Consider the following 57,671-nt stretch of genomic DNA (forward strand, 5'->3'; position numbering starts at 1 on the left):
GTCCTTTACGTGCAGTCGCTTCATGCAGGCTTCGCTTTTTTTTACGGAACTGCTTGATCTGGAAGGATGTTTTGGTGGCTTTCCTGATCGTTGGAATCCCTGTTATTGCGATGGCATCGTTTACAAGTGACTTTTCTAACCCAATCTTTTTACGATGTGGCGTCGTTTCGCTGCCATACGAAATTACCGCATCCGGATATTGTCGAAAAAGGCGGTTTCGCAAACTATTTGTAAAAGGGGATTCTTTGTAAACACGCAGTTTTTTTTCACCTTGCATCCATTTCCAAAGAATCTTGCCGGGTCGATGATTTTCATTCGTGTGACAATCGGTGCAAACGGCGATTAGGTTATTTGCAGAATTGCTGCCACCTTCATTTTTATAGTGTATATGATGGGTGTTTAATATTTTGTTATTCTGTTGACATACTTGACATGTAAAGTTGTCACGTGCGAGTACGAAATAATGAACTTCGTAATATCCAGCACGATGATTCAATTGCTGGTTAACGCCCTCAGCGCTTGGAGTTATGATCTTCTGCAAATCGAACTTGCCAATTTCGAAATGCATCGTCGGGTTCGGCAGCAAAATGCGGAAACGATGAATCCAACGAAATATATTATCTGCTCGGCTTGCCAAACTCGGTGGCAACCACCCCTTCGGCTTCTTTCGATTCAGGAAGCGGGCTTTCCGGTATCTGGTTTTTCGCTGTCTGCGAAAGCGCCGGTATATTTTACGTGTTTCGAGCAGTCTTTTCACATCGGTCCGTAACTCGACTTCACCTTTTATAAGTACTTGGTCAACGGATGTAACCGCAATGCCGATATGTTTGGTTCCAAGTTTCGTACCGATTGTAACTGGCTGTTTGTAGCCGCTGGACCCAAACAATAACTGGATTCTAAACGGCTGATAACTGATGATCTTCGCTTTTTCTTCTTTCAGTAACATTCTTGCTTTCCTCGGCTGGCAAGGCATGAGTGCTTCCCCGTGCCGATTTAGTACGAATACGAGCATGACGTATTCCCTCCTTTTTTGGAGTTTGTAACCCTTTGCCAATGTTGGTAAGGCTTCCGACATTAAATGTCGCCAATTTCGGTTGACCGCTCCGACCCAACAGAGCTTTTACAGTGCCGACACAGTGCAAGGAACTAGGGTATTATTCCAGGGTGTGATTACCGAACCAACGTAGTCTATCAAAGACTAAGGCTAGACAACTTGGACTCTCTCAAGCCCCCATTTCAACAATTGTTTACGTTTAAGTGGTGGGTAGTTGACTATGATTAAAACGTGTTTACCACTTCTATCTTCCTATTTAATACAGTTTTATTATACCATTTATATAGGGATGTTTCCCTGAATTTCCAATACTTTAGGGATTATTGATTTATTGTTGACTGTTCAGTGGTTGGATACTTTGATAATTAATGGTTATGCTGTCTGCTTTTATCGGCAAACAGAAAGAAATCCCCTTACAGCTGTGTTCCTTGTCATTTTACGTACGCTCATCTTGTTGAAACAGCCGAAACCGAAAAAATCGAGAAAAAAAGCAAGAGCCCGCTGAGTAAAGCGACTCTTGCCTTTTCCATTTTATAAGCCAGTTACTTTGTTCAATAGACTGCTTCTTCGTGCCTTTTTCGCCGCGTTGTAATCATCGACTAAGTTTTGGGCGTAGGATTTATCGTAACCGTTTGTTACTAAATCTTTCTCCACTGCTTTGATGACGCCATTGAATACTGCATCGGTATTTGCTTCAAGTCCCTCTGCAGCACCTGCGTATTTATTGTAAAAATAACCGTAGCTGATTTTTTCCCCGTTTGCTTTCTTCGCACTGTACTCATTCTTCGCACGACCCACCAATGTATTCAGCTTGGCATCGGCTTGTGATTGGAGGTTTTCTAGGGTTGGGACGTATTTTTGTTTGACGGAACTGACTGATGTTTTTATATTGGTGTTGCTGCCCCCTGTTGTTGCGGTAGGGACTTTTTTGCCGGGTGTGGTTCCTTCGGCTTTGTTGGTGTCTGTGTTGGTGTCTGTGTTGGTTCCTTCGGTGGTATTGCTGCCTGTGGAGGTTCCTTCTACTTTGGTGGTGTCTGTAGCGGATCCTGCTGTTTTACTGCCTTCTGTAGTGCTTCCTTCAGCTTTTCTGTCTTCCATCGCGGTTCCGTCAGACGACGTCCCCTCGTTGCCAGGCGCTTCAGCGTTCCCCTTGGATTCCACTAGTTCTCCATTTCCGTCCAATGTAATCGTCGTTCCGTCCGGTAATTCAAGCGTATACGGATCTTCGATGATTTTCGTCACTTCTTCATCCGCAACATCGTACTCTTTGAATTTAAAGAAATAAAGCAGTGTCCCCGCGGTGGCCAAGATGACAATTAGTAGGATTGATAAGATAATCTTCAATTTCTTATTCATAAGCTACCCCTTTCATTCTGTTCATAATTACTAGTTTACCAGAAAGGCAGAATGAGGAGTACCCATATGTGCACTATTCGACATTTTGGGATAGTTCTGGGTGGTGGGGTTGTCTTGCGTTTTGTTTTTTTGCGGGCGTTTGTCTTCATTCGGCGGGGCGTGCAGACAGTGGTGCCGGGTCAGAGTTCTGAGTGATTTTTGTGATTGGGTAAGGGGTGGTTGGAGGTTTGTTAGTCGCATCGCGGGATTGAGCGGTTTCTCACGATATATGAGCGGTACGACGTAAGCTTCGGGCGCACACTCTCGATATATGGGCGGTCTCCCACGCGATACGGGTGGGTGCAGGAGTGGAATCGGACACTACTCTGATAAATAATTTCTGGATTTAAAAAACAGCTCCATTCGGCTTCTTAATCCGAATGGAGCTGTTTCTGTTTCTATTATTATCGTTAACTTGTAGTCAATTAGTTAATGAATTTTACAGAAGCTAAGAAAGAGTAAAGAATTTTTGCTGTTTGTGCACGGTCTGCATCCGCAGTTGGACGGAATGTACCATCAGAAAATCCGCTTAGGATACCCGCTTGATAGATACGTTCAACGTGTGGACGGGAAGAAGCGCCAATCTTCGCGTAGTCTTTGAATGAAGAAATTTTCTTATTCGTATCAAATGTTATTTTCTCATCTCCGACATATTTAATTGCACGGCTAATCATGATTGCAGCTTGATCGCGTGTAATTTCTTCGAATGGGCGGAATGTACCATCTCCGAAGCCTGATACGATTCCAGCTTCAACAACCGCTGCGATTTCGTTATTTTTATTGAATGATTGTTTATTAGATACGTCTTTGAAAATATTCTTGTCTGTATTAGTAGAAACAATTCCCAAACCGCGGGAAAGAATTACCGCAAATTCACCGCGTGTAATCGTTGTAGTAGGTTCAAATTTTGCATCTGTTTTACCGTATACGACCATCCGGGAAGCCAATTTTTCAATATATTGTTCCGCCCAATTTGCACCTTTGTCCACATCTATAAACGTTTTAGAATACTCCACCAACGTATAATCGGTGTTTCCAGAATGATAGAGGTCTGCTGATTCCTTGTTGTCTACAACATATGTCGGAATCGCTGTCACTGTACCATTAGCATTTACAGTTACGCCAACAGTTGTCTGTAAATCAAGAGGGTTTGTCCCAGGTATTGTACGTTTGACCGGTGTAGGGTATACGTTAACTGCAACATTTTTGCCGTTTGGAGCTACAAACTTCACATCAAAGTCCACTGTTTCGGAAAGCACTTTGAAAGTTGATTTGATTTTTGCTGGAACGTCTACTGTTTTCGCTGTAATAACCAACTTCAAATCAGAAGCCGCAGCCCCCAATTGTTCAGCAGCAGCATTTGCATCGATTGCTTTTACCGGCAATCCATATGAAACATCTCCATAATTTACATGAATGACTGCTTTTGCATTTATTGTTTCTAGAGCTTTCAACACACTAACAGGAATACTGATTTCCGTAGCGTTTGAAGGTATGTTAATAACTAATTTCTCTAGTTTCGGTGCTTTATTGATTAAATCAATTACAGATTGTGGAGAATTTTCAATTGTGTTCTTATCAGTGATTATTTCTTTATCACCTTTGACTGGTGGATTTGGAGTTACCTCGCCACCAGGAACATATTTTTTAGTTAAAGCTATAAATGCCGCTTTTTCTTCAGCAGTAATTCCTGTACTAGATACAATTTTCTGTAATAGCGGCTTAACTTGAGCCACATTCACATTTTGGGCAATAGCTAGAGCAACTGGTCTTTGCACATTATTGTCTAATGTTTCAATCATAACTTTTTCAAACACATCAAAGTATGTAGAATTTTGTTGTGATGTATTCAATTTATCGAAAACATTTGATTCAACATAAACTAAAAATCCAATAAGTTGAGCTTTAGTTATATCGCTACCGAAAGCTGCCTTGATATCCTCATTGGTAATACTTGCATTGAATTTAATAAATGCTTGTTCCATGTTATAACCGGTTGACGATGTTGCCAATAGGACTACTAATTCTCCCACTACTTTTTCAACGGCTACTTTTTGGGCTCCTGTAATATCTTTTTTAGCGATTGCCGCTAAATCTGACTTCCAAGAACCTCCTGAAACTTGGTCATTTACTTTTTTGTAAGCAGAATGTAATTGACCCTTTTGTGTTGCGTTTAATTGATCATATGCAGCATTTAATTTCGAGATTAGTGTGTCTACCTCTTCATTTCCGGTCGCTGCACTCGCCTTGTCGACATTCAAGCCAATTGCAATTACAGGTGTTAATGCCACCGCTCCTGCCATAACAGCTTTCAATAGTTTAGTATTGTGCTTTTTCTTGATCAACTTTTCACCCCATCTTGTTATTTTTTCACTTACTTTGTATAATAGTACAAATATTAACAACTGACAAATTATTTGCAGATTAAGAGGTTCTTTATCATTGCAAAGGGTTATTTATCAATTAGAAGATATCCATCTATGACCACATCCTATGTAAAGATACCATAATTTAAATCTATTAAGCAATTAAACTGAAAGTATTTTGAGAGGGAGAGTCTAGTAGGTTGGATAACTTAACCAGTCGATTGGATACTTCGGATCTTTATTTGGCGAGCCACCTAGCCGTTAGATATATTGCCTATTGCCTAATTCTTTCTTCCTGGCTAGAATAGAGTCTAACTCGCATTCTATGCATCTACTGAGAAAACTATTAAAAAAAGCACAAAATGAAGGAGAGAATTGAGAATATATGAAGAAAATTGTTTTTTCTGCATTCGCCTCAGGCTCGTTGGCACTTTTCGTTGGTGCTGTAGATTCAGAAGCAAGTTCGTATACCGTGCAACCTGGTGATAATCTTTGGAAAATCGCTTCAACAAACACAGTTTCTTTGGCGGATCTTAAACAATGGAATAATTTAACGTCGGATGTGATTTACCCTAATCAGACATTGAAGCTTGTGGCTTCGGCAGTAAATGCACCGGCTAAGATTAGTCAAAGCGAACCTGTATCACAAACAGCTACATCTACAAGCACATACTTGGTGACGTCTGGTGATACGTTATCTCAAATTGCTAACCAACATAAAACCACCGTAAGCGCTATCCAACAACTGAATGGGCTTGTCGGTGATATTATCTATACTGGACAAGTGTTGAAGGTAACTGGCAAAGTCCAAGCGGTTAAAAAATCAGATCCAGTTGCTTCAACGCCGCCTCCATCGGAGATATCTGCTTCCCCTAGTGCGGTTTCGACAGATGGAACAATCCGCATTACAGCTGGTGAAACTTTATCGAGTATCGCATACCGCCAAGGGATTTCTGTTACACAACTTATGAACTGGAATAATTTGACGTCCAGTCTCATCCGTGTTGGACAAGTATTGAAGGTTGAAAATTCAATTGTTGCGACTGTTCCGAATACGAAAGCCGTATCGGCATCCGTCGTAGCTCCGCCTGTTTCAGCTACTCCAAGTACAGTCGGAACGATTGTTTCAACGGCTAACTCATTCCTCGGTACCCCTTATATATGGGGTGGAACTACTGCTCGTGGGTTCGACTGCAGCGGTTATATTTACCATGTATATAATGCGGCAGGTGTTAGCGTACCGCGGACAAATACAACAGGGTTTGATGCACGTTCCTATGAAGTTAGCAATCCGCAAGCCGGTGATCTAGTATTTTTCAAAGATACATACCGCTCAGGGATCTCCCATGTAGGTATCTATATCGGCGACAATAAATTTATCCATGCCGGTGGCGACCGTGTCCAGATTTCAAGCGTGAACGATAGCTATTGGGGTAAACACTTTGACAGTTATAAACGGTTTTACTCTATGAATTAAGATACTAAGGTCTGCTACCATGAATATTGCAGTGAAAAACGAAAAATCAGCCAATCTGGAACCGGCTGATTTTTCGTTTGTGTATTTATCCAGTTTATCTAAAAATCTAAAATTCATAAAAAATTATGGAGTCACTACGATACTAGTAGGAATGGACAGTTTATTACCTGCGTCATCTTTAACATTCAACTTATACAATTGAATCCACAACTGACATAACCTCAATTTCTAATCTTTCAAGTGCTTGTGTTGCCTCTAGCCAGGAATCCTTTCTCACGCCAAAGTAGAATTTACATTTCGGCTCAGTCCCAGATGGGCGTATACAAATCCACGAACCGTCTTCCAAATGGAATTTAACGACATCCGCGACGGGTAAATCGATTGCGGATTGATGTCCTTCTGCTGTTTTTACGGTACGGGATTGATAGTCTTCTACTGAAGATACAGAGATGCCACCAACGACTTTAGGTGGGGTGTTTCTGAAGTTTGCCATGATGCGTCTGATTCTCTCACTTCCGTCTTTTCCAGAAGCTGTCAGTGATTTCAATGACTCACGGTAATGACCGACTTGTTCATATAATGCCAACAATGCTTCATACAAAGATGAGCCCTGCGCCTTATAATAAGCCGCCGCCTCTGCCGTTATAAGGGCAGCTTGAACAGCGTCTTTGTCTCTGACGAAATCGCCAATGAGATAACCGTAACTCTCTTCGTAACCGAAAAGGAATGTGTGTTCACCTGTTTTCGAAAATGTCTCGATTTTTTCCGAGATGTACTTAAAGCCTGTTAACGTGTCGATTGTGGGTATGTCGAATTCCGCCGCGACTGCCCGGCCCATTTCAGATGTCACAATTGTTTTCATGACGACGCCATTTGCAGGTAGGTTACCCTGTGCTTTTTTCTTCATGAGAATGAAATGAAGGAGCACTGCGCCTAACTGGTTGCCACTTAACAGTTCATAATCCCCTGCAGCGGTAAGTACCGCCACGCCTAATCGATCCGCATCGGGATCTGTCGCCATAAGTAGGTCTGCATTCACTTTCTTCCCCACTTCAATTGCTAGCTCGAATGCTTCTTTCTCTTCAGGGTTCGGGTACAGAACCGTTGAAAAATCAGGATCTGGTAGTTCTTGCTCTGGCACGATATGGACATTTTCAAACCCAAACGCCTGCAATCCTTGCCGGACAGGGATGTTACCCGTTCCGTGGAGAGCTGAATAGACAATCGTTAACGCATCGCGAGATAGGTCAGCCGAGCGCAATGTCAGTAGTTGTTCTTGGTAGGCTGCATCAACTTCTTCAAGTACATAGGTTAATAGACCACTCGCAACAAGCGTTTCCTCGGTATCTACGTCGATCGTGAGGATATCATCGATTGTCTTCATATAGGTAAGAATTTCGGTTGCCGCTTCCGGTGGCAGTTGTCCACCATCTTCGCCATATACTTTGAAACCGTTATATTCTTTTGGATTATGGCTCGCCGTTATGACTATGCCCGCAAACGCATTAAAATGCCGAATTGCAAACGATAACTCAGGCGTTGGTCGACTCTCTTTGAACAAGTAGATATGTATGCCGTACTTCCCTAACGTCTTGGCAACTTCCATTGCAAATTCGAATGAATAATGCCGTGTATCATAGGCGATTGCGACACCACGACGCATTGCATCCATCCCGTTTTCCTTGATCAGTAGCGCAAGTCCTTCTGCAGCATGCCGAATCGTAAAGATGTTCATTCTGTTTGTCCCCGCGCCCAGCAAGCCCCGCATCCCGCCAGTACCAAATTCCAAATAGCGATAAAACCGGTCCTCGATTTCACCGCTGTCGAATTTGATTGTTTGTAATTCTGCGCGTAGCTCTTCGGGGATTAATCCCGAGCCAAACCATTTCTTATATTCCGCAGTCGTCGTATCCATCTTCATTCCTCCCATTTCCTACACTACGTTTAGTATACCCAACTAGGCGCTTGAAGAACAAAAGCAAAAGCGCTTGTTCAATTCCTCCCTGCTGGCGTTTAGACGATAAAAAAACTCCCGAACTGTTTCTCGGGAGAAGTAATCGTACAATTGACTTAAACCTTATAAATAGCCAGGTTTTTCAAGTAACTCAAACATTTTATTTTTGTATGCTTCGACTCCGGGTTGATCGAACGGATTAACGCCTGACAAATAGGCACTCATTGCACAGGCTTTCATAAAGAAGTAAATCAGATATCCAAGATTGAATTCATCAAGCTTCGCTAATTCAATCTTGATAACAGGCACACCGCCTTCCGCGTGTGCAAGTGCGGTACCTTCTTTCGACAGTGCATTAATTTCATTCAATGATTTGGCCGCTAGATAGTTCAATTCATCCCGGTCATCCCCTTCAAAGGGAATCGCTTGATCATTTCCTACATCATGGAAATGGAGCAATGTCTCAAACAGGAACCGTCTGCCGTCTTGTATATATTGGCCGATCGCGTGTAAATCTGTTGAATAGGATACGGCTGATGGAAAGATCCCTTGCCTTCCTTTCCCTTCACTTTCTCCAAAAAGTTGCTTCCACCATTCATGGAAATACTTCAACGAAGGTTCGAACGATGCGAGCAGTTCAATATCATATCCCTTCGAATGAAGCAACTGACGGATTGCCGCATAACGATAGGCACTATTCGTTTCAACATCTTCATCCTGTAACTCAAGTGCTGCGTAACGCGCACCTTCCAATAATGCTCGAACATCGTGGCCCGATGCAGCAAGTGGCAGCAAGCCGACGGGGGTCAAAACGGAATATCTGCCGCCTATATCATCTTCGATAATGAATGTACGGTACCCTTTCTCATCGGCAAGTTCTTTTAATGTCCCGTGCTTCTTGTCTGTCGTAACAATAATTCGGCGCGATGCCTCGTCTGCGTAGCGCTCCTCCATGTAATTACGCAAGATACGAAAAGCAATCGCCGGTTCAGTTGTCGTCCCCGATTTAGAAATGACATTTATATATACATCATTTTTATCTAGATAGCGCATGAGTCCGTTCAAATATGCCCCGCTCATGTTTTGCCCAGCAAAAACGACTTCCGTTCCATTATCCATATTGAAATACGGGTCTAGTGCATCTTTGACAGCTTTGGCGCCTAGGAAAGAGCCTCCAACACCGATGACCACAAGAACCGTGGCATTTTCCCGAATCTCTTTCGCAGTTTCTTCGATAGTAGTGAGAAGTGTCTCATGATTTCGAAGTGGAAAGTCGAGCCAACCGAGGAATTCCGAACCTCGCCCTATTTTATTGTGCATCCGACTATGGATTTGCCTTACTTCTTCGCGGTACACATCAAGTTCGTCCTTCTTTGCAAAGTTGTCGAGCAATGTGGTATTTAGGGACAGGGTAGTGTTCTTCTTCGACGTACGTAGCAGAGCTGTTTCCTCCCAGAAATTCAGTTATTTTATTATGCCCAGTCAATATAGCAAACATGCAGTGTATTATACGCTGTTCGTTAATAGAGGGCAATATTTATCCTCCGATATTCATGTCGGTTTACACTGTTCTAATTGTACCAAAAGCTAGAAACGTGGTAATATCAATGTTGTATGAAAAAATACTTGTATAGTAAGTTGTGTTAGATAGTTGGTAGGTTAACCACTTCGACTCGTTCGAGGACAAGCCACACCTTCATTACTTATCAAACACTCAATCTTTACAGTTGCAAAGAGGAGTATTCAAATGGAAATCGCTATTTTAGTACCGTGTTATAACGAAGAACAAACGATTGGTACAGTCATTGATGACTTCAAAAGGGAATTACCTGACGCAACAATTTATGTCTATGATAACAACTCTTCCGACCGGACATCAGAAGTTGCACGCGCACATGGTGCTATCGTTCGTTTCGAGCCCCGTCAAGGGAAAGGGAACGTTGTACGCTCGATGTTCCGGGAAATTGAAGCGGATATATATGTAATGGTGGACGGAGATGACACGTATCCAGCAGAGTTTGTCCATACAATCATGGAACCCATTCGTACGGGTCAAGCAAATCTTGTCATCGGCGATCGTCTATCGAACGGGACTTACTTCAACGAAAACAAACGTAAATTCCATGGAATCGGAAACCAAGTCGTCAAAGGACTTATCAACAAACTTTACAAAAGTAATTTAACAGACATTATGACTGGTTATCGTGCATTCGACCGATTGTTCGTCAAATCGATGCCTATCACAAGCCCAGGGTTTGAAATTGAGACGGAAATGTCTATCCACGCACTTGATAATAAATTTCTTATCAAAGAAGTCGCCATCGATTACCGGGATCGTCCGGAAGGCAGCGAGTCGAAATTGAATACAATTACGGACGGTATCAAGGTACTTCGCATGATTTTCACGCTTTTCAAAGACTACAAACCAATGCTGTTCTTTACGTCATGGTCTATCCTTTTCCTACTACTCGGTCTTGGGGCCGGTGCACCGGTCATCATTGAGTTTTTCCAAACGAACTTCATTACAAAAGTTCCATCCGCAATTTTAGCAGTCGGTTTTGTCCTTCTTGCGATGCTGTCTTTCTCTTGCGCACTCATTCTAGATACAGTCGCGGGCACACACCGGAAACGATATGAACTGGAGTTGAACAGGATAAGAGAACGCACTTCAGGAGGTCGTTGAACCAATGAAATCAATAAGTTTACGGATCGCCGGATTACTGGGAATTAGTCTTTTTCTCAGTTTTTCGGTTTTGTTCTTTTTCACACCTATACGAAATGTACCCGTTTATATCATTTTACTTTTAGCGATTCCCTTGGGATTTTTAGTACATTATGCAATTGGATTCATTGGAATTGCAAAAGAGATGACCCGAGCAAAAAAAGTGAGTTTATGGATCTTCGGTATTTTGTATCCGTTGCTGCTTACAGTGAGCATTCGAGGCGAACAAGCCTTTTTAATGGATAATCACATAATCCTCATTCTCGGAGTTTGGTTTGGTGTCTTTTCTTCCATTCTAATCGGGACAATGGCGATCATACGCTTCTTCCTGTCCATCAATCTCGACAAAGAAGAGAAATCGGTACCCATATGGAAAATCGCACTCTATGCATTGCCATTTTTAGTTGTGTCGCTCTTCTTCCTCATAGCGTTCTATCCGGGTACGATGACACCGGATTCGCTTGCCCAATGGGGACAGGCGAAATCGAAGCAATATACGGATTGGCATCCGGTTGTGCACTCGTGGCTCATCGGTCTCTTATTGAAAATCCGAGATACACCCGCTGTTATTGCATTGTTCCAGATTTTCATGTTCAGTTTCACAACTGGACTTTTAGGCTACGTCTTAGAACGCGCGCGTATTCCGAAGGCCTTTATCTGGTTAGGTCTAATCATTTTTGCACTTAGCCCAATCCATGCCATCACTTCAATTACCATTTGGAAAGACGTTTCGTTTAGTGTGGTGTTGTTCCTTTTCACTATTCTCATCTTCCTAATTGTGAAAACGGCGGGTAAAGTACTAAGCAGTTGGCCTTTCGTCATTTTATTTGTCCTAGCAAGTCTAGGGGTTATTTTTTTCCGGCATAACGGCTTCCCTGTTTTCGTCGTTACGATGGTATTCGTCCTAATTATGTACAGAACGCATTGGAAAAGAGTTCTCCCTATTACCGTCATACTCATTTTGACACACCAAATCGTGACAGGCCCAATCTATACAGCACTGAAAGTCCACCCTTCAGATCCGCAAGAAATGCTGAGTATTCCTACACAACAAATTGCAACAATTGTTACGGAAGAAGGGGATATGACGGAAGAACAGACGGAATATATCAATCGATTGTTCCCAATCCCGCTTTGGACTGAAAAATTCAATCCCTATAGCGTAGATCCCATCAAATTCTCATGGGGCGATTACGATCGATTCGTCATTTATGATGATCCCAAATTGTATGCAAAAATGTGGGGTGGATTAGTCACTCAGAACCCCTATCTCGCAGCAAAAGGATTGTTCAAACAGACTTCCCTTGTTTGGCAAATCAATGAACCCGCTGACGGCTATACGAGTCGGTATGTGACAAATATCTATTTGAATAATGAATATGGATTAGTAAATACTGTGCTGAATGCGCAAGTAACAAATACGGCTTTGACCTATATGAAGACGACTGACAAGGCGAAAGATATTATTTGGCGCCCCGCATTTTATACGTTACTTGCGCTGCTCTTCACGTATATCAGTTATTTGCGAAATAATTGGCGTTCATGGCTGATTCTATTGCCTGTTGCACTCAATACGGGTGCCGTCTTTGTTGGAATCCCCGCACAGGATTTCAGGTACTTACTATCGAACTCCTTTGTCATGTACGCACTGCTGTTCTTTAGCTTCATCAAATTCGATGAGATAGGTAAAGTGAAATGACAGAGCCTCGAAAGAAAACGTCATCCATCGGTATTGCTCTTATGTTGACCGCTGCACTCAGCACCGCACTCGGTCAACTCTTCTGGAAAATGGCCGATGGACTGTTTGACTGGCATTTATGGCTTGGTTTCTTCCTTTATGGTTGTGGCGCGGTGTTCATGACAATCGCTTTTCGATTTGGCCGATTGTCTGTCTTGCATCCGCTGCTCACTGTCGGCTATGTATTCGCGATTATTTTTGGTTCTTTTTTTCTTGGAGAAGAGATTACGCGAAATATCTTGATTGGGACAACGTCTATTTTGATCGGTGTTCTGCTAATCGGGGGTGATCGCAATTAGTATGTTATTTGTGACATTGCTCATTACAATGACCTGGTGCGGTGCACTGGGCGGCTATTTCTTGAAAAAGGCTTCTGCACAAGATTTCAAAGAAAATCGACCCGCTTTGATAAAATGGCTATTTATCGGTTTGGTAAGTTACGGAACTGGCGCGATTCTTAATATCATTGCACTCCGTTTCTTGCCCTACACGGTCGTCTTTCCACTTACGTCCATTACGTATATATGGACGATGTGTTTGTCGGCATGGCTTTTAAAAGAACCTATATCCGCACGAAAAATCGCTGGTGTGGCCTTCATTTTGACTGGAACCGTGTTTTTAGTTATTTAAAAAAACCTTATACAAGTTGAACCGAAGAATTTAACCAACCGCTGATTTCCGTTCCGAGCGGACGCTTTCCGCGGGCACGGCCTCAGCCAATCGAACAGCGAAGGGTTCGATTTGCCGTATTTCTGCGTTCTTTGCAGAAATTAAGGCATCCTTCCCTCGTGCTCCCAACGCTAGCGCTGGAGTCGCCGCTCTCCACTTCAATCAGCTGAAGTGAGTAAGAATCATACATTCAACATATTTAGGTAACTTGAAGAAGGTGATGTCTGTATTGTGCAGACGTCATCTTCTTTAAATTCCACTGACCTCGATAATGATTGTAATAAGTCATATAACTCTTTATCTCTCGTTTTTCATATGGATGTTTCTTCAGTATTCTTTGTTCTTGATCAGTAAATAATATCTTTGACATAAGTTCTGCTGTTGGACTTATGTTTTCCTTGTAATCTCCAGCGAAGGCGCCTTACTGGGGTAGCCGAAGCAATAAGACTGACAGTGGTCTTCTGTCTGGCTTATTGCGGGAGGCATCCCCAAGCGCCAAGCGTTGTTGGTGGGATTCTTTATGTCAACATATAATCGTTGTTATTTCCATTATAAATAAAAGTACCCCATAAGAGAGACTTTTTTAAAGTGTCTATCTTATAGGGTACATTTTATTAAAATTCCGAAGGTGTGTTTTTGTTAGCGTCTACAAGTTTCTCCATAATAGCGAGAAGATCATCACGTAAATCAGCACGTTCGAGCGCAAACTCCAATGTCGTTTCTATAAAACCTAGCTTTTCCCCAACATCGTAACGTCTACCCTCAAACTGATAACCGTATACATCTTGAATGGAATTCAACTTTTCAATCGCATCTGTCAGTTGAATTTCTCCACCCTTTCCAATGTTTTTCTCTCCAAGAAACGAAAAAATTTCAGGCGTGAGGACATAGCGACCGACAATCGCAAAATTGGATGGCGCTTCCTCTTGAGTCGGTTTCTCGACGAAGTTTTTCACTTTCATCAAATTCGAATCCGTTGACACAGGATCGATTACGCCATAACGATGAATCTGATCCAGTGGCACTTCTTGAACACCAATAATACTCGTGCCGGTTTCCTCATACTTGTCCATCAATTGCTTAAGCGCGGGTACTTCACTACTAATGATATCATCGCCAAGCAGGACACCGAACGGTTCGTCACCGATAAAGTTCCTCGCACACCAAATGGCATGACCCAATCCAAGTGGTTCTTTTTGACGAATATAATGGATATCTACATTTGAAGAGGCATTCACTTTTTCAAGAAGTTCATATTTCTCTTTTTGAATCAAATTCTCTTCCAATTCAAATGCGTGGTCGAAATGGTCTTCGATTGAGCGCTTTCCTTTTCCAGTAACAATAATAATATCCTCGATACCTGCTGCAATTGCTTCATCTACAATGTATTGAATCGTTGGCTTATCAACGATTGGCAGCATTTCTTTTGGCATCGCTTTCGTAGCCGGCAAAAACCGTGTCCCTAATCCTGCCGCAGGTATGATAACTTTTTTAACTTTTTTCATAGTGACCTCCAATTAAAGCTGTGTATTCCTCCATTATAACATATTTACAATTTACAGCTTTATTTAGCCTTTACATATAGGCAAAAATCCTTTTGCTATGATACTAGTAAACGTGTAAACTGAGAAATCAGAAGGAGGCTTTCATTTTGAAAAAAACTATATCTCTACTACTTTCTATTCTCTTATTGTCTTTCGTCATTCAAGGGCCGACAACGTCCGCTGCCTTTAGTGACGTTGGTGACCGTTACAAAACTGAGGTCGATTACATCGTCGCAAATAACTATGCCCAAGGTATATCACCTACCCAGTTTGGGACACAAGAATCCATCAAAAGAATTGACGCAGCAGTCATGGTTGCGCGCGCTATGGGGTTCAATGAAAATTCAAAATCCCCATCCGCTGGTTTTACGGATGTTCCTACTAACCGTTTATGGGCTGTCAATGCACTCGCTGCAAAAGGTGTCGTTAGCGGGAAGTCCCCTGGTAAATACGGTTCCAACGATACGATGACACGGTCTGAAATGGCCAAGGTGATCGCTTCTGCATATGAACTGAAGGCAAGTCAAGATCGTATTCCATTCACAGATGTAAGCCCAAGATTCCTATCATCTGTTGCGGCACTGGTGGAAAATAACATAACGCAAGGTAAGTCGGCCACAAAATTTGGCGGATCCGATCATATAAAGCGCGGTGAATTCGCGATATTCATATATAAAGCTGACGGTCTATCAAATATCGAGCCACCTGAGGTTGTAGATGTTTCTTAAAATGCTTTAGATGTAGGTTATTGTTATTGTATTCTTTAAAAAATATGTTAAAATGAAGTAGTAGGAACAATCCTGTTTTATTTAATATAGTTTACCCGTTTGAAGCCGAAAAAGAACCAAAGAGACACTTCTGTCTCTTTGGTTCTTTTTTTTGTTATCCCCTACCAATAGACTCGCCACCCTTCGGTATGCCCAATTTGCCTATGGTAGATTCTAGTATATTTTCGTATACTAGAGTCATTGAAATCCAAAGGAGTTTTTAAATGTTCAAGAAAATCATTTTCCCGTTTACTGTTGTGTTAATGTTCCTTTTTCAAGTCAGTGTACTTGACGTTTCTGCCGCTAATGTTTCACCCGGTGTCTATCATACAAAGGAATCTATAACCACCGGTGGCTATAAACAGACCGTCAACCAGCTATCTATCAATCTTAATCAGCCCTACACTACGATTGACGTTGGTGTCTCAAATCCAATAAACAAGCTCGCCTATGTTAGAAATCTAGCAAAACTACATACTCAAAACCAGAACCATGTAGTTGGCGCGATCAATGCTTCGTTCTTCCATTTTACGAATAAGTTTCCAAGCTATTTGTTGGTGAAAGATGGCATTATACAACATCTTGGGTCTGTATCCACAAATTATAACGACTTCATGCATACGCCGGCTGCATTCGGAATGACTTCCGACAACACAGCGAAAATTGGTACGTATGATTTGTCAGTCCAAGTTGAACATGCAGGTAAAACAGCTCGGTTAACTTCTCTAAACAGGGAACGAAATGTAGATGAAAGCATCCTGTTCACATCGAGTTGGCCATATGAACGGACAAGAACGAACGCTACAGGATTAGAAGTTGTTGTCGAAACCGCAACTTCTGTCGAACAAAATATTGCACTAGGTGAAAAAGTTACCGGTAAAGTCATTGGGATTCGCCAGAATGGACAAGCGACAAGCGCTACTATTCCGGCAAACGGACGTGGTTTCGTGCTCTCCGCACACGGAAAAGAAGTCGATAAAATTCGTAATATGAAAATTGGCGACAGCGTTTCCGTTGCATACGACGTAGATTCCAGCTGGAAAGATTCGAAATTCATGTTGGCTTCGGGCCCGCTTCTCGTCCAAAATGGTAAAGTCGCTATGACGATTGACCCTAACAGCGGACGCGCAAAAGAACGTACTGCACGCACAGCTGTAGCTACAGATGCTACCGGCAAACGCGCATTTTTTGTCACAGCAGACTCAGGTCTTAAAGGCGTCAGTACTGGCATGACGCTACAAGAATTTGCGAACCACCTCGTTAAGGTAGGCGCTTATAACGCCATCAATTTAGACGGTGGCGGATCGACAACAATGGTGACACGGAAATACGGCGATGTCTATCCTACTCTTGCAAACCGTCCAACTAGCGGCAGCGAGCGTTCAGTGAACGCCATACTTGAGGCAGTGAGTACAGCACCTTACAGTAACCCGCACTTTATCAAAGCAAGTCAAGCACAACAAGGCCCGGTAATGGTCGGTGCTGCCGCTGACTTTGCAGTAGATTCTGTTTTAGACCAATATTACAACGTTCTTCCCATTGATCAGAAAAAATTGAAACTGATGTCTGTAACCAATGGCATCGGAAAAATTAAAAACAATCAATTAATTGGTATGAAAGCCGGTTCGGGAGCAGTCGTTGCTTCATACGGGGATGCATCCGTAACAATCCCCGTTACTGTAACAGATTCAATCGATGATCTACTAATCACTCCTTCCGACATTCGTACAGGTACGGGTGAAAGAATGACTGTAAACGTCCAGGGCGTTCTAAAAGGCAACAAAGTGGCCCTTAATCCGGATGCAGTTACATTCTCTGTCTCCTCAAATATAGGTACAATCGAAGGTAACTTATTCATCGCAAATAACAACGAAGCGACAGGTACAATGACAGTAACATTCGGCAAGGTCAGCAAAACCGTACCTGTAACCGTTTCGGACAAACCCCTCTACCTGGGCTCGTTCGAATCAGTCAGCGGACTACAGGCAACGACAGCGCGCGCGACAGCATCACTTGCGCTTGAGAATAAGATCCAAGCACATGATCAAAACGCTTCCGTACGGCTAAATTATGATTTTACAGGATATAAAGAAGGAACTTCAGCCGCTTACATGACATGGACAAACGGTTTACAACTGGCCTCACAGCCGAAAAAACTCGGTGTTTGGGTATACGGTGACGGCAACAACCATTGGCTCCGCGGTTCCCTGAAGGATACTACCGGAAAAGAAATCGTTGTAGACTTCACGAAAGAAAATGGTTTGAACTGGACAGGTTGGAAATACGTCGAAGCGGCTATTCCTCAAACTGCCGCTGCACCACTCACGTTGAACAAGATTTATGTGGCCGAACAATCATCAGCGAATAAAGACAAAGGGTTCTTGCTGTTCGATAAACTTCAAGTACTCTATACTGATAAATCTTACGTAGAGCAAGCTTTTGTTCCCTCCCCGTCTGCACGGGAAGTGGCAACGAATAAAAAGTTCACTGTCACATTTTCACAAGCTATGAAAAAAGATTTTTTCACAAATAAGTATATCTATGTAGAAGATCGTAACGGTGTTCGTCAACCTGTTACAGTTTCAGCAAATGCGGATTCACGCAAAGTTGATATTTCCGCTCCACAGGGTGGTTATACATCAGGCAGTAACTACCGACTGGTTGTTACGCATTTTGCCCAAAATTCTAAAGGTACTTCGATGGTAAAAGATAATGTAACAGAATTTAAAGCAAAATAAAAAAAGGATCATGGCTGACAATTGAGTCTAGTCATGGTCCTTTTTTTACTTCCTAACAGAACAATGGCTCCGCAAATATAAGAAGGCCAAGTGTTGGTTGCTCATTTCAGGGGTATTGTAAACTCGTTTCCAGAACTCATTCGTGTTAAACTGTATTATTGATGATACTACTTTTACGATTGAGGTGATTAGTTGAAATTACGTGTAAACTATAGAGCTCTTGTAACATTACTTCTGACAATCGTCTATTTCTACTTTCTACTAATCGGTATCGAAACCTTATTGAGTGGAAGTTTTGAGGAAACACTCGTTTGGCGCAATGAAAAAACCGAAGCTTTCTTTTTTAACTTAATGATCATCTATTTTTTGTTCATTCTGTTTTTAGGGTTGTTCAATCGCTATGTAATCAGCTTTATCCTTACAAATGGAATTGTACTCTTTCTTGCAATGATGAGTTATTTTAAGTTTAGTTTTTTAAGTGAATTTTTATATCCATGGGATTTGCTTCTTTATAATAACGTTTTAAATTTGTTGCCCAACATCTATCAACAAGCTAATATAACAAAAGTCGTTGTTGTTATTATAGGCGTAGTCGTTCTTATCTCCGCGATATTCACCTATATCCTAGTAAAAAAACCGGTACGGGTCATTCGTTTAAATTGGTGGATACGTTTACTGTTTGTCGGAATGAGTGTTGTGTACATAAGTACCTTCATCTTTTACCGTTCAGTCCCGCAAGTTGAATCGTCACTCAAGCTTGCCGGGGTTACCAATCTTACCTTCGACCAAAATCGAAACTATAAAACGAACGGTTTTTTTGTAACCCTTTTATTAAATATGCAAAGTGCAATCGTATTGCCACCAAAAGGCTATAACGAAGAGAATATAAACAAAATCGTGGATAACCTGCAGAAATCAGAATCGGGACAAACGAATCCTCCAAACACGAAACCTAATATCATCTTCATCATGAGCGAGTCTTTCTGGGATCCGACACTGATGGATAAAGTTACATTCGATGCAGATCCTATGCCAACAGTGAGGGAAACTCAATCCGGTTCGATTCTGACACCGACATTTGGAGGTGGAACGAGCAACGTCGAATTCGAAGCGCTGACTGGTTTTTCAAACGTATTTCTTCCAATTGGTTCCGTTCCGTACCAACAATACATTAAAGATCCACTCCCTGCCATGCCGTCATACTTATCGAGCTTAGGCTATCAAACGACCGCAATCCACCCTTACCCTAAATGGTTCTGGAACAGGGAAGAAGTTTACAAGCATTTTGGTTTTGATCAATTCATTGACATTGATGGCTTCAAAAACCCGATTTACAAAGGACCGTTCGTTTCAGATGAACAAGTAACGAAGACAATTATCGAGCAAACCGAAATGGCTGAGGATCCGGCATTCATTTATGCAATAACGATGCAAAACCATACCGGCTATAGCGTGGATAAATATGACGAGTTCACTGTTAATGCACAGATGCAGACGGAAGTAGATCAAATCTATAACGACATGCTCCGATCATATACGCAAGGGGTTACAGATGCCGATGCAGCGTTAAAAGAACTAATGGATTACTACAAAGATTCCGACGAACCCACGATCATCGTTTTTTTCGGCGACCATTTACCAGCCATTGGCCAAGATTACCGATTATACAAACTAGCTGATTTTGTCCCTTGGACAGCCGGAGAAGACAAATGGGAATTGGAGGATTACCGAAAAACCAGGACTACACCTCTCGTTCTTTGGAATAATTATGGGGCTGTAACGCCCGAACTGGGCACAATCAGTCCAACATTCCTGGGTCCCGCTGTTTTCGATATGGCCGGAATTGATAAGCCCTTGTATTATTCACTGTTAGAAAACTTCAAAGAAGTCATGCCTGGATATACACGGGAGCTCAAGATTGACGCAAATGATAACTTGCTATTGGTTACACCCGATGAGGCGGAGAGGGCTAAAGAGGACTACCAGCTTATCCAATACGACCTGCTGTTTGGCGATCAGTTCGGACGAAGTAAACTATTTGAGAAATAGTGAGTACAAGTTTAGAACGGAGAGAAGGTATCCGTTCTAAACTTGTTTTTTCATTTGTTGGATACAAAAATACCCTTCACCAATAACGGTGAGGGGTACTTATCATCTTCCTTTATTCACTTCAATTCCAACTTCTCCATCATCTCTTGCCACATGACTTTGTAGCCTGCCGCGGTCGGATGGGGACTTCGTGTTTCCATCAAATCTTCATACGCAACTTTGGGGTTACTGGCAAGATACTCATTGATGGCGTCAAAATGAGAGATGAACGTATACCCTTTTTCTTTACTGATCCTTTTCAGCACATTGTCGATACTTTGTGCTGAAAAACGATAAGCATACGTCTCGTTCGTCGAAGGTGGCGGTGACATGACAATCATATATTCTGAACGCACGTCGACAATTTTGAGCAATTCTCGGATATTCGCTTCATACTCCTGTAAACTACTGTCAATCCGGTCGTTCGTACCAATCATAACAACAACGACATCTTCTTTCTGCTTTATTAATTGATCACTGTTTTTCAATGTCCATGCTGCAGATTTCCCACTAATTCCTGCATTCATCACATCAATCGTACCGAATTCCGGGTTTTTCATATACGCTCTTAATCGATTTGCCCAGACGTCTGTCGAATGAGTCGCTTCGCGGTACACTTGACCTTTACCATCACTGAAAATAAGCCGGCCATCTTTCGGAATGAAATGTCCTTGCACCCCCATCCCCGCCGTGATACTATCGCCAATCAGCTTAATAGAAGATGTTTCTTGAGACATCAGCTTCTGAGACAGCTCGCTGTAAGAACTCGGGAGTGAATCGGTCAGTTTAAGCATCTCAGCTCTATACATGAAAACTGCGAACTCACCACGTTTCAACTGGTCATCTGTACCGAAACGCTCAGCAGTTTTTCCGTTTGTAATGTTGTGGTCAACCATGCCAGCAACGGCTTCCCGATAACGCAAATTTACATCCTTAAAATGAATGTTCTTCACATTCCCCTGCAAATTATAAGCCGCTGCTTGTGTGAGCATCAACGCGACTTCCCCACGTTTTAAATTGTCTTCGAAACCGAAATAACTTGCACTTTTACCATTTATGATACCTGCTTGTTTCAATGAATGAATAGCAGCTGTCGCTCGTTTCGGAACATCGGAGAATTTTGTATTGTTAGTCCCAGAATCCGGTAAACCGAGGGCGTTCGCCAAAATAACTGCCGCACTCCCGCGTGTGATTTGTTGGTCCGTTCCAAATTGCGTCGCAGTAACACCTTTTGAATAATTGTTCGCAATGAGAAATTCCACTGATTCAGCATAGCTGCTTGGAACGTCCTTAAAGGAAGATGTTGCCTCAAACGCAGGAACAGCTGAGGAAACAAGCACCATCATTACGATCGCTAATGTAACAAATCCACGATATATCGTTGTTTTAAACGACATATTAACGATTCCCCTTTCTATGCGTAATCCTAGAATTAGATAGTCACCTATTTTCATTTCAACCAATTGTTATTCAAATTCCGCTACCAATGAACGGACTTCCTTCAAATGTTTTTCAATGTTTTCAGTCGTCACGTAAACACCGAAATCATCTGTAGCCGAGCTTGCTGTCCCGTTCTCAATCCGATTAGCGATCAAATCCCCGATTTCAGGATAGAAGTGATGACCGTCATAGTAGTTATTGATATCATTCGTGACAGTATTCGGATACATGAAGTTCCAGACGCCTCCATAGACTTCTACTAAGTCACGGATCCATACTTCGTAGTCGTCATACAAACCGGTATCCACGAGTGATTTGAACAGTTCCGTGGAGATGGGCGTTGTAAATACAATCATCTCACCATCGGGCATCGTATTTTTCACTTTAGCCATGATTTCCGCATATTTGGGATAATACGTGTAGTGTTCTCCGTAAAAAGTATCTTCAAATCTATTGATTTTTTCACCCGTCATTTTTTCGATTTCATTTTCAGACAGTTTTTTTGCGAAAGCTTCCCCTTGCCTATTGTAAAGCCTATCTTCAGAAATCAGATTTTCTCTTGATAGATTGAAATTACTAATGGAGTATCCCAATACTTGTAGAGATAACAGGTTTTTTGCACGATAAAAAGGTTGATTCACTTTTGCTTCGTAATTGTTCACAGACCGCGCTGCTCCTGCTTCTTCTTCACTTGACTTAAAAAAGTCGACTCCGAGTATAATTCGTTCAATATCCTTGTTTTGCGACTGCGCATATAAAATATAACTATGGTACTCACGCATAGATAGGTTCGCAACTGAAGCATTGAAGACATTCCATTTACCGAATGCAGTAGGATGAATATAAGTGGACCTGCTACTCCCAACTAAAAGTGTATCGAAATCCTTTTCTTCAAATTGCAGCTGTGCTATTTTCTGCTCCCGCTCATTAATGACTTTTTGAACGTCGTTGTACGCATGTGCATGACTGTAATGCCAGAGAGGGTCTATCCAGAAATTGAAGCTCACAACACTTGCTATGAGCACAGCGAATAAAATGACAATCGTACCTGTAAACTTTTTATCCGACATAAGATGATCCCCTTAGAAATTGAAATATAAGAACTCGCTCACTTGTTGTAGCTGCATCGTACTATAAAATAACAGTATAGAAATAAACAGAGCAAATAACACGCTGCGTTTTTGGTTATCCATAATTTCAACCGAGTTTTTTGCAAACCACGATAGAAGTAAACCAAATATCAAATAGAGCCCGATGATCCATAGTTTTTCATTAAATATGGTATAAAGCCCTGTAAGTTGAACACCATTCAACCCGAACATTGCCTTCAGCACCGTTAGCGCATCCGTAAATGTAGCTGCTCGGAAAAACACCCAAGCCAGGTGAACAAAAAGGAATGTCGTCATCCATGCCATCATTTTATTCATCTTAAAGCCGGCCAGTTTCCACCAACGGCAGATGATGCTTGCAACACCGTGCAACGTTCCCCAAACGATGAACGTCCAACCCGCACCATGCCAAATTCCGCTGACGAAAAAAATAATGAAAATATTAATATACGTCCGATATTTCCCTTTCCGGTTCCCACCAAGCGGAATGTATAAATACGTCGTTAAAAACTTCGACAATGTAATATGCCATCTGCGCCAGAAGTCTTGGATATCTAGCGCTTTATAAGGTGAGTTGAAATTGATTGGCATTTTAATGTTGAATAATAATGCCAGTCCAATCGCCATATCAGAGTATCCGCTAAAGTCAAAATAGAGTTGTAGCGTATAGGATAATGATGTAATCCAACTGTCGATAAACGTCAGTGAATCAACTGAGCCATAGCCGCTATTCGCATACTTAGCAAATACATCGGCAATCGCTACTTTTTTAAATAGACCAATCGCAAAAATAATAAGACCTTTCGCAATGTTTTCAAATTGGATCGAGTATGTCTTTTTATCGCTGAATTGTGGCATCATTTGACCATGATAGACGATAGGACCTGCAATAAGCTGCGGGAAGAGCATGACGAATATGCTGTAGTTCAGAAAACTGTATTTTTTCGTTTCCAATCTATATGAATCGACTATATAAGCGATTTGTTGAAACGTGTAAAAACTGATCGCCAAAGGCAATAATATATTTTTCAATGGAATATTCGTATCGAAAAAGAAGTTGACATTTTCAAGGAAAAAGTCATAGTACTTAAAGTATCCGAGTAACAATACATTGAAAAGAATTCCGATTGTCGCGACTACCTTACGAAATTTGCCACCCTTATCCTTGCCCAAAAACGCCCCTATTGTAAAGTTCACAAGCAACGAAGTGATAATGAGCGGTAAATAAGCTGGATTCCAAAAGCCATAGAAAAATACCGAAGCTGCGAGTAACCATGCTTTTGCAAATGGGATATGAAGTCTTCCTAATATGTAATAAAGCACCCATACGATAGGTAAGAATAGAAAAATAAACTCAAATGAATTAAATATCACGATGCAAGTCACCTTTACTCTATAAAGTTAGCGTACACCTAATCATAACAGGTATGTTAAATAAAATCATGTCGTTGTTGATTGTGTTTTTGTCGAAATTAAAAAAAGAAAGTAAGAGGAGGTAATAGAAATAGCCCCTTGATCCACAATTAAGGATCAAGGGGCTACTTCTCTATTCATACTAATTCGCGTAACTGGAAATATTGTTTTAATCCCTGGGACGCGAACTTCAATTCACTTATTTTACTTGTGATAAATACTCATAATCTTTATTTCCATCATTGATTGTATACTTAACATAGTTATTATCAGTTTTCCATATGCCAATCCTAAAAGTAACAGAAATTTGAAATCGCTCGTATGAATGTATTATTGTATTGATTCCACTAGATTCTAATTGTTCCTTGTTATATGAACCTCTAGATGCAGTCCCACTAAAAATCTCCACGTTCTTCACAGTTAATACATCAGAACTAAGGTTTTGAAAAGAAGTACTTAACGCATCAATTCGATTATTAATTGTAATTGATGCATATGTGTTTAGAAATATTTCAGGTTTGTATATTTCTATCATTTTAGCTTCTGCAGCTTCCAAAACTTCTAGTCCACTTATAATCGCTTGAGCATTTAGAGTATAGGCCGCTTTAACATATTCTCTGACCGTCTTCACTGCTCGAACATCATTGTTTGTTAAGTTTTCAATAGCAGGTAATGCTTCTATTGCATCTTCTGCTTTTGTAATCGCCGCTTTAATCTCTTTCTCTTTTTTAAGTTCAACTATTACCACTTCAGCTTCTTCCAATTTTTCAATACCGACGATAATTGCTTGAGCATCTAACGTATAAACTGCGCTCACAAAATCTCTAGCTTTCGTCACATCCACTTCATTTTCAAGCGTCACCTGACTTGGTTCAGGTACTGCTGCTATTGCATTTTCTGCGTTTTCAATGGCCTTCATAAGTTTTTCTTGTGCTATCAATATCTTAATCTGTTTTTCTGCAGCAATAAGCTCGGGCAAACCATTTACTTCAGCTTTACTATCTATTTCAAGAACTTTGGTTACTAGTAGCCGCGCTTTTTGAATATCATCTGAATCAGACATTTTTATAACATCAATAGAAGGTAGTTCGGATATTGCTAATTCCGCCGCTTCAATAGCAGGTGTCAATGTGTCCTCTTTTTCAACAGTCACTTTAATAATGAGATCTTCAGCCTTATTGCCAGCTTTGTCTTTTGCGCTGAAAGTAATTGTGTAAACTCCTGGCACAGAGGTATCCACTTCAGTTTGTTTCTCATTTTCAAGCATAATTACATGTGTAACTGCTACGAATTCGTCTTTATCGTCTGTTGCAGTAACATTAGGAAGTACGTATTCTTCATCGAAACTAATAGTAACTTCCGTTTCTCCAATAGTATTAAGTTCAGGCGCTACCTTATCAGACGACCTTTCATTCTTAATCAGTTCAGCTCTATAAACGAAAATGGCATATTCTCCACGTTTGATATTGTCGTTCGTTCCAAAACTTGTCGCAGACTTACCACTTGTAACTTGGTTATCAACCAAACCAGCTATTGCTTCCTGGTATCGTAAATTAACGTCAGTAAACTTAATATTTTCCGTATTTCCCTTAAGGTCATATGCAGAGGCATTCGTTAGCATCAAAGCAATTTCCCCACGTTTAAGTAAATCATTGAATCCGAACTTTGTTGCACTTTTCCCAGAAATGATACCCGCATCTTTTAACGCATTAATTGCACCAGTAGCACGTAGTGGGACATCAGTGAAACCCGCCTTAGGAGCATCAGCATTTACCATTCCTAATGCGTTTGCCAAAATGACGGCAGCATCACCACGTTTGATTTGGTTATCAATTCCGAATTTCGTTTCAGTAATCCCTAGTGAAAGGTTGTTATTGACCAGGTAATTTACAGATTCTGAGTAAATCTTTGAAACATCTGTGAAAGCGGATGTTTCACCATTCGCGGAAACTTCCGGTACTACAGCTGATGAAACAAGTACCGCCAATACTGCTGGAACAAGTAGTTTACAAAAAAGATGTGATTTTAAAGACATTTAATATATCCCCCAATTAATCGTTATATAATTCTTTTAAACTAATAAAATAATCACTCCTAATTGTACTATAATCCTAATGAATAGATCATGGTAACTTTACGTCCAAACCACCTTTAATTGGTATTATCCCAGCCGCAATTCGTCTAGAAACGTTAATTCGGCAAATTGAATGCATGCCTTAAATTTAAAAAAGGGGAAATGAGCCATTATTGAGCTCATTTCCCCTTCTCTTATTCTGTTATTTATTGTCCATAAAATAGAGTCAACTTTCTGTTTATTATTGAATGATAAGTCCGCTATGTGGATAAAAAGTGACATTGAAACTACTTTTCCCACTATCCACCTGCATCCGGTACACAAGCCGACGATAATCCTTATCCGTGTATATATCATATACATTCTCGTACTTAGAATTGAGCAACTTCACGCTTACAGGAGACGATTCATAGCGTTCGTAATCATTTTTTACGATTTGGAGTGATTCCTCTTTTGTAAGTTCAAAGCTTCCCGCACCTACATGATTCCAGTCGTATCCTGACAGTTTCCATTTGCCCGATTGCTTTTCAAACGTATACTCCAAATAACCGGCAGCCGCAAGCGGAGCATCAAAGGAAATCGTACGAATTCGGACTAGATTTGATGTGTTTTCAAGAATTTCGAAACGATAATCTGTTTCATCCATTAAAATTGGAAAAAGACCCATATCACAGTTTGTACACATACTAGCATAATAATTTTTTAAATCAGAATCTATAAACTGCTGAGTGGCATTTTTCAATAGTTCTGTGCGAACTATGCTGAATTGGGATTTCTGATGTTTAAAACTGTTAATCGTAGCTTCGAGTGTAACTGGTAACCTGTAGACTAAATTCAGTATTTCTTCTTTTCTCAAGGGTGTATTGGAATCAACTTCTGTAACCTTAGGTACATTTAACGCACGATACATAAAAGCTGCATACTGAGCACGTGTCACGGAATCGTTTGGTTTAAAATACCCCTGATCTCCAACTGTGATCCCGTTTGAATACAAAGCCTGAACATGCGTAAAGCCCCAATAGTAATACCATATGTCCGAAATTACTGTGAAGGATTCAATATTCAAGTCAAATGCTACATCTAGCACCTTAGCCATCTGTATTCGTGTGAGCGGAGCGTCAGGATTGAAGTTTCCATTGTGATCACCGCTAAAGATACCCGCTTGGGAAACTCTTAAAATCGCATCGTAGTTGGGATGACTCGTAGGCACATCCTTGTAACGTATATTTGTGTCCTTCTTCGCTTCCAATTGTAATTCATTGTTCAATAACTGGGCAACATGCTTACGTGCAACTTTTTCGTTTGGTCTGAACGTGCCATCCAGATAGCCATTAATCAGTCCTCTCTCTTGCATGCTCTGAATCACTTCCCAAAAACGATGGTTTGGAGGAACGTCCTTAAATGACTGCGATAAAGCTTTCGCCTGTATACTGAGAGACATAACTACTGCGACAACAACGCATCCAATCCATCGCCACATCCAACGATTTTTCACCTAATACCCTCTCCTCTTTTATGGATTATAATTACCATTATACCGAAATTAATCCAATTTAGCTACGACAATTGTTAATTTTTTCCGTGAACTCTAACAGATCTAGTTTTGGATGCTAGCGTTTTATCTTATAATGTGGCGAGTACAAGCTACAATAATAGAAGTATACAATTTATGGCAAAATAAACAGCCCATTGATTCGTAGAGGAATCAATGGACTGTTTCCCATTCAACAACCTATCCCGTATCATCGGTAATGAATTGTCTGAACTGCGTTATAACCTAGTAACCAAAACAACATGGCCCTAGTGTTTAACAATTAATTAGTTTTTACATTGATAGTTGAAGTTGCTAGAGGTACTACTTCACCAGTTCCAGTTACATAAGCTACTAATGTTCCTTCTGCGTTATTAGCTACCGTCCCTTCAATCATACCTGAAGAGATAGATAGTGCTGTTGTAAAATCAGATGCCGTTCCTGAATATTTAACAGCTAAAGTACCTAATACTTCTTCAACATCTTTAGTCTTATCTTCATCAAGATCTACATAGATATCGCCATTTTTATCTAGTTGAGCTTTTAATGTGTTATCGCTCAATGTGATATTAGATGGCTTCAATACAACTAAATCTGATAACGTAGCAGCTGTTGTAATATCTTTAACTTCTTCAAATTGTACTGTTTTGATAGTTGGAGTAGAATTTGAAACAGTGATTGCTACTGAACCTCTTGTTACAGTTCCTTCTTTAATAAGGATATTTGTAGTACCCGCTTTTTTAACAGTAACCGCAATCGTCTTAGTATCAGCATCCACTACCGCTTCTGCAACAGCAGCATTAGAAGAAGATACAGCGTAAGTTCCACCACTTATGGCTTCAGAACCAATTTTGAAACCATCTTTATTGTATGTGTTCCAAAGAAGATTTACTTTGTTATCATCAGAAGCAAATACCACATCTAGGTTTAAGTCTTTTCCAGCGTTAGCTATTTCAAGTTTTCTGCTAGCCACTTTAGCATCGTCAGAGATTGATACTGTAACTGTCTTTAAAACTTTCGTGCTATCTGCATTCTTAATTTCTAAAGTTGTATTTCCTTTAGCAGCAGCAACTGGTGTAACTTCAAATTCCGCTTTTCCGTCGACTACCTTTACAGCTTGGTCTGATGCGTTAGTGATATCTGTATTTTTAGATACTACATTAACAGTGCCTTCAAACTCGTCACCATATTGGTCAACTACAGTAGATGCAACTGTATCGCTGTTTCCATTGTAAAGTTTAACTGAAGTAGAACTTGGATCTACAGTCGTAGCAACACGAGCACCACTTGTAACAGTTAATGGCACTTCAACTTTTGCATCATCTGAAGTTACTGTAAATACTACTGAACCCGGCTTAATTGGCGTAATTTCTCCACTTCCATTAATAGTAGCTACCGAAGGATTAGAAGATTTGTAAGTTAAAGTTGGATCTTCAACAGCGGCACCACTAAGAGATGTTACTTTACCCACATCTAAAGTAGTTGCACCATCTTGAACAGAAACTTTACCACTCTTGACAGCAACGTCACCTTGGCTTACTTTCGTTTCTCCAATTGTTGATACATATGCTGCAAAATCAAGAACTTTTACTTCTTTAAGTTCAGATTCAACTTTTGTATCACCTTTAGTGATTACAACTTTATAAGCAAATTTATCACCAGCAGCAATTTTTGCTTCATCAATTTCACCTGTTGAAGCGTCAACTAATACGTTAGAAGTTGCTTGAAACTCAACAGTATATCCTGCTTGCTTTAATGTTTCAACATTAGCTGAAACACTTTCGTTGTTAATCATGAATGAAAGGTACTGTTTATCTTTCTCTTCATCAAGACGAACATCTGAAGCTGAAATTGAGGCAACATCTAATGAGTAAGCGAAAGCAAATTCAGTTACTTTATCTTCCTCACCTTTGACTGTCTCTTTATATTTCACTTTTAATTCTTTGCCTAGTTCAAAAGCTTTTTCAAATGTTAATGTAGCAGACAGTTTGTCTTCACTTACTTTGTAAGAAACAACCCCATTACCTTGTAAGTTGAAGTTTTCAGCTTTTACACGGTCTAATCCTGAACCAGTTACTTTTAGTTCTTTATGGTTCATCGCCGTTACCGATTTGACTTCAGGTGTACCTGCTTCAAGAGTTTCTGCTTTATATACGAATACAGCAAACTCTCCACGCTTAATATCAGCGCTTGTACCGAAACTAGTTGCTGTTTTACCAGAAGTGATTCCAGCTTCCACCATGCCTGCTACTGCAGATTCGTAACGTGCACCAACATCAGTGAACTTCAATTTAGATGTATCACCTTTAAGGTCGTAGGCTTTAGCGTTCGCTAAAATAAGCGCAACTTCGCCACGTGTCAAATTATCTTCGAAGCCGAATTTCGTTGTTGTTTTACCGTTAATGACGCCAGCTGCTTTCAAAGAATTGATCGCAAGAGCTGCACGTGTGGGAACGTCAGAGAATCCACTTGCAGGAGCCTTTTCATCTTGTAGTCCGAGCGCTTTTGCGAGAATGATTGCTGCGTCTCCACGTTTGATTGTTTTTTGTACGCCGAATGATGTTTTAGTCAAACCGCTTGTAAGATTATTAGATACTAGGTATTCTACTGGAGCTTTATAGTTTCCTGTAGCATCCGTGAAAGATGCTGTTGTTACATAAGCTGATGCGACTGGTACGAGTGTAGATGCAACAAGTGAAGCTGTTGCAGCTGTAACTACGAATTTTTTATAAGTTTTTGGTTGTAAAGCCATTTGTCATATTCCTCCCTGTTTTAGGCAATTCTATTTTTGTTGATGTTTATCAACTAGTAAGTATTTATATCGCCTACAATTCTATTATTGCCTAAGTAGAGATAACTAAACCTAAATAGTAGAACTGTAAAGAATGTAAGGTTATTGAATTCTTTGCGTTAAAATATAATGTATCTTTCGGGATATATACCCTTCGTGCTGGATTAGCTTGATACGATTGATTTTGTAGTTATTCAATGATTATTTCTATACGTTTCATACTCATATCATATTGTACCTTCATTGATTCCTTTTGTGTGGCTGCCCTTATTTCCATACAGTTTTGCAAATGCTTCTAAATAGAATTCTTTATTGTATAAGTTGCGATGCAGTCGTTAATTGTTTGGGCGCCTGTGCAAGACGCAGTCATAACAATTCAGCGAATTTTATAAATACAAAGTGAAAAGCTCAACCAAAGTGAATATGGCTGACCTTTCTTTTTTTTATGCAATTGTATTGAATTTACTGAATAGTGCCGAGCACAGGCACCTGAAAATCATTGCTTAGTGTATAAACAGGATATTGAAGAAGACCAAGAAAATATGTAAGGTTTGTCCAAGTCGCAATTGTAACCGTTCAGAAAACTATATAAAAACACAATAAAAAGCTCAGCCAAAGTGAATATGGCTGAGCTTTCTTTTTTTGTTCAATTATAGTGAATTTACTGAATAGTGTCATACGTAGATACTTAAAATTAAAATAGAAGCATAGAATAGAAGGCAAAAGAAAAAGCCCCTTGACTCATTATAGGATGAAATGCACCCATAAAGGATCAAAGGACTGTTTTCTATTCAATAATCGATCCCGTATTAACGAAAATCAATTGTCTGAAATGCGTTAGAACACGGTACCCGAAACTGATTAGTTTTATTTAGTTGGGATAACGATTTCGTTAGATCCAATTAGTAATGAACCATCGTGTGAAGCAAGGTCTCTCTTCACGTTGATTACGTTACTAGCTTTGTCCAAAGATCCAGCTGGTAATGTAATAACGATAGAACTATTTCCTGCAGTTACTGTGCCAAATGGATCAGCAATTGTAAATGATGTTCCTGGAAGAAGATCTTTACCGTTCAATGTGTAGTTTTCGATATCAGTAGCATCGTTTGCTCCACCTTGGTGTTGAACGCCTTCAGTGAAGTCGATGATTACATAACCGCTTCCATCAGCATTAACTGTTGCAGAAGTAGCTTGAATTGCGAATGGTGTAGCATCTGGGTTAATTACTGTTTTTGCAACTTTGAAAGCTTTAGTTGCAGTAGTTGCAGTGTTACCTACATCATCAGTTAATTGGCTAACTACGATTGTCCAGTTTTCGTTATATCCAGCGTCAACTAGCTTTTGAAGATCTTCATTTGCAGTTACAGAGAATGAAGAATCGTTAGTGTTAGTGTAATTGCCAATAGTGCCATTGATTGTAGCAGGTTTTCCTTTAGCATCAGTTCCAAGGAACTGAACTTTCGCTTCTGGAAGTGCGTTATTAGCAGCAACTTGTTGCTGGCTTAATGTATCTCCTGCAAGATCTTTACCTTTAAGTTTAACTGGCTCGCTTGCAGTTACGATGAATGAATCAGCAGCTGTATTAGTAGCTTCGATGTTTGTAATAGTCGGGCTAGTAATATCAGCTGAAGTCAGAGCAGAACCTGCTGCACTTAGATCTAATACAAAACGGTCATTTGTTAAGCCGTTGTCTGTATTAACTAAAGCATCTTTAGCAAATACTAAACGGAATTTATCGTTATAATAGTTTTCTTTTGTTGTAGAAGTGTTATAAATTTGAGTCCAGTCTTTAGTCAACTCAATAACTGCTTCTTTACCTGTTACAAGTTCAACAGCCAATGGAACATTAGTTGCTTTTACCCAAGTATCGTTTGCTTCATCGTAACGTTGCATTTCGAAATCAGCATTTGTTACAGCATCAACTGGAGTGTTGAAAGTAACACGGAATTGCTCAGGTGATTGAACAGCTACAGTTGCTGTTGGTGTAGTTGTGTTAGCAGCTACAGTGAAGTTCAAGTTTTGAGTTGCAGCTTTGTTACCTGCAAAGTCCAAACCGTTTGAAACTTCAACTTTGTGTTGTCCAGCAGTTAAGTAGTTAGTAGTTTTGATATAAGCCATGTTGCGTGTATCTTCCAAATTTCTTACATCAAATTCACCGTAAGTTACTGCGCCAGCTAAAGGAGAAATTGCATCTACTTTAAATGTAGCTGTTTCGATAGATTCAGAGAATTTAACTGCAACTGTTCTCATGCCTTCGTTAGTTACAGCAGTAGCTTCTGGAGTACGTGCATCTGTCAAAGTGAATGTAGTCGAAGAATTAGAAACTCTTCCAAAATCTGAAACATAACTAGCTGCAACGTTTACAGCTTTATTGTTATCAAGATCATTTACTTTTTCGAAGATTACTTCAAGAGCTTTGTTGTCTCCAGCAACTGGTTTTAGACCAAGAATAGTAATTGGAGTGTTTCCAGCTTGTGTGAATGCCAATGCGCCTGCTTTAAGAGCATGTTTAACATCTTTTGCTGGTAGTCCAGCTACTGCTGATTTAGTTACTGCTTCGCTCCAGCCAGTAGCTGTGCGGTATTGATAAAGAACTTCGCCAGTTACATTGTGAGTTTGTACAAAGTCAGAAAGTTTTACAGCTTTGTCAAAGTGAAGAGTTGAGCGGTCAGCTTGGTTAGATTCTGCACCTGTAAGGTTAAGAACTTCAGATGAACCGTCGTTTACTGCCAAGTTAAAGAATGCTGTAGCAGAAATTTTACCGATTAGGTCTTTATGGCCTTCTCCAGCTTCTACAACTGTTGCAGTAACTTTACCTTGAACTGCTTTGTTGCTTTGTTCAGAAGTCAATACTAGTGTAGCAACTCCGTTTTGAACTGTTACAGTTTTGTTAGCGAAGCTACCATAAGTTGCATCAAGACCAAGAACGATGTCGTCAGCAGTTACGTCAACTTTGCCGTTAGCGTCAGTTACAGTGAAAGTAACGACTGTGTTGTCTTTACCGTCAGCAGCAAGTGTTGTTTTAGCGAAAGAAACATTCAATCCTTCTGCAACTACATCAGGAGTACCTGGAAGTTCAATCAGATCACGCACCGCGTAGATGAATTTAGCGAAGTCTCCACGTTTGATGTTGTTGTCTGTTCCGAATTGAGTAGCGTTAATACCTGTAGTAACTTCTTTTGCTAATAATGCAGCAACAGCTTCTTTGTAACGCTCAGGTACGTCAGAGAATTTCACGTCTGCAGCTGAACCGCCAGTCAATTTGAAAGCTTTAGCGAACATTACTGCCGTGTCTCCACGTTTGATAGGCTGATCCCAACCAAATTTAGTAGCTGATGTACCGCTGATAACGCCAGCAGCTTTTAATGAGTTAACTGCGATAGCACCACGTTTTGGAACGTCAGTGAAACCAGATGCTGCAGCTTTTTCGTCCATAAGGCCTGCCGCTGAAGCAACGATGACTGCAGCGTCTCCGCGAGTGATTTGTGCAGAGATACCGAATTGTGTCGCAGAAAGACCTACTGCAAAGTTATTTTCAACAAGAAACGATACTGCATCCGTGTATGATGCTGGTACGTCTGAGAATGCTGCTGTTGTAACTGATGCTGATGCAGCTGGAACAAGTGCAGATGCCACTAGAGCTGCTGTTGCAGCTGTTGTAACGAATTTTTTGTAATTGTTTGATTGTAAAGCCATGTGTAGTATTCCTCCCTGTTTTAGGTGTATCTGTTTTGTGCTGATATGTATCAGCGGTGTTCTTCCGTTTTAGTATACCATCTGTCCATTCGTTAGGCTATGAAATGTTACTAAACATTTCATAGATTACTAAGGATGTAATAGTACCTAAACTCTCATTCTAGTATACATCTAATTCTGTAATTATCAAGAAGAATCTGAATTAGTTTCTAAATACTTATTTCAACAAAATAATAGAGAAGTAAAATATAGGAAGATGATTATCAAGTTAATGAACTTTTATTTCAACAAGCCACTCTGCATGAACATTAGCTATATAAAGACTTTGTTCAATTTGTCTCACTAAAAACCAATCTACTAGGTACGTATTAACACGTTCGTAAGCACTTCATTTTTCACATGATTCTAAACAATTAGTTAGATTACGCATTGTTATATAGTCGTATTATCTTAAATTTACTACCGATATATTTGGATCAATTAGATTCCTGTCACCTAAAAAAGCCCGAATCTCTATGTTTTTAAACACTTGAGATTCGGGCTTTTTCAATTTGTCATTTGGTTATCGTATCCGTACTAATTCGTGCCTGGAAGACTAGGACCGCAAAAAGAAATGCGAGATAGATTGATACGGATGGTGCTGTCAGTACATGCCCTGCAGTATAGCTAATGCCTATTCCGATGAGGAATGCAACTCCGGTCAAGATTCCAAAGTATGTGAATCTAATTTTGAAGTTGGCGATAAACTGCCAGACGTATTTTAGAGCGAAGTACACGATTGGTGCCATCATGTATAGGAAACCGATGATACCGAAAGAGTAAAACCAGTCGTGAAAATCCATTTCAATCATTTTAAGCGGTTTGTGCGGTTGGGGGTAGTCATAGTTACCTGCGAAACCCATACCAAATAATTTCTGGCTGATCGGTGCTTCTGCGAATTGTCTAGTGTAATCAGCTGCGTATTGTTCCCGACTACTGAACACTAGATTTTCAAACTGTTTACCCGTTATGAATGGGTCTTCCTCTTCTTCTTCATCAATCTCAATTTCTTCCCCAAATTCATCAAGTTCAACGGGTTTGTCCCCCATTGAAATGCCTAGTATGTTTAAATGGGCGAACATGTTTCCGAACACTGGTGTGAATGGTGTAGTGAAACTTAGTACAATGAGTAGGATGATAGAAACAAGTATATTCGCTTTTACCACTTGTTTGTCGGTATCCTTGTTCTTTATAAGAAGCATGATTAAACTGCCAATCAAAACGGAAAGGAGAACAATGATAATTCCTCCGTATCCCACTTTTGTTCCGAGCGCAAGCATCGATATTGAGAGCAAAATGAAAGGCATCCAATGGATAAACTTTTTTGCAGCAGTCATTTTGTTTACTGCGTATAGGGCGGTGATAGGCAATAATATGGCCATTGTTGCACCGATTTCATTGCCCGCGTAAAACCACCCTGTCCATCCCTCTTTCGACCTTGCATAGTTTGCAAGACTTGTTCCAGTCAATTGCGCAATGATGAATACGGCACTGATTATGCCCGATGCAATAAGGAAATAGTTAACGAGCTGTTTCTTTGTATCGGTTCCATTTTTCGCTAGTGCCTCTATTAATAGAAGGAAACCGAAAAACAGTACGTGGAAATAAACGACTTTTGTATAAAATGTCAATTCTTCAACGACGAAAAACGGTTCTTTCACAGTCATACTTGTTACAAAGTTAACAATGACGAGTCCTGCAAATCCGATTAAGTAAAGTAAATAGAGTTTTGCCCGTTTACTTTTTGTAGCGGCATAGATAATCCATCCAGCCATGACTGCTAAATAGGCTAGACGGATGATGACACCGATTGTTAACGGAATATCTATGAATAAGATTGAAGCAGTCGTCAAGATATCAATGATTGGTTGGATAATAATGAACGCAACGAGTGCAAGCATTATTTTATGTTGTTTAAATTCCATGGGGACTAGTTCCTCTTTCGTTTAGGTTTTCTATGTTAGTTTTTAGAATCTCCGAGGACATGGACATCAAATCCTGCCTCTTCCCACTTACGTCGATCGATGCAATTTTTCGTATCGATGACGACTTTGCAGGCCATATGCTTCGCTGCTTGGTTCGGATCCATTGTTTTGAACTCGTCGTGATTCGTTAAAATGACAATTGCCGATGCGCCCTCTAATGCTTCATCTATATTTTGCGTTTGCACGTCCATGTTGTTTGTCTTGATATGTGGATCGTAGGCGACGACATTCAGATTTTTGTTTAGCATTTGTTTAACGACATCGACGGAAGGACTTTCCCGCATATCATCAATATCCCCTTTGAATGCAAGGCCAAGTGCAGCTACTTTTGGTTGTTCTACGCCTTTTTCTTTTAGTATATCCAACGTCAATTGGGCCGTGTATTCTGGCATACCATCATTCGTCCGGCGTGATAAGTGTATGATTTGTGCGAGTTCCGGGTTTAACTCAACAAGGAACCATGGGTCGACTGCGATACAGTGTCCCCCTACACCTGGACCCGGTTGGTGAATATTGACGCGCGGGTGGTAATTTGCAAGCCGTATTGCTTCCCATACGTCAACACCAATATTGGCCGAAATTTTTGCCAGCTCATTTGCTAGTGCAATATTGACATCGCGATAGGTGTTTTCCATCACTTTGACAAGTTCTGCTGTGGTGTCATCTGTTTCATGCATTTGCCCTTTGACAAATGACCGATATAATTCAGATGTCATGCGTGCTGATGCTAAATTCACTCCTCCGATAATCCGATCATTCGAAACAAGTTCTTCGAAAGCACGACCGGGGATAACCCGTTCTGGTGAATGTGAGACAAAAATTTCCGTTCCGATTTCGAGTCCTGATTGAACAAGTTCAGGAATGATGACATCTTGTACAGTCCGAGGTGGCACTGTCGATTCGAGAATGACAAGATTTCCTTCTTCGACGAACGGCGTGATTGCTTTGGCTGCGCTACGGATGTATTCAAGATTTGCCGTTTTGTCTTCCTTAATAGGTGAAGGTACAGCAATAATGAAGACGTCCGCTTTTACAGGTTCTGTCGACACTGTAAAAGCGTTCGAATCGATTGCTTTGTCTAACCGTTCTTGCAGGCCGTTCTCTTCTATATGAAGTTTTTTATTACTGATGTGTTCGACTACACTTTCGTTGACGTCGACACCATGTACGATGTGTCCGTGATTCGAAAACATGACAGCTGTTGGTAGACCGATGTAGCCCAGTCCAACTACGCAAATTGATTTTTTCATTTATATGCTCCTTTTACATTTCACTTAGTTTCTTCTATTGAATAACAGTTTCATTAAAAAGCGTGGTAAGTTGAGCTGACGTTTAATGCGTTTCGGGTCGCTCATAAGCCTGTAAAGCCATTCGGTTCCTGTTTTCCTGAAGAAAGCTGGTGCCCGTTTGACTGTTCCGGAAAACACGTCAAAACTGCCCCCGACGCCTTGGAATACTAAGACGTTTGAAAGCTTGTCCATGTTGCGTTTAATCCATAATTCTTGTTTTGGGCTGCCAAGTGCAACAAAAATGATTTTGGCAGCACTGTCGTTTATGCGTTCGATGAGCGCATTTTCGTCTTGTTCATAGCCGTCAGTCGTACCTGCAATCACAATTCCGGGATTATCTCTAGTAATGTTTTCTGCAGCTCTTTCGACAACTTCTCTCTTTGCGCCGTATAAGTAGATCGGATGGCTTTCTTCTGCCGCGAATTTTAACAGACGTGCCATCATGTCGACACCTGTTACACGTGTTTTGATATTCCCATTTTTCAGCTTGGATGCGAGTAGTATACCTACACCGTCCGCGATTTGAAATGTGGAGCCGTTAATAAGCTCTTTCACTTCGGGATTTTTTTGCGCAGCCATCACTTTTTCCGGATTGACTGCGATAATTGTCGACTTATCCCCGCGAATCATTCTCAGTTTTATAGCCTTCACAATTCCTTCATATGTAAGTGGCGATACATGTACGCCAAGGTATGCATCCTTCATAGTTGAACCCTCAATTCCATCGCTTTCAATTGTATTAGTATAGCAGAAACTCAAAGCGGTTGCATAGCTATCTGTAAGAGTGATAAAATCTGAGGAGGATGATGCTTTCACGAGTACGTGGAGGCTTTTGTTATGAGGAGGAACGGGTATTGAAAATTGTACTTTCCGGCTTTTACGGCCTTGGCAATACGGGTGACGAGGCGATTTTGAAAGCAATTGTTGATAATTTACGTGCGGAACTTGATAATCCGGACATTACAGTGTTTTCGTTGTCCCCTGAAGAGACAGCAAAAGAACATGGTGTAAAGTCGGTCTATCGTGGATGGCGTCATGGGAATAAGGACAAAGTGAAAGCATTGCGTAAGGCGGACTTGCTGATATCCGGCGGTGGTGGACTTTTACAGGATACGTATCCTACTAAATTTTTGTTTGGTCCCCTTCCCTATTATTTACTTATTGTCTTCTTGGCGAAGTTATGCGGAACGAAGGTAATGTTCTTCTCACAAGGCATCGGTCCTGTGACGAGTAAATGGGGCAAGTTTTTAATGCGGTTGTTTGCCAATATGGCAGATTTGGTCACAGTTCGCGATCAGTATTCGAAAGATTATTTGATATCACTAGGTGTGAAACGTCCTGAAACGGTCGTGACAGCCGATATCGTATTTGCCTTTAAACCAAGTGAAGACAATGTTGCGTATGCATCTCTTAGTTTGACGGGTGAAGAACGACTTGTCGCCGTTGCACCGCGTCCTTGGTTTGAACACGAAGATGTCTATATTGAAAAACTGGCATGGGTATTGGATGAATTGATCGAACAGTGTGGTGTTCTGCCCGTGTTCGTGCCAATGGAACCGCCTTATGATACAAACGTTTCGAAAAAAGTGATGGCCAAGATGAAGCATGCGAATCAGACGCGTTTGCTTGGTGAATCATTTACACCCAATGAGTTTTATAATTTCATAGCTAAGACAGATTTAACACTTGCACTACGATTGCACGCATTAATATTCGCGGCGTTATCGAATGTGCCGCATATCGGGTTAAGTTATGATCGCAAAGTGGAGAGCTTTTTGAAACGCTCAGGTATGTGGGACAAATCGTTCCCACTCGGAGAGTTCACAAAAGAGGAACTGCTTGAAAGTTCTTTATATGCGCTTGATCACTCGGATGAATTAAAAGCAATGATTGAACCGAATGTTGACGTCTTGCGTTCTGAAGCGCTTCGCAATGTTGACTTGTTACGAGATACGTTTTTGAATGGAGGACGATGAGTAATGAAGATTTTATTGGCAACTGCGTATGATTATCCTCATTTAGGGGGATTGTCGGTTCATTTGACGACATTGAAGTCGGGTCTTGAATCACGCGGTCATGAAGTGCGTATTGTGTCGTTTACGGATGTGCCTAAGTGGAAAAAAGAAGGTGTCGTGAGAGGCCCTGCTTTTCTATTGAATAAAGTGAAACAAGGCTCAGGTTATGTCTGGTCGTTGAAACGTCGGAAAGAAGGACTTGAGGCAATCATTAAAGCCGAAGTTGCGGATGGCTCGTATGACTTGGTTAATGCGCAGGATGTCTTTACGACATTTGCAGCTATTTCCTCCGATGTCCCTGTTGTCAGCACAGTTCACGGTTACTTGACGTTTGAAGGTATTTCCAAGGGGTCCGTTATTGATGGCTCCCCTGAAGCGAAGGAATTGATGGAAGATGAGCGGGCATCGTATAGAGCGACGCGCGAAGTAATCACTGTCGATACGCGCATCAAGGAGTATATCGAAAAGGAAACAGGCGTGGTCGGCAATATGATTAAGAACTTCATCGATGTCGAGTCGTTTAAGCCCGAGATTGAACGTCGGGATGAATTCCGTGAAAAGTATGGACTAGAGAAAGATGACTTGATTTTCTTCGTGCCCCGCAGGTTGACGAAGAAAAATGGTGTTATTTATCCGATTCTTTCATTGCCAGCAGTACTTGAGAAATTCCCGAAAGCGCGGGTTGTGTTTGCGGGTACTGGCGAAATGATGGAGACGATGAAAGCGAAAGCAGCAGAACTGGGTATAGCTGACCGCGTGACAATGGTTGGTGCAGTTGACCATACGGATATGGTTGAGTATTATGCGGCGAGTAATGTTGCGCTTGTGCCATCAATTTACTCTGCGGGTGTTGAGGAAGCGACTTCGATATCGGCGCTCGAAGCGATGGGTTCCGGTGTTCCATTGATTGCATGTGCGGTTGGTGGTTTGAAGGAAATTATCGAGGATGGTGTGGACGGGCTGCTTGTTGAAGAGCAGAACGTAGAAGCCTTAAGCGACGCAATGATTCGCTTGCTTGGCGATCCTGAAGAAGGTCAGCGCTTGGCAGATACGGCTCGCGCGAAGATTATTGCGGAGTATTCACATTTTGCTGCAGCTGAGAAATATGAAGCGATCTACCTTAAAGCATTGAATAAATAATTGTGAAGCTCCCTGCCCCGGCTGGGAGCTTCTTCTATTATGGAGGGTATTATGAACCGATTGAAAAAGACAGCGTTATGGGCGACAGCGCTTGCGCTCGTTTTAAAAGTATCTGGATTTATCCGCGAATCAATTGTCGCAAAGGAGTTTGGTGCCTCCTCTGAGACCGATGCCTATTTCCTTGCATTCGGCTTCATCACCCTAGTTGTTGCCATGATTTCGACAGGGTTCAATAATGTATTCTTACCGATGTATGTGAAAAGTCGGGCTGCCGGCGAGCGTGGAGATCAGAATGCCAATGCGTTATTGAATTGGACGATGCTCATTTTTGTCGGCGTCAGTTTACTTGGCTGGTTTTTCGCGGATGCATTTGTACCGTTCATTTACGGCAATATGACTGAAGCGACATCTGTTCTCGCTGTTCGAATGACTCAGATTTTCTTTGCCTTTATGACGATGATTGCGCTTAGCGGTTTGCTCGATTCTTATTTGCAATCGCGGCGAATTTTCGTTCCTTCGCAAGTTTCAAAATTGCTTGCGACATTAATGGCCGCCCTTTTCGCGTTATTTTTCAGCGATATATGGGGTATTTTCTCTTTGGTTTACGGGTTTATCGCCGGAACGGTAATGGGGGTTATGATTCAAATATTAGCCCTTATCCGCTCGGATTATAAATGGCAGCCTGTGTTTCGAATGGAGCGCGATTTCAAGGTAGCTTTTTTGATTTTGATTGTTCCTTCCTTATTGAACTCTGTCGTTGGACAAGTGAATTTATTTGTCAACCGATTTTTCGCTTCTGGCACGGGAGATGCGTCAGTTACGTATTTGAATAACTCTTCGCTGATCATCAGTATTCCGAATGCGATTTACGCAACGACTTTGGCTGCCATTATCTTTACGCTGATGAGTGAGCAGACGGAAAATGTGGCGAAATTTAGAGATACTGTGTTTCGTGGGATGGAAATTTCGTTGGTAACGCTTTTACCGGTTGCGATTGGATTGTTAGTTGTCGGCGATGCGGTTGTTGCGTTCATCTATGAACGGGGCGAATTTACGGCAGAAAATACAGCGAATACACATCTGGCATTATTATTGTATTTGCCGATTATCGTGTTTCAAGGGATGCAGCTCATTTTGTCGAAGTCGATGTATGCACGCGGCAAGACGGCGGTTGTTTTTCGGATTAGTGTTACGACGATTGCCGTGAACTTTTTGCTGAACTGGTTGTTGGTTGATAAGTACGGATATCCGGCGTTAGCGATTTCAGCGTCTGTTGTGAGTGTGTATTACTTTGTTGTGTCGATGATTGTCGTGTACCGCGATTTAGGGATTGCCGAGTTTAAGCGATTTGCTCGGATGAGTTCGCGGGTTGTCGGCCCTGCTATTGTAATGGGACTCGCCGTTTGGGGACTAAAGGTTGTCCTTGGGGCTAGTGAGTGGGCAGCGTTGTTACAGTTGGCTGTGCTTGTACCAGCAGGGATTGCTGTCTATGCAGGAATGCTGTTCCTGTTTTACCGTGAAGGGGTCAGACGATTTGTTGGACTTATTCGGAGATGAATTATTAGAAATTAAAGGGAGTCAATTTTGGGAGTGTGTTTTCGATTGAAGAAATGGATTGTTGGTTTGCTAGTGTTGCTAGTTGTAGTCTTGGGTGTCGCCGTTTTGCCCAATTTCATAAAAGATACGACGATTGTCTACGAAGGGGATGATTACATTGCCTCCCTTACGACATCTTCCGCAGCGAAGGCCGTTTTTTCCGAGGAGAAGACACGGAAAATGGAAAACACAGTTGACGTTATTCGGGAATTTGATGTAAAACTGTTCGGCAAAGATATAGGAACGTATTCGATTGTAGAACGAACGTTAGGTAACGGGGCCGTCTTCCTTTTTGAACGGCTAGAGAATGATGGTCTGATAGGGTTTAACATGCGTACCACAATCGACTTTAAAGCCGGTGTGGATCTCAACACGAAAAATTGGAATCCCGTTACGGTTGACCACCCGCATCATAATGTTTTCGGGGAAGATCCGACGGTCAATCCTTACGGCAGGATTACGGCTACCGGTGAAGATCATACGCTTGAATTGCTTATTGGAAACCAATACGTTTCAAAAGCGATGGTGAAAGCGTATGAAAACGGCAATGCGAGTAAGATTCGTGAGTTGGACCGTGAATTCCAAGATATAGAAGTCAATGATGACGCGATTTCAAGGTCAGCGAGCGTCGGAAGTGGAAAAATTGCAGAGTCTTGGATACTTGTAGCAGAAGAGCCTCTTTTCTCCTCCGAGGTTGAAGAGGATGACTATATCGATTTCGCGTTACATAATCAGGTTTCTCAGTTGAACTGGTTAACGATGGACGGCCCTTACACGAAGTTGCCTTTCTCAATCGAGCCAGCTACTAAAATGGGCTATGGGCGTGTCATCGGCCGGATTGAAGATGACGTGGCGCTAGAATGGTACGAGAAATCAGGTTCTGTATTTTTTGAAACGATGGTGTTGAATTCACGCATCAATCTGCTCTACTATATCGATGAGTTTGAAGGGACGCGCTGGCCTTCCGAGTATACGAGCACTTGGCTGGGTAATGCTTATGGTGTACGTGCTCCCTATGTGGATACACGCTACAATGAGTTCGTGTCGTTCTTCTTGGACAAGACCGCCGAAACGTTTAAAGGCGACGTAACAGGCGCAGAACTGTACGTACCTGTTTATGCGGATTATTTACTATCTCGCATTGAAGCTGGTGAAATCATCGAAGCTGGCGATGGCTATCTCATTGTCGATTATTTCGATGAAGATCCGAAGACGCCGGTGACGCATGCTTCCTTGAATCATGAGCTGGGTGGTTTGAAGATTTTATTGACCGCCTTTAGCGATACAGGTGAACAGAAGTATATGGAAGCTGCAAAGCATGTCATAACGGGTATTGAGTCGTTTGGTCATGCAGATGGCGGATGGATCCGAGAAACTGGGGATCTGTGGTATCAAGCGAGACCGGATGGCACGTTTTCCGGTGATGACTATCCACAGCTAACGTTATTGGATCTTCTGGAAACGCAGAAGTTGTTGGAGAAGATGAAGTTGCCACGAAATGCGTATTTCGATGAGATGATCGATGCGAAGCTTGGGTACTTGGAAAGTGAAGACGCGGAATTGATTGAGAAGGTTACGAATTTGCTAGAGGAATAGTTTGATGGGCTCCCAATTGGGGGCTTTTTTTTATGGTAGGAGGATACTTGGAGGCTTCAATGATTTGTATCAAAACTACATTGCACTGGTTGTACGGTTTTCCACACTTGACCTATGTTCTACTTTATTGCTGCAGGTAGTTTCTACCGTAAAAGAAAAAACCCCAGTCAATCAGTTAAATTCTGATTGACTGGGGTTTTTATTGTTTGTTGTTATTTCTTTGGATAGCTAATTACGTTAACTACGTCTTCACGCACATAGCCGTATTCAGCGGATTGTAGATCCGAAAGGACTTTGTACCAAGTATAGTTGTCTGCTCCTTTAAGTGTTTCGACTATGACCAATGGATAGCCTAATGGATAGCCGACTCCTGGAGCGTAACCTTTATACACACCTACATTTCTTGCTTTGTATTCAAACAAAACGTTAGCTGATGATGAAGCATCAGGTGATGTTCTAACTCGGGTCGGTATGTCAAATTTGGTAATTGCGATTTGACTGTATTCATGGAGGTCTTTCCCGCCCATTGCTTTATCATGTTCATACATATGAGCTCCTGCTTTCGCACCCCATGTCGGGTCCGATGCATAATTGACATTGAAGCCCGTCGTTTTATTACCAAATGCAGCTCCTAGGTTTCGGCCTAAGCCGCTAGCGGGATTAATATAGTTTGGATTTAAGAACGCATCTGCCAAGGCTACTGCACTTAATTCAGGCGATTTAAACGTCCCTTGATCCGGGCATAGTTTAGTCAATGAATCATATTTATAAAGACCGAAGAGATTGTTGCATTGTTGAGCAGTTTCGCTCATTCCGTAGTCACTTTCATGAATTGCAAGTGACAAAATCATCAATGCATTAATTCTTCTTTCTTTTTCAATGGTTTTGAAGAAAGTTCCCATTCCAATTAGTTTGGACTTTTCACTCGCTTTAGCGTACTTGACAGGAGATACAATTTCTCTTTCTGTCAATTTCTCAATAATATATTCATTTAACTCTTCAGCTGTATAATTCGTTACTGTACGTGCGGATAAGTACTGGAAATATGGGAAATACGTACCTACTCCTTGTCCTTTTTCATTCATAAAGTGGACACCGTCCGGACTATAGTAGACTACCCCTTGCTTCAAAAAGTCGGGTGCCGGTCCGATTGCATACCAAGCTGATGATTTACCCATGTAATTATATATATTATGGATTAGCGTTCCATATTGACTTACAGAATAATTGTCTCGTTTTGTTACTAATGCAAGTGGGATCAGGTCTACTTGCGAGTGTTTCACGTAGCCTTCAGTAGCGCCAACTTGGACTTTCACATAGTTGTCGGTCGAACCAAGATAACGCATTTCTCTGCCTTGTTCTATATACGTTACTTGCTTTTTGAATGCAGCGTCAGAATAGACTACTGTATTCTCTTTCGCTCCGCTCGCTGTTTTATTATCACCAAAAGCCATCCCTGTTTTAACTCGTACAAGTTCATTGCCTCGATACATTGCTTGGTATTTAGCCGTATTATTGAAATCATCAGCTGCACCCAAATATTCTTTATATGTTTTTGTCGCTTTTACTAGTTTGCCATTCTCTATCGTGGCTAATGTGTACAAGTTGGAATCCACGGGTGGTGTTACCGGCGGTGTAACAGGTGGCGTAACGGGCGGTGTAACAGGCGGTGTTACCGGGCCGCCATAGGACTCCTTCGCTTTTAAAAAGCGTGAAATGAATGCTGCTGCCTGTTCGCGTGTCGCGTTGGACTTTGGTTCGAAACGGTAAGTTGTGTTAGGATCCTTTGCGTTGTTTGGGAATCCACTAATGATATTGTAATTGATGCTATAAAGTACGGCGCGGAATCCGCCGGATGAGACGAAATCTTTTCTGTCAGTGAACTCGATTCGTTTTTCTACTGTAGCCATTTGACTATAATCCAATACGTTCTTCATTGTGAGTGCTACTTGTTCACGAGTGATGAGATCATTTGGCTTGAATGTATTATCACTGGAGCCTACCATGAGTCCCGCGCCGCTCACTTTATGGATTGCGGAGGCTAATTTCGATGTAGGCGGAACATCTTTGAAACTCCCATTTGCTTCTGGTAGTTCAAGCGCTCTGGCGATGATTGCCGCAAACTGCGCGCGTGTTACGTTTTCCGTCGGTCGAAACGTTCCGTCTTCATAACCGCTCAAGTATCCTTTTTCAATCATTTCCCGCATTTCTAGTTCGAGAGAGCGTCCCGTCAATTCATCCGCATTTGCAGAAATGTTTGAAAGACCAACTGAAAGGGTAAATATTACTAACAAGGTTGCAAATAATTTACTACTAATTCTAGTCATTTCTTTCCTCCTGTATAATTGTAGTTTTTCTCTGACTTTCTAGCTTTACTCTAAATCTATTATTATCGTATCACTATTACTATACTTGTCTATCAGTTTACCCCTTGGGTGTACGAGAAGTAAATAGAGAAAAGGAGCCGTTCGTTTATCGTAACGAGCGACTCCCTTCTATTTGTAGCTGACTTTACAACTATACCATTTCTTATTTAACGCTATAGAGTGCTGCGGAGAATTCTGCACGTGTTGTGTTGGCATCGATTGAGAAGCTTGCTGTTTGGAAAACCGTCGTCTTATCCAATAGCTTCAATGCAACAATTGAATCATATGCCCAGTACGAAGCCGGTACATCTGTATAAATTGATGCGCTTTTCACTTGACCTTCAACGGAATCTGAAATGTTGAATGCACGCTCTAGTATTGCCGCTAGTTGCGCTTTCGTTAATGGGTCATTCACACCGAATTTACCATTCGAGTATCCCGCCAGTATTCCTGCCTCATTCATCGCTGCAATGTCTTTTGCAAATGAGTGTGTTGTTCCTACATCCGAGAAAATAACGTTACTTTTTGGTTTTAGTTCCAAAACACGATTTACCATTGCGGCAGCTTGTCCCCTGCTTACTTGTGCTTCGGGACGGAATTCCTGATTTGGGAACCCACTGATGATTCCTTCTACATTAAGTTCTTTTATCGCATCATAAGCTGCATGGGCGACCTGAACGTCAGCAAAGTTGCCATCCGTGACTGGCGCTAATTCTGGTTCTGGTGTTGGTGTTGGTGTTGGTGCTGCCGATTTAACTGGCGTATTAGTCACAGAGTCAAGACGTTTTGCGCCTGCATATCTTGGATTCCAGTAAGGATTCGTGTCGATATTATCAATTTTAATTCCAGCGCTTGATGTTGCCGAAATCATATTGCTATTGCCAACGTATATTCCTACATGTGATATTCTACCTTTTCCACCAGTGCCTGCGAAGAAAACAAGATCGCCCGGTTGTAAATCACTTTTGCTAACCGCAGTCCCTTGACTGTATTGTGCGGCGGCTGTACGATTCAAGTTGATGCCTAATTTTTTATAGACATAACTTGTGAACCCGGAACAATCAAAGCCTGATGTTGTCGTTCCGCCATAGACATATTTGATGCCCAGTAGCTTTTTAGCTTGAGTGACAACTTCGTTTGGTGTTGCGGCACTCACTTCCTGCATTTGTGTGACTGGTGCGATTGTTAGTAGTAAAGCCGTAAGGACGACAAGTATGAACTTTCTTCTCAAATTTACACCCCGCGTTAATTTTTTTGTCTATTTATCTATTAGTTTGTGTTCTTATATACTATCTCATAGCTTTATAGTATCAGATTGTAGACCTTTATTAGATTACAGTTCCATTACAATCACGTAACAGAGGTTTATCGACAAAAAGGCTCAACTATCACCTTTTAGGTAATGGTTGAGCCTTTTTGTCATTCAATTGAAAAGATCGGGTCTTTTCGCCCCAGCGAGAAACACACTAAATGTTGCTCTGGTCATCGGTTCTTGAGGTCTAAAGGTGCCATCCGGGTAACCTTCTATAATACCCGTTTGCGCTAATGCACGAACAGCTTCATAACTTGTTACATTCGGAGTCATATCTGTAAATTGAGAAGGCCGTGATTTATCAATGGGAAACTGGAATGCTTGTTGAAGTAATAATGCCATTTCTGCCCTTGTGACGGCATCATCAGGACGGAAGGTACCATCTGTGAAACCAGCGACAAGATTTGCTTCAACCGCAGATTGGATATAACCTGAAGCAAAGCTATTCGGATTTACATCCGTGAAAACAGATTTTCGTTTCTCACCGTTATGTCCAAGCGTCCTACCTAGCAGAACTACAGCTTCTGCACGTGTGATGCGAGCGTCAGGCCTAAATGTGTTATCTAAATAGCCGCTTATCCCTTCGTTATACGCCAAATATGCTATGTGTCCGATATACCATTTATTTTGGTTTATATCTTTGTATTGGGCAGTGTCTACATTAACATTGACCTGCTCAGTCATTTCTTTTCCTTTTACACCTTGGTAAGACAGCGTTAGCTTATGATTGCCCTTGAACCGATATAATTCCCACACTCCCGGCTCGAGTTCTTTTATATCAACGTCCCCCGCCTGAAGTTTTCGGTTCGTGGTTCGATCTGCATTTGACAGTTCCACGACGATTTTACCACGTTCACTATAATGGGATGCGATTGGAATTTCTTCAATTGACATCGGATAACGCACAAGACCGTATCCAAATTCCTTATCGCGCCCTTTCACACCAAGATCTTCTGCTGTGTTTGCCAAAATAGCTCTCATCTTCGTATTCGAAATTTCCGGTAATCGTTCTTTTAGAAGCGCAATGACTCCTACGACATGCGGAGATGCCATTGACGTGCCAGATAACTCCATATAACCATCACGGATTCCGTCATTATCTAGTGAAATTGGGTAAGTACTTCTAATCTTGTCGCCTGGTGCAGCCATTTCTACTTCCGCGCCGATTGAAGATTGAGTAAGACGGGATTTGTTTTGCATGATAGCCGAAACAGCAATAACATGAGCGTATTTAGCAGGGAATTGGACAGAATCTATTAAATCGCCAAATTCCTCATTTCCCGCAGAAGCTACTAAAATCATCCCAGACCGATAGGCTTTTTCAATCATCAGTTTCAGTGCGGGATCATCCTTATCTGTCGTTATACTCATATTAAGGATATCGATGTTATTCTTAATCGCCCATTCTACACCGGCAATAATATCCGAAGTTTTCCCCCTATTTTTTTTATCAATTATTTTTATGGAATATAGCTCTACATCAGGTGCAATCCCGATTGTTCCAATTCCATTATTTTTTGCCGCGATGATTCCCGCTACATGTGTGCCATGCCCTAAATCATCTGAATAGGGCGTTCCCTCTGCACACGCCTCTATTGGCAATGCGCAAATTCCACCCGTCACTTCCAAATCTTTATGACTGACATCAATCCCGCTATCTAGCACCGCTACTTTGACACCTTTTCCCGTGTAAGGCGAGGTGTTTTTAGGAAGCGCATTAATCAGTGCAAATTGTGCCGGTATGGTCTCCTTTATTTCAGCTACTTCATAGTTATTTACTGGGAAAACTTGCAGATTGGTATCATTGTTTTTTATCTTCTTAAGTTCTTTATCACTTAATGCAACTTCCACCATCGGTAGTAATTCGAATCCTCTAGTAAAATCAGGGAAAGCCTTTTTAATAATTTCAACGTCCCCATCGGGAGAATACAATAAATAATTTGTTTGCTCTTCTGCATACGCAGAGATAGGTAATACGGTCAATATTAATAGAAATGCCGCGGTGATGATACTTTTCAATATAATCCCTCATTTTCATATGTAATGGTATTACGGATATAAAAAAACTCCCCCAGCTAGTCGTGGACTAAGTAGGGGGACTGATTAATGAAGTTTACCGCTCGGTTTAGCATTGACCGTATTATATAATGGTATGATGTCTTGCCTATTTTCATAGTATAAGTAATAGTCTAGCGTGGCCAGGAAAAGTGCTTTAGCCATCTTTTCACGACCTGCCTCTGTATTCATTTGTTGAATATCCTTCGGGCTATCGATGAATCCGATTTCCGCTAGTGCGGCCGGCATTGTATTTTCACGAAGTACCGCGAAATTTCCTTTAGAGTTATTAGGATTCACACCGCGGTTTCTAAGATTATATGCCTCCAACATCCGATTTTGAATGTATTTAGCAAGTGCCCGTGATTCTTTTACATGCGGATTATTTGCAGCTGTTTTGGCATAATAAAACGTTTCTTGTCCATTTGCGCTACCATTGAAAGCGTTTGTGTGAACAGATATGAATATATCTCCCTTATTCGCCTTTGCAAAATTAGTACGGCCTGATAATTCTACAAACTTATCGGTTGTACGCGTCAATTTAGCCTGAATAGGGGTCTTATCAAAATATGTTTTCATTTTTTTCGATATATTTAATACCATATTCTTTTCTAAATAACCAATTCCTACAGCACCTGGATCTCTTCCACCATGACCAGGATCAATAATGACGACAATGTCTTTCAATGCTTTACCGCCCGGTAATGTTGGTGTTGGTGTTGGTGCTGGCGTTGGTGCTGGTGTTGGCGTCGATGGTTTGTCAATTTGAATATATGCGGTGTGGACAAATCCTTTTTTACCGTCGAACTGTACGAAAGCCCAATCCCCAACTGAATAAGCATACTTTACATTCTTTCCTGTACTCACGTTACTGATTGAAGGATAAGATGTATTCGGGCCTGACCGAACGTTTAACGTGGTAGCATTTTTCGTATTCACGAACATGTCTACATCGAATGTTTCTTTTTGCGTTGTACGGAAATCCGCATTGATGCTCCTTGTCAAGAATACGGCAAAATCTGCGCGTTTAATCGTTAAAGATTCACCAAATGAACCGTCAGCTAAACCTTCCGCAATGCCTTTGTTAAGTAGTGTAGACGTCGCTACGCTAACTGAATTCGCGTTATATTCAAATGCACGACTGATTAGGATAGCCATTTCCCCCCTACTTAGGGTGTCATTGGGATTGAAGTTCCCATTTTTGTAGCCTGATATAATTTCAAGATTCACAAGTCTATGTATGTATCCTGAAGCGGAACTGTTTAATGTTACATCTGGGAATTTTGTGTTAACTCTTTCCCCATTTAGACCAAGCGATCGTCCCAACATGATTGCTGCTTCCCCGCGTGTTACTTCCCGATTTGGGGAGAATTGTGTGGGTGTGACACCGCTTGTGATACCACCTTGAACTAAATAATATATTTCAGCCTGTGCACGATGTGACGAACCGACATCAGTGAAGTTTATTGCACTGGCTTTCCCGTGATTTATTGGAGTAAGAACAACTGCCATCAATGCGACGCATATGATGAGTAACCACTTTTTCACTCAATTTCCTCCTTTTAATACGCATTACTCTCCATAGAATACATTAAATAGTAATATTCTTCTATATAACTATCTACCTATATATTACTAGTTTAGTAATTAAACCATGCAAATCCGCTCTTATACATAGCTATTCCCAATCTAGTAAACTCTTGACTTACTGTATTAAATATCAAATTCACAGAAAAAAACCATCCGATGGCATTACTAGCCAATCGGACAGTTTAGGTTCTACTTATTCTTTTTCAGTTGCATTAACATTGATAATACGACCTTCAACTTTAGGTTCTACCCCATTTTCAAATGTCGTCATGTATTCAATTAGGTTTTTGTAGTCTAAGAATCCAGGTTCTGATACACGGCCCTCTTCGTATGCTTTTTTGAACGTAGTGAAGCCGTCTCCCCCTTTAGCTGTGAAGATGTTTGTCGCAACTATATATTCCTTTTCATTATTTAGCGATTCGAAGTCAGTACCATTTTTGACGGAAACTTGCTGAACGCGTTCGCCGACTTTCTTAGAGCTGTCATAAGTAAATTTCATTCCTGCAACTTGAAGGAAAGCCCCATTCTCTTTAAGGCCTCCATCCCCTCTTAAATCAGCTGCAACCGAATGCTCAAGTACTTCAATAATTTCTGTACCTGTAAGTTTGACAGTCGCTAATCCGTTACCGAATGGCAATACTTTCAATACATCTCCGGTCGTAATAGCCCCTGCTTCAATAGAGGTACGAATTCCTCCACCGTTTTGAAGAGCGATAACCGCATTTTCATCAACAAGCGTTTTTGCCGAATAAAGCATGCCATCTGCAATCAGATTTCCAAGGTTCATTTCACTATGTCTGATGCTCGCCGTGCCAGAACTGTCATTATCACGACTTGCATCAAGTTTCACAAGTGCTTCCACACCGATTGACTCTTTTTTGATTTCTTCGATTTTATCAGCAAACGGTTTTAAAATTTCCATAGCTTTCGGATCGGCCTCATATTGAGTTTTATCCCTAGCTCCTTCACTCGCATCCGTGCTTAAAAGTTCACCTTGATATATTGTAATTTCTCCAAACTGGTTAAATGTTACGTCTAACGTTCCAAGATATTTCGCGTACTCATTCGCTTGTACGATGACGGTTGGTGCATCAAATTCAGTCGAGACATACGGTTCTGCAATGCTTGAGTGCGTATGTCCCCCAACTATAATATCGATTCCTTCTACTAACTTCGCAAGCTCTTTGTCATTGTCATACACAATTGCATCATCAAATCCGATATGTGTAAGCGCAATGATTTTATCGACACCTTGATCTTCAAACGCTTTAACAGCGGCTTTTGCTTCTTTAATGTAATTGCTAAATGCAACAGACCCAACACTAGAAATGAAAGGCGTCTCTTCTGTAGTCAGACCAAACACACCAACTTTTTCGCCGTTGACATCCTTAACTACACCGTTATAAATTTGACCATCTTCATACTCTTTTGAGACAGATTTTGTTTGTAATCCTTCAAATAACTTGTCTTTAGAGAAGTCAATATTTGCTGTCAATAAAGGGAATTCCGCTGCTTTCACAAAATCCGCAAGTGCTTGATGGCCTTCTCCAGAAGAACCGAGGTCAAACTCATGATTTCCGAATGTCATTGCATCAAAGCCCAGGTGGTTCATGAGTTCAACGTCCGCTTGTCCTTTGAATGCATTAAAGTACAAGTCTCCGGAGAACACGTCACCTGCATGGAGAAGAACGTTGTTTTTATTTTTTGCACGGGTTTCTTTCACTGCCGTAGCAACGTAAGGGAAGTTATCAAGGTAGGCATGTGAATCGTTCATATGCATAACCACTAGATCCATGAAGCCGAAATGCGCTTTTGCACGGTCGATGAATAGTGCAAGTTCACCACGTTTCAATGGATCTTCGGCACCAAACCTCACTTCAGACTTGCCTTGTGTGATTCCCCCTTCTATTAGTGCCGAAACGAATGGGGCAAATCGTTTATTGACATCAGTAAATTTCGTTTTCGCAACAGAACTGTCAACATCCAGCAGGCCAGCACTTGCAAGCAGTTTTGCAGCCTCGTTTCGTGTCAATTTGTCATCAGAGCCAAACTTCGTCTTTGTTTTACCATCAACAACCCCAAGTTCCACCAATAAATTGACAGCCTGTTCTGCTCGTTTTGGAACATCTGTAAAACCTGCATCTTTATACTTTTTAGACTCATCGTACCCGATTGTTCTTGCAATTAGAACAGCTGCATCGATACGTTTGATGGTTGTTTCCGTGCCGAACTTCGTTTCATTAGACCCTTCCGTAATTCCATTCGAGAAAAGGAATGCTACTGCCCTTTCGTACTTTTCGGATACGTCGGTGAATGTGATTTCGTCTGCAGACGCTACTGGTACTATCATTACTGCCATTGCCGCTGCAGCCGCAGCGGTTGATAAATACAATTTTTTAGACATGTGTCGGCCCCCTGATAAAGTAGTTTGCTAACATAATTAACTGTTTATTCTACCTTACCAGATTTATCAAAAATAGACTATGAAGTAATTGTAAATTTCAACAGTTTAATAGTATCTCTTACATAAGTGGTGGATCCGGGACAATATGGCGTTCGTTGTTGCGCCAGTTGGTTACCCAGTTTTCTAGGCGGTTCATGGCGATTTCGAGTTGGTCGAAGGCGTAGGCGTAGGAAATTCGGACGTGTCCTTCGCCGTAGGAAGTGAAGGCTGTACCCGGGACGACGGCGATTCGGGCTTCGTCGAGTAGTGTGTGGGCGAATTGTTCGGAAGTTAGGTTGAACTCTTTAATGGAAGGAAAGGCGTAAAAAGCGCCGTTCGGTTTGACGGTTGGCAGTCCCATAGTGGTGAGTCGGTTGTAGATGTAATCACGTCTGCGAATATATTCCGGGTTCATAGCAGCGGGTGTATTTTGGCAGTCTGTCAGTGCGGTGATGGCTGCGTACTGGGATGGAACACTTGCGCAAAGAATGGTGTAGGCGTGTACCTTGACGGCTTGCTGCATCCAATTTTCGGCGGCGAGCAGGAAGCCGATGCGCCAGCCTGTCATGGAATGCGATTTTGATAGGCCATGGATGAGGATGAGTTTGTTTTTTAGCTCGGGGTACTGGGCGAATGAGCGGTGTTCTCCTTCGAATATGTTTTCACTGTAGATTTCATCGGAAATGATAAAGATTTCGTGTTTGGCGAGTACGGCGGCAAGTTCGTCCATTGTCTTGCGTGGAATCGTGACGCCTGTTGGATTGGATGGATAATTGAAGATGATTGCTTTTGTTTGTTTAGTGATGCGTTTTTCGAGTTCTTTGGGATCCGGGATGAAGCCGGTTGTTGTGGTGTCGAGAAAGACCGGAACTGCGCCGGCGAGTGTGATGAGCGGCTCGTAGCCGGTATAGATGGGCGCGGGTACGATGACTTCGTCGTTTTTTTCGAGAATGGTCTTAAATACGGTGTCCATCGCTTGGCTTGCGCCGGATGTGATGATGATTTCCGTTTGTGGATTGTAGGTGAATCCGTATTTCTGGGTGAAGAAATTGGATACTGCCGTTCGGAGTTCTAGCATGCCTGCGTTATGGGAGTAGCCGGTTTTATCGCCCGTGATGGCTTGTTTGGCGGCTTTTTTGACGGCTTCGGGTGTTGGGAAATCGGGTTGTCCGATGGTCAGGTTTATGGCATCTAGGTAGTTTGGAAGTAGGTTAGAGATTTTGCGGATGCCAGAAAGTTCAATTTGCTGGACGCGCGGGTTGATGGTGAGTGCCATTCGATTGGTTCCCCCTTTTTGGTGACGGCGTGGGTTGAGTGGGTGGCCGTCTTTTTTTAATTGGTGAGTAAAGTATATGCAGGATTAGAGGGAAACATTTCGGACGGTTAATTGGATGAAAAAGGCCGCCCAGTGTGTTGGACGGCGGATAGTTTGTTGTGCGGACGTTTACTGGATATTTTCTTCAGTTTTTTTGCGCCGTTTCTTCCATAGTTCTTCGGCAGCACCGGATCCTAAAATGACGCCGGCGACGATTAAGACGAACCCTAAAAGATGGCGATAGGTGATGATTTCACCAAGGAATAGTGCCGAACCGAGTAATGAAAATAGGGTGTTGAAGTTAATAAAGATGGCGGCTTTCGACGGGCCAACTTTTCCGACAGAGTAATTGTAGAGCATGTGTCCGACGGCTGTACCGATTACAGCACTTGTCGCGAAGCCAAGCCAGAACATAGGCGGAACGGTGGCGAATGCTTTGATTTCACTGGGTTCTTGAATCAGGCTGATGATGAATAAAACGGCGCTACCGACAATCATCATATAGGCGGTCATGATGCGCGGATCGAGTGTTTTGGCCGCTTTGGCGATGACTAGGAATGACAGTACTTGTGTAGCGATGGAGACGAATATGAATACATCGCCAAGTGCAAGACTGGCGAGTCCCCCACCTGCGAGGACGACTGAACTAACGCCGCCGAGGCCGACGATGAAGCCGACCCATTGAACTTTAGATGGTGAGATACGCATGATGAGCGAAACCGATATTGCTGTTAGGACGGGGCCTAAGCCGAGTATGAGTCCAGCGTTTGTGCCAGATGTACGGACGAGGCCCATGTTTAGGAAGTAGTGATGGAGGACGACGTTGAGCATTGCGCCCCCGATGATATATTTCCATTCTTTTTTGGTTGGCAGTCGTAGCAGTTTGAATGCGCCCAGGATGATGAAGACGGATATTCCCGCTAGCAAGAGTCGGAATGTCGTCATGGTGACGGGCCCCACGTATAGAAGCAGGTATTTGAGGAGCGGTAGGTTGAATCCCCAGATTAGCATTGCGGTGGTCAGGAGTGCATATATTTTCCACATGTTCGTGGCCTTCTTTCTTTGTTTGGTGACGGACACCTTTGTGATTTTGGTTTTGGGTGTTTGTGGAGCTGTTTGTTTTAGTATAGCTGAGTTTTTGGATTTTTGGTGGAATTTGGGGGAGTTTGTTTGGGGGGATTGGTGTGGTTTGAGCGGTTGGATGGCATATGTGAGCGGGCGCGTACGAGTTTATTCCACCAAACAACCACCGCCCCGGGATGCGAGGCGGTGGTTGTTTAGAGTGTTGTGTCTTGTAGGAAGTTTTGGATGATGTGGTGGTCGGGTTCGTATTTTTTTAGGGTGTAGCCTTCATCTTGCAGCCATTCGATGATTTGCGGTAGTGCTTTTGTTGTTTGGCTGCGGTCGTGCATTAAAATGATGATGTTGCGGTCACCGGATTTGTAGGCTTTTTCGACGCCGGTGCGGACGTTTTTGATGATGGTGTTTGTTTCTTTGTCTGTGTATTTCCAATCTAAGGAGTCGACGTCCCAGTCCCACATTTTGTATCCGAATTTGTTCAGTTGTTTTTGCATGGCGGGTGTGACGTGTGGTTTGCTGCCATATGGGACGCGGAGCAGTTTGGCGTTGCGTCCTGTGATTTTGTGGATGAGTTTCGTGCCTTCGTTCATTTCACCGATGAATGCTTTTGGTGTTTTGTATACTTTTTTGGCGTCGTGCGTCATGCTGTGCGCGCCGATATAGTTTTCGTTTTTGGCGACGGCTTTAACAATGGTTTCATTGTCAATCATCTTTTTTCCTAGGAAGAAGAATGAACCTTGTGTGTTGTATTTTTTCAGTGTGGCGTTATTGATAGTGGTGAATTTGTTGGGGCCGTCGTCAAAGGTTAAGTAGACATTTGTTTCCGATTTTGCGGGTTGTTTGATAGGTGTTTTGACTACTGGCAATTTTACTGGTGGTTTACTTGGCGTTTTGACTACTGGCGGTTTTGCTGGTGGTTTGACTTTGTGTTTTTCATCCAACAACTTTTTAATGTGTATTTCGTAAGTTTCAGCGTTCATGTGCTTGTAGTCGTCTCGATAAATGCGCAGGGTCTGCAGGTTGGGGAAGTATTGTACTTTGAATCCAAATTCGCGGGCGATGTTTTTGACGCTGATGAAGAGCTCGCCGTCGACGTTTACAATGGGTGTAAATTTGAGTTCTATGCCGTTTTTCGTTGTTTTTTTCATGGTGTCGTCATAGCTGAGTTCGATGCCGTTCTTTCGGATGTGGGTGATGTCTGATTCTTGTTCCACTGTAAGATATAGCACTTTTGCGATGTCTTTCAGTGGTACTTTCATGTCATTGTCGATGACGCGGACGTCT

General features: G+C 41.6%; 36 protein-coding genes and 1 pseudogene (2 of these 37 only partly in view). 12 read left to right on the plus strand and 25 right to left on the minus strand.

What is annotated here, in order from left to right:
* From iscB to AC1TO4_RS04020, 3 genes are all read right to left on the minus strand, one after another.
* On the minus strand, positions 1-1,012 hold the 5' portion of the coding sequence (gene iscB / locus AC1TO4_RS04010) for an RNA-guided endonuclease IscB (RefSeq protein WP_482104261.1). The gene continues 278 nt to the left of window position 1, outside the view; the window shows 1,012 of its 1,290 coding nt (coding positions 1-1,012); it begins with the start codon at positions 1,010-1,012; the stop codon falls past the left edge of the window.
* A gap of 573 nt (positions 1,013-1,585) precedes the next feature.
* Entirely contained in the window at positions 1,586-2,410 is an 825-nt protein-coding gene (locus AC1TO4_RS04015) for a hypothetical protein (protein ID WP_482104262.1), read from the minus strand.
* Positions 2,411-2,874: 464 nt separating this feature from the next.
* Positions 2,875-4,794 carry an S-layer homology domain-containing protein gene (locus tag AC1TO4_RS04020; protein WP_482104263.1) on the minus strand — a complete coding sequence of 640 codons (1,920 nt, stop codon included), beginning with the start codon at positions 4,792-4,794 and terminating at the stop codon, positions 2,875-2,877.
* Positions 4,795-5,200: 406 nt separating this feature from the next.
* Between AC1TO4_RS04020 and AC1TO4_RS04025 the strand changes: the two genes are divergently transcribed.
* Positions 5,201-6,292 carry a C40 family peptidase gene (locus AC1TO4_RS04025; RefSeq protein WP_482104264.1) on the plus strand — a complete coding sequence of 364 codons (1,092 nt, stop codon included), beginning with the start codon at positions 5,201-5,203 and terminating at the stop codon, positions 6,290-6,292.
* A gap of 190 nt (positions 6,293-6,482) precedes the next feature.
* Here AC1TO4_RS04025 and AC1TO4_RS04030 read toward each other — a convergent pair whose 3' ends face one another.
* Both AC1TO4_RS04030 and AC1TO4_RS04035 read right to left on the minus strand, forming a co-directional pair.
* Positions 6,483-8,213: a phospho-sugar mutase gene (locus AC1TO4_RS04030; RefSeq protein ID WP_482104265.1), complete on the minus strand. Its 1,731-nt coding sequence runs from the start codon at positions 8,211-8,213 to the stop codon at positions 6,483-6,485.
* Positions 8,214-8,369: 156 nt separating this feature from the next.
* Complete coding sequence (locus AC1TO4_RS04035) at positions 8,370-9,686, minus strand: glucose-6-phosphate isomerase (RefSeq protein ID WP_482104380.1); 1,317 nt, start codon at positions 9,684-9,686, stop codon at positions 8,370-8,372.
* Between the two features lie 307 nt (positions 9,687-9,993).
* Between AC1TO4_RS04035 and AC1TO4_RS04040 the strand changes: the two genes are divergently transcribed.
* Genes AC1TO4_RS04040 through AC1TO4_RS04055 form a run of 4 tightly spaced genes read left to right on the plus strand, consistent with a single transcriptional unit; the run spans position 9,994 to position 13,336 of the window.
* Complete coding sequence (locus tag AC1TO4_RS04040; RefSeq protein ID WP_482104266.1) at positions 9,994-10,929, plus strand: glycosyltransferase family 2 protein; 936 nt, start codon at positions 9,994-9,996, stop codon at positions 10,927-10,929.
* A 4-nt stretch (positions 10,930-10,933) separates the two neighbouring features.
* On the plus strand, positions 10,934-12,667 hold the full coding sequence (locus AC1TO4_RS04045; RefSeq protein WP_482104267.1) for a DUF6020 family protein: 1,734 nt from the start codon (positions 10,934-10,936) through the stop codon (positions 12,665-12,667).
* Positions 12,664-13,005: an EamA family transporter gene (locus tag AC1TO4_RS04050; protein WP_482104268.1), complete on the plus strand. Its 342-nt coding sequence runs from the start codon at positions 12,664-12,666 to the stop codon at positions 13,003-13,005. Before AC1TO4_RS04045 ends, AC1TO4_RS04050 begins: the two co-directional genes overlap by 4 nt.
* Before the next feature lies 1 nt (position 13,006).
* Positions 13,007-13,336, plus strand: a complete 330-nt coding sequence (locus AC1TO4_RS04055; RefSeq protein ID WP_482104269.1) for an EamA family transporter — start codon at positions 13,007-13,009, stop codon at positions 13,334-13,336.
* A 238-nt stretch (positions 13,337-13,574) separates the two neighbouring features.
* Here AC1TO4_RS04055 and AC1TO4_RS04060 read toward each other — a convergent pair.
* Together AC1TO4_RS04060 and galU are read right to left on the minus strand one after the other, a co-directional pair.
* Positions 13,575-13,682, minus strand: a pseudogene (locus tag AC1TO4_RS04060) (IS3 family transposase); the annotation flags it as partial.
* Between the two features lie 307 nt (positions 13,683-13,989).
* Positions 13,990-14,880 carry a UTP--glucose-1-phosphate uridylyltransferase GalU gene (galU, locus tag AC1TO4_RS04065; protein WP_482104270.1) on the minus strand — a complete coding sequence of 297 codons (891 nt, stop codon included), beginning with the start codon at positions 14,878-14,880 and terminating at the stop codon, positions 13,990-13,992.
* A gap of 146 nt (positions 14,881-15,026) precedes the next feature.
* Here galU and AC1TO4_RS04070 point away from each other — a divergent pair, with 146 nt between their 5' ends.
* From AC1TO4_RS04070 to AC1TO4_RS04080, 3 genes are all read left to right on the plus strand, one after another.
* Complete coding sequence (locus tag AC1TO4_RS04070) at positions 15,027-15,647, plus strand: S-layer homology domain-containing protein (RefSeq protein WP_482104271.1); 621 nt, start codon at positions 15,027-15,029, stop codon at positions 15,645-15,647.
* Between the two features lie 263 nt (positions 15,648-15,910).
* The gene (locus tag AC1TO4_RS04075; RefSeq protein WP_482104272.1) at positions 15,911-18,424 is read left to right on the plus strand and encodes a phosphodiester glycosidase family protein; all 2,514 of its coding nucleotides are present in this window, start codon (positions 15,911-15,913) and stop codon (positions 18,422-18,424) included.
* Between the two features lie 192 nt (positions 18,425-18,616).
* The gene (locus tag AC1TO4_RS04080; protein ID WP_482104273.1) at positions 18,617-20,473 is read left to right on the plus strand and encodes an LTA synthase family protein; all 1,857 of its coding nucleotides are present in this window, start codon (positions 18,617-18,619) and stop codon (positions 20,471-20,473) included.
* A 116-nt stretch (positions 20,474-20,589) separates the two neighbouring features.
* Here AC1TO4_RS04080 and AC1TO4_RS04085 read toward each other — a convergent pair whose 3' ends face one another.
* The 10 genes from AC1TO4_RS04085 to AC1TO4_RS04130 all read right to left on the minus strand — a co-directional run bounded on the left by AC1TO4_RS04085 (position 20,590) and on the right by AC1TO4_RS04130 (position 38,584).
* The gene (locus AC1TO4_RS04085; protein ID WP_482104274.1) at positions 20,590-21,909 is read right to left on the minus strand and encodes an S-layer homology domain-containing protein; all 1,320 of its coding nucleotides are present in this window, start codon (positions 21,907-21,909) and stop codon (positions 20,590-20,592) included.
* A gap of 69 nt (positions 21,910-21,978) precedes the next feature.
* A complete protein-coding gene (locus AC1TO4_RS04090) occupies positions 21,979-23,022 on the minus strand; it encodes a hypothetical protein (protein ID WP_482104275.1) in 1,044 nt (347 codons plus the stop codon).
* Positions 23,023-23,034: 12 nt separating this feature from the next.
* Positions 23,035-24,435 (minus strand): MBOAT family O-acyltransferase, encoded by a 1,401-nt coding sequence (locus AC1TO4_RS04095; RefSeq protein ID WP_482104276.1) that lies wholly within the window; start codon positions 24,433-24,435, stop codon positions 23,035-23,037.
* A gap of 238 nt (positions 24,436-24,673) precedes the next feature.
* Positions 24,674-26,509, minus strand: a complete 1,836-nt coding sequence (locus AC1TO4_RS04100; protein WP_482104277.1) for an S-layer homology domain-containing protein — start codon at positions 26,507-26,509, stop codon at positions 24,674-24,676.
* A 280-nt stretch (positions 26,510-26,789) separates the two neighbouring features.
* Positions 26,790-28,043 (minus strand): S-layer homology domain-containing protein, encoded by a 1,254-nt coding sequence (locus AC1TO4_RS04105; RefSeq protein ID WP_482104278.1) that lies wholly within the window; start codon positions 28,041-28,043, stop codon positions 26,790-26,792.
* Between the two features lie 319 nt (positions 28,044-28,362).
* Complete coding sequence (locus AC1TO4_RS04110; RefSeq protein ID WP_482104279.1) at positions 28,363-30,831, minus strand: S-layer homology domain-containing protein; 2,469 nt, start codon at positions 30,829-30,831, stop codon at positions 28,363-28,365.
* Positions 30,832-31,737: 906 nt separating this feature from the next.
* The gene (locus tag AC1TO4_RS04115) at positions 31,738-34,566 is read right to left on the minus strand and encodes an S-layer homology domain-containing protein (RefSeq protein ID WP_482104280.1); all 2,829 of its coding nucleotides are present in this window, start codon (positions 34,564-34,566) and stop codon (positions 31,738-31,740) included.
* A gap of 554 nt (positions 34,567-35,120) precedes the next feature.
* Entirely contained in the window at positions 35,121-36,530 is a 1,410-nt protein-coding gene (locus tag AC1TO4_RS04120) for an O-antigen ligase family protein (RefSeq protein WP_482104281.1), read from the minus strand.
* A gap of 35 nt (positions 36,531-36,565) precedes the next feature.
* Positions 36,566-37,840, minus strand: a complete 1,275-nt coding sequence (locus AC1TO4_RS04125) for a nucleotide sugar dehydrogenase (protein ID WP_482104282.1) — start codon at positions 37,838-37,840, stop codon at positions 36,566-36,568.
* A 24-nt stretch (positions 37,841-37,864) separates the two neighbouring features.
* Positions 37,865-38,584: a WecB/TagA/CpsF family glycosyltransferase gene (locus AC1TO4_RS04130; RefSeq protein WP_482104283.1), complete on the minus strand. Its 720-nt coding sequence runs from the start codon at positions 38,582-38,584 to the stop codon at positions 37,865-37,867.
* 149 nt (positions 38,585-38,733) lie between these two features.
* Between AC1TO4_RS04130 and csaB the strand changes: the two genes are divergently transcribed.
* The 4 genes from csaB to AC1TO4_RS04150 are packed head-to-tail and all read left to right on the plus strand — an operon-like array spanning position 38,734 to position 44,226.
* A complete protein-coding gene (gene csaB, locus AC1TO4_RS04135) occupies positions 38,734-39,855 on the plus strand; it encodes a polysaccharide pyruvyl transferase CsaB (protein ID WP_482104284.1) in 1,122 nt (373 codons plus the stop codon).
* A gap of 3 nt (positions 39,856-39,858) precedes the next feature.
* Complete coding sequence (locus AC1TO4_RS04140) at positions 39,859-41,034, plus strand: glycosyltransferase family 4 protein (protein ID WP_482104285.1); 1,176 nt, start codon at positions 39,859-39,861, stop codon at positions 41,032-41,034.
* A gap of 51 nt (positions 41,035-41,085) precedes the next feature.
* Positions 41,086-42,591 carry a murein biosynthesis integral membrane protein MurJ gene (murJ, locus tag AC1TO4_RS04145; protein ID WP_482104286.1) on the plus strand — a complete coding sequence of 502 codons (1,506 nt, stop codon included), beginning with the start codon at positions 41,086-41,088 and terminating at the stop codon, positions 42,589-42,591.
* A 45-nt stretch (positions 42,592-42,636) separates the two neighbouring features.
* The gene (locus AC1TO4_RS04150; RefSeq protein ID WP_482104287.1) at positions 42,637-44,226 is read left to right on the plus strand and encodes a hypothetical protein; all 1,590 of its coding nucleotides are present in this window, start codon (positions 42,637-42,639) and stop codon (positions 44,224-44,226) included.
* A 212-nt stretch (positions 44,227-44,438) separates the two neighbouring features.
* Here the strand turns inward: AC1TO4_RS04150 and AC1TO4_RS04155 are convergent, their stop codons facing one another.
* The 8 genes from AC1TO4_RS04155 to AC1TO4_RS04190 form a co-directional block, all read right to left on the minus strand.
* Positions 44,439-46,553: an S-layer homology domain-containing protein gene (locus AC1TO4_RS04155; protein WP_482104288.1), complete on the minus strand. Its 2,115-nt coding sequence runs from the start codon at positions 46,551-46,553 to the stop codon at positions 44,439-44,441.
* A 202-nt stretch (positions 46,554-46,755) separates the two neighbouring features.
* Positions 46,756-47,823 (minus strand): C40 family peptidase, encoded by a 1,068-nt coding sequence (locus AC1TO4_RS04160; RefSeq protein ID WP_482104289.1) that lies wholly within the window; start codon positions 47,821-47,823, stop codon positions 46,756-46,758.
* A 192-nt stretch (positions 47,824-48,015) separates the two neighbouring features.
* On the minus strand, positions 48,016-49,923 hold the full coding sequence (locus AC1TO4_RS04165) for a S8 family peptidase (protein ID WP_482104290.1): 1,908 nt from the start codon (positions 49,921-49,923) through the stop codon (positions 48,016-48,018).
* An 84-nt stretch (positions 49,924-50,007) separates the two neighbouring features.
* Positions 50,008-51,507 (minus strand): N-acetylmuramoyl-L-alanine amidase, encoded by a 1,500-nt coding sequence (locus AC1TO4_RS04170; protein WP_482104291.1) that lies wholly within the window; start codon positions 51,505-51,507, stop codon positions 50,008-50,010.
* A gap of 235 nt (positions 51,508-51,742) precedes the next feature.
* Positions 51,743-53,953, minus strand: a complete 2,211-nt coding sequence (locus AC1TO4_RS04175) for a 5'-nucleotidase C-terminal domain-containing protein (RefSeq protein WP_482104292.1) — start codon at positions 53,951-53,953, stop codon at positions 51,743-51,745.
* Positions 53,954-54,071: 118 nt separating this feature from the next.
* The gene (locus AC1TO4_RS04180; protein WP_482104293.1) at positions 54,072-55,268 is read right to left on the minus strand and encodes an aminotransferase class I/II-fold pyridoxal phosphate-dependent enzyme; all 1,197 of its coding nucleotides are present in this window, start codon (positions 55,266-55,268) and stop codon (positions 54,072-54,074) included.
* A gap of 168 nt (positions 55,269-55,436) precedes the next feature.
* A complete protein-coding gene (locus AC1TO4_RS04185) occupies positions 55,437-56,351 on the minus strand; it encodes a DMT family transporter (RefSeq protein ID WP_482104294.1) in 915 nt (304 codons plus the stop codon).
* A gap of 233 nt (positions 56,352-56,584) precedes the next feature.
* Positions 56,585-57,671 carry the 3' portion of a polysaccharide deacetylase family protein gene (locus AC1TO4_RS04190; RefSeq protein WP_482104295.1) on the minus strand. It continues 131 nt past the right edge of the window, so 1,087 of the gene's 1,218 nt are visible here — the last part of the coding sequence; the start codon falls outside the window, past its right edge; it ends in the stop codon at positions 56,585-56,587.

It is taken from the genome of Sporosarcina sp. Y838 (assembly GCF_056786515.1).

Coding starts and splice junctions, on each gene's coding strand:
- AC1TO4_RS04015 (WP_482104262.1), bottom strand. CDS start 2,410: ATGAATAAGAAATTGAAGATTATCTTATCAATCCTACTAATTGTCATC.
- AC1TO4_RS04025 (WP_482104264.1), top strand. CDS start 5,201: ATGAAGAAAATTGTTTTTTCTGCATTCGCCTCAGGCTCGTTGGCACTT.
- AC1TO4_RS04030 (WP_482104265.1), bottom strand. CDS start 8,213: ATGAAGATGGATACGACGACTGCGGAATATAAGAAATGGTTTGGCTCG.
- AC1TO4_RS04040 (WP_482104266.1), top strand. CDS start 9,994: ATGGAAATCGCTATTTTAGTACCGTGTTATAACGAAGAACAAACGATT.
- AC1TO4_RS04045 (WP_482104267.1), top strand. CDS start 10,934: ATGAAATCAATAAGTTTACGGATCGCCGGATTACTGGGAATTAGTCTT.
- AC1TO4_RS04050 (WP_482104268.1), top strand. CDS start 12,664: ATGACAGAGCCTCGAAAGAAAACGTCATCCATCGGTATTGCTCTTATG.
- AC1TO4_RS04055 (WP_482104269.1), top strand. CDS start 13,007: ATGTTATTTGTGACATTGCTCATTACAATGACCTGGTGCGGTGCACTG.
- galU (WP_482104270.1), bottom strand. CDS start 14,880: ATGAAAAAAGTTAAAAAAGTTATCATACCTGCGGCAGGATTAGGGACA.
- AC1TO4_RS04075 (WP_482104272.1), top strand. CDS start 15,911: ATGTTCAAGAAAATCATTTTCCCGTTTACTGTTGTGTTAATGTTCCTT.
- AC1TO4_RS04085 (WP_482104274.1), bottom strand. CDS start 21,909: ATGTCGTTTAAAACAACGATATATCGTGGATTTGTTACATTAGCGATC.
- AC1TO4_RS04090 (WP_482104275.1), bottom strand. CDS start 23,022: ATGTCGGATAAAAAGTTTACAGGTACGATTGTCATTTTATTCGCTGTG.
- AC1TO4_RS04100 (WP_482104277.1), bottom strand. CDS start 26,509: ATGTCTTTAAAATCACATCTTTTTTGTAAACTACTTGTTCCAGCAGTA.
- AC1TO4_RS04110 (WP_482104279.1), bottom strand. CDS start 30,831: ATGGCTTTACAACCAAAAACTTATAAAAAATTCGTAGTTACAGCTGCA.
- AC1TO4_RS04115 (WP_482104280.1), bottom strand. CDS start 34,566: ATGGCTTTACAATCAAACAATTACAAAAAATTCGTTACAACAGCTGCA.
- AC1TO4_RS04120 (WP_482104281.1), bottom strand. CDS start 36,530: ATGGAATTTAAACAACATAAAATAATGCTTGCACTCGTTGCGTTCATT.
- AC1TO4_RS04125 (WP_482104282.1), bottom strand. CDS start 37,840: ATGAAAAAATCAATTTGCGTAGTTGGACTGGGCTACATCGGTCTACCA.
- AC1TO4_RS04130 (WP_482104283.1), bottom strand. CDS start 38,584: ATGAAGGATGCATACCTTGGCGTACATGTATCGCCACTTACATATGAA.
- AC1TO4_RS04140 (WP_482104285.1), top strand. CDS start 39,859: ATGAAGATTTTATTGGCAACTGCGTATGATTATCCTCATTTAGGGGGA.
- murJ (WP_482104286.1), top strand. CDS start 41,086: ATGAACCGATTGAAAAAGACAGCGTTATGGGCGACAGCGCTTGCGCTC.
- AC1TO4_RS04155 (WP_482104288.1), bottom strand. CDS start 46,553: ATGACTAGAATTAGTAGTAAATTATTTGCAACCTTGTTAGTAATATTT.
- AC1TO4_RS04175 (WP_482104292.1), bottom strand. CDS start 53,953: ATGTCTAAAAAATTGTATTTATCAACCGCTGCGGCTGCAGCGGCAATG.
- AC1TO4_RS04180 (WP_482104293.1), bottom strand. CDS start 55,268: ATGGCACTCACCATCAACCCGCGCGTCCAGCAAATTGAACTTTCTGGC.
- AC1TO4_RS04185 (WP_482104294.1), bottom strand. CDS start 56,351: ATGTGGAAAATATATGCACTCCTGACCACCGCAATGCTAATCTGGGGA.